Below are 49,499 nucleotides of genomic sequence, written 5' to 3'. Positions count from 1 at the left end.
TTGACACCAATCAATCTCAATTTCTTAGCTTGTTCAGAAGTCTTTGCTTCTGATTTTATTTCGAAAAACGAGGTCCGTTTTTCTTGACATACTGGTCGTTTTGTTCAGTTTTCAAAGAGCAAAAAATAATGTGTCGCTCGATTTGGCGACTTTCTTATCATACCACATCTGTTCGGTGAAAGTCAATTACTTTTTTACCGATATGTTTCAGATATTTACGTCGTAGTTGAAAATGCGACTTTAATAATTTACCACATCGCAAACTACCATGTCAATCACTATTTTTAAAATGTTTTGCTGCAAAATCAATCGTGCTTTTTTTGCAACGAAATTAACCTTATCATGGTTTAACATGACTGTCAATAAGCGCTTCCTTACCAAAATATAGCAATAACAAAAGCGATACTCTGGTGGCAGGTTATAGAAGCTTACATCGTAGAGAATGGTCTTCGTTTTTCTTATGTTGCTTAAAATCGAATTTATAATGCAACGTATTACAACTTTCCCCATCTTTATTCTATTCCTGAATATATAAAAATGCTATACTAGCTTTGGATATAATAAGGAGGAGAAGTATGGCTCAATTAGTCTATTCAAGTAAAATAAACAAAATACGCTCTTTTGCTCTTATACTTATATTTGCGGGAATTGGGATCATGTACCTTGGTATTATGGCCAAAAAAATCGAGTGGCTGATGCTTTTATTGTTTCTTATTGGGGTATTATGCATTGTATTCAGCACTGTTGTCTATCTTTGGATTGGAACGTTATCATTAAGAGCAGTTCCTGTCGTTTGTCCGAGCTGCCAGCAACCAACAAAAATGCTCGGCAGAGTGGATGCCTGCATGCATTGCAAGCAGCCGCTTACATTAGATAAAGCACTTGAGGGTAAGGAGTTTGATGAGAAATACAACTCTAAACGGCAGCAAAAAGCGGAAAAGATGAACGAAAAATAATAAAACAGCTAGGCGATGAAGATTACCTTCTAAAGCCTAGCTGTTTTAATTATCGAGCTGTTCACTCTGAATAATAAAATAACCAAATGCACTTTCCCACAGCATTTGGTCATCCAACATATTTACATATTAAATTAGTGCTTTCTTGTTTCTAATTGCTGACATTCCTTACATTTACCATACAATTCCAAACGATGATGACTTACTTCAAATCCTGTTACCTGTTCTGCCAATGATTCAACCTCATCCAAAGAAGGATAATGGAAATCAACGATTTTACCACATTCATTACAAATAATATGGTAATGCTCTGACGTATTGCAGTCAAATCGACTTGATGCATCGCCATATGTTAATTCACGAACTAGGCCAACTTCACGCAAAACACGTAAATTGTTATAAACAGTAGCAACACTCATATTGGGAAACTTACCTTCAAGCGCTTTATATATTTCATCTGCAGTAGGGTGTGTCATTGCATTGAGCAAGTAATCAAGCACCGCATGACGCTGTGGTGTAATCCGGACACCTGATTCTTTCAGAGTATCAATTGCCTTCTGTAATTTTCTTTCAGACACCGTCATGCACCTCACTTTCAATATAATAGTATAACTCTAATAATATTATTAGATTGTAATCTTTATAATTAGTGTACCCGCTTCCATAGCATTCTGTCAATTATAGTATATTATAAACGGATAATTATTATTACCTATAGCAAACATCTTTCAACAATAACGACATTTCCTCTAAATTAGGAAATGCCGCCATCCCAATTCATTAGACTTTAAACATCAGCCTGTAATGGAATTTCCTCACCTGCTAACTGCTGATTCACGTAACGCGCTGCAACAAACAGCAAATCAGAAAGTCGATTTAAATAAGAAACTACATACGGATTGGCAAGCTCATCTCCTAATCCAACGGCTAATCGTTCTGCTCGTCTTGCTACCGTCCGCGCACTATGTAACGCACTAGCAGCCTGAGTTCCCCCTGGGAGAATAAAGTTCTTTAATTCTGGGAGCGTTGCATCCCAAGCATCGATTTGCTTTTCAAGCTCATCGATATGCTCCTGCTTTAACTTCCAAGTTACTTCTTTATCACTTGGAGTAGCCAATTCTGCCCCAACATGAAAAAGAATCGTTTGAATACGATGCATCGCATTCAAAAACGCTTGCTTTTCATCCCATTCTACTTCATTCAAAAAACTTAAACCGAAACCAATCATGGAATTAGCTTCGTCGCAAGTACCATATGCCTCTACTCGCAAATCATTTTTTGGAACACGCTTGCCATAGATTAATGACGTTTTTCCTTTATCACCAGCTCTTGTGTAAATTCGCACTTCTAGTACCCCCTTTGAACGTCGATAACATTAATTAGTTGTCCAGTTCCTTCTATATAATGTGTTAAATTAGTTTCAAAAATAGCCAATGCTCGTGGCAAATAATTTGGTGAAATACCTGAAAGATGTGGTGTGATTGTAATATTTTCTTCTTGCCAAAATGGATGATCCTTTGCTAATGGTTCGTTTTCGAATACGTCCAATACTGCGTGCGCAATCTCTTTGTTTTGGATTGCCCGTAGCAATACGTCACTAGCTACAACATCTCCTCTGCCGATATTAACGAAGATTGCATGTTGAGGTAGGGCTTGAAAATGCGCATCCGTTAAAAGCTGCTTTGTGCTATGTAAGCTCGGAAGAATCGAAACGAAAAAGTCTGCTTCTGGAAGCACGTCAAGTAGCTTGTCTGTTTGAAAAGTGGCATCAAAGTTTTCCCCCGGCTTACCACTTCTTGAAATACCAATCGTTTTCATGCGAAATGCTTGAGCAAGTCTGGCTACTTCTTTCCCAATGGCGCCTGTCCCGGCAATCACGATCGTTTTCCCAGTGATTTCGCGCATACGGACAGATCGATCCCATTTTTGCGCCGCTTCATTTTCTAACAATACTCGTTCTTGTCGGTATACGTGTAAGAGCATGGAAATAACATATTCCGACATTGGAACTGCATGGATTCCGCGCGCGTTTGTTACGATAATATCCCTTTTTTGTATCGCTTCGAAGGGCATTTGATCCATTCCTGCTGATATGACCATAATCCACTTTAAGTTTTTAGCTTGATCCAATAATTTTTCGTTTAGATCTTCCCCATAGGTAACAAGAATCTGTGCACTTGACAGATGTGATTGTGCTTCATTCATATTCCCACAAAAAGTAAATACTTGCTCCGGAAATTTTAACCTAAGCTTTTCTTGTGCTTCACTGCCTAGCTTGGCAGAAAATAAAATATGCAATATCAGCTCCCCCTTCTCTAGTGCTTAACAATTTTCTATAGTTTCTATAGTAAATGTTTTTAGCTTGATTGAACACTGAAAAGCAAGAAAACAATGTTAGCGTCTTTTTTTTCTTTGAAATAACCGGCGGATGCTTTCATACATAATGGTGAAATCAAACGTTAACGAGCAATGCTCTACATAGTAGAGGTCATGGACTATTTTCGCATCATGCTGCTGATTTGAGAATCCATTTACCTGCGTATACCCTGTAAATCCAGGCTTTACGAAGAGGCGCTGTTGTTGTTCGTTATTATAATGTGCAGTTACTTCTGGATACTCTGGAGATGGTCCAATCAAGCTCATGTCTCCTTTTAAAACATTTATTAATTGTGGAAGCTTATTTAGCTTATATTTTTTTAGTTGTAATCCTATTGGTGTGTACAGTGCCTGATGTGGGATAAATGTAAAATCATTCGGTACGCCGTGCTCCCAATTACTCGGAAATGGATGTGGTGGTAAGGCACGAATGACTTTAGAGGGGATTGTTGTTATGCGAAAGCTGTACATGACGAATGGAGCAAAATCTCTCCCAGTTCGAAGCTCCCGTTGAAATATCGGGCTCCCTTCCTGCTTTGATAATCGATAGGCAATGATTAAAAGGAGCGGACTACATAAAAACAGAAGCATTATGCTACCAGCGATATCGACGATTCGTTTACATAAACGGTAAACGTACGTGGTATTTGCTGCACCCGATCTTTCGCTAACGGTTTGCATGAATCCCATATCAATCCCTCACCTTCTTCATTTTACTTTCTATTGCATCCTATTCATCTCAAACAGCATGTATTACTTTGTCATGCAAACGTAATCAAAGCTTCATATATCTTTTTCCATACGAATCAAGGTAACCTTCAAGCCTTTATTGCGAATTAATTGGCTTTTTAATATAGAAAAAACAGCCGATCGTAGTCGCCTTCAAGGCAAAGCTACTTTCCGACTGCTTTTATATAATATGCTACGCTAGCTGCTCGCGAATAAACATCAGCGCATCTTCAACATGCCCTTTTACGCGCACCTTTCGATATTCCTTTTGGACAATGCCATCTTTATCAATAATAAAGGTAGAGCGTTCGATTCCATAGTATTCTTTCCCGAAGTTCTTTTTCAGCTTCCAGACCCCGTACTGTTCTGCTACTTTATGCTCTTCATCTGCAAGCAGCATAAATGGGAGCGCATGCTTGTCAATAAATTTTTGATGCTTTTCTATTGGATCAGGACTAATTCCAATTATGACAGCATTTACATCTGCAAAGCTTTTGTATTGATCTCGAAAGTCACATGCTTCTGTTGTACAACCTGGTGTCATGTCCTTTGGGTAAAAATACAAAACTACATGTTTTCCGCGAAAATCGCTTAAGGTTACTTGCTCGCCCTGTTGATTCGGAAGTGTAAAATCTACCGCTTCTTTTCCAACCGTGATTGCCATCGTTCATCCCTCCATATCTCATTCTTTCTTAACTATACCATCCTCCATATTGAACTGCTAATATTCCCTTTCTCGATTAGAATATTGAACAAGTCTTAACACAAAGGCTGTTGGGAGCACATATCCAATCAACGCTTCTATTAAAGCAATAAGGCGTCCAACCCCAATCGGTGTAATATCCCCATACCCTATCGTGAGTAATGTAACACCACTAAAATAAACGGAGTGGATAAGGCTGCCTAGCACACCAACATCTCGATGCTCGCCATTCTCTATAAGAATGGCCTGATCAAATGATAAGATAAAATAAATCATCCCAAACCCAATAATAACAATCCCATATGTGATAAGCAGTGTATAAAAGATTTCAAATGAAAACTGACTTTCCAGCATGCGTGGGCCGAATCTACCCTTTTCACCACGAATAAATCCAATCAGACTTTTGATGACAATCAAACTAATGAGACAAATAATAAACCATGTACCCACACTGATTCACCTTCTATCCCTTCCTTTCACTTCTATTAATGTATGCGGAAGGTATGCAAAGCTTGTCTTTATTTTCTACACTTGCGCCACGCACAAGCGTCCTAGTACCTTTTCCCTCCTCTAGTTAATTTCAATTTTTGAATAGGCGATACTGGAAAAATATATCGGGTCATGTAAAATAATAGATAGCTTCAATAAAGAGCTGTGTTTTAGTAAATAACGGTCTTTTTTGAACAAACAAGGAGGCATTTTAAATGAATCACCTAAAATCAGAAGCATTACATCAAGAAGCATTACAGCATATTGTAGGAGGTGTTAATTCACCATCAAGAGCATATAAAGCAGTAGGTGGTGGTGCCCCTGTCTATATGGAGCGTGGTAAAGGCGCTTATTTTTGGGATGTGGATGGGAATCGTTATATCGATTATTTAGCTGCATATGGTCCTATTATTACCGGACATGCACATCCTCACATTGCAGCAGCCATTACACATGCTGCAACGAACGGCGTATTATATGGAACACCAACTGCACTTGAAAATCAATTTGCAAAGATGCTGAAGGAAGCGATTCCGTCATTAGATAAAGTACGTTTCACGAACTCTGGTACAGAAGCAGTTATGACAACTATTCGTGTAGCTCGTGCTTATACGAACCGTACGAAGGTTATTAAATTCTCAGGCTGTTATCACGGGCATTTCGATGCAGTATTAGTTGAAGCTGGCTCTGGTCCAGCAACATTAGGTACGCCTGATTCAGCTGGTATTCCACAATCTGTTGCCCAGGATGTGATTACCGTTCCGTTTAATGACATCAAGATGTTAAAGAAAGCATTAGATAAATGGGGCAATGATGTTGCAGCAGTACTCGTTGAACCAATAGTAGGTAATTTCGGGATTGTTGAACCTAAACCAGGTTTTTTACAAGAGGTAAATGCTCTCGTTCATGCTGCGGGTGGACTCGTTATTTATGATGAAGTAATTACCGCATTTCGTTTTACATATGGAAGTGCACAGCAACTATATGGCATTGAGCCTGATATGACTGCGATGGGTAAGATTATCGGTGGTGGATTACCAATAGGAGCATATGGTGGTAAACAAGAAATTATGGAACAGGTAGCACCACTTGGACCGGCCTATCAAGCAGGTACCATGGCTGGAAACCCTGCTTCCATGGCTGCAGGAATTGCCTGTTTAGAGGTATTAAAACAAGATGGCGTGTATGAAAAGCTTGATGAGTTAGGGGCACAGCTTGAAAAAGGGATACATGAACAAGCAGAAAAACATGGCATTGCAATTACTGTTAACCGACTCAAAGGGGCCCTCACCGTTTATTTTGGAAGCACGAACGTCACGAACTATCAAGAAGCAGAAGCAAGCGACGGAGAAGCGTTTGGACGGTTCTTTAAATTAATGCTTGAACAAGGCATTAATCTTGCACCTTCCAAATATGAAGCATGGTTCTTAACGACAGAGCATACGGAAAAAGACATTGAAGAAACAATAACAGCTGTAGGGGAAGCGTTCTGTCAAATGGCTAATCAATAAAGCCTGATTAGATTCCTTTTTAAGGAAAGAGGAGTCATTGCTCGTTAAACTTATAATAAAATAAATGACCAGCAGCTAAAGCCACGCGCTTCAGATGCTGGTCATTTTATTATTCATTGTCTAAATGCTGAACCTGGTATAAATCATAGTAGCTTCCTTTTAATGCCATTAATTGCTCATGAGAGCCAGTCTCTGTTATTTTTCCATTTTCAATCACGACAATACGATCTGCATGCGTTATCGTTGCAAGGCGATGAGCAACAATAAATGTTGTCCGATCAGATGCTAGTTTTTCGACCGCTTCTTGAATCATGTGTTCACTTTCTAAATCCAATGCGGATGTTGCTTCATCGAAAATTAAGATCGGTGGGTTTTTCAAGAAAACCCGAGCAATTGCCACGCGCTGCTTTTGGCCACCAGAGAGCTTTACTCCCCTTTCCCCAACGAGCGTATCATAGCCTTGTGGTAACTCCATAATAAAATCATGGGCGTTTGCAGCTTTGGCTGCTTTTATTACTTCTTCATCTGTTGCATACGGATTTCCCATGCGGATATTCATTGCGATCGATTCACTAAACAATGTATTATCCTGCAATACCATTCCAATTTTATCACGTAAAGAACGTACTTTTACATCACGGATATCTGTTCCGTCTATTTTTATCGCTCCTTCAGTGACATCATAAAAACGTGGAAGCAAGCTAATTAATGTCGATTTTCCCCCACCACTCATGCCAACAAATGCAATCGTTTCTCCTGCCTTTACATGTAAGCTGACATTTTTCAGTACGCTTGCTTCCTCTTCCTCGTAGGCGAATGAAACATTTTCAACATCAATTCTACCTTGCACCTTTTTTAATTCAAATGCATTCGGTTTATCTGTAATATCATATTTCTCATTCATTAATTCAAATACCCGGTCAATCGAGGCAATCGATTGCGTAAGCATTGTTGATGAATTAACGAGTCGGCGTAATGGACTATATACTCGTTCCATATATCCGACGAACGCCATCATTGTTCCAAGTGTTAAGTTCCCGTGAATAACCTGGTAACCTGCATATGCGATTACAAGAAGTGGCGCCAAATCTGTAATCGTATTTGTCACAGCAAAGGTCTTCGCATTCCAAATCGTTTGTTTAATAGATTTATCCCAAAAATGATCATTTCTTGCTTCAAACTGCCCTTGCTCATATTCTTCTAAGGCAAAGCTTCGCGTAACAGGAACTCCTTGCACTCGCTCGTGCAGATGCCCTTGTACTTCTGCTAATGCTTGTGAGCGATCACGTGTAAGCTGCCGCAACTTCGCAAAGAAGAATTTTATCGAAAAACCGTAAAAAGGAAACAAAATGATAGCAACAAGGGTTAATCCCACATCCATTGTGAGCATAATGCCGATCGCTATTAAAATGGTAACTAAGTCAAGCCATATATTCATTAATCCGGTAATGACAAATGTCTTCGTTTGTTCGACATCATTTATTACCCGGGAAATAATTTCGCCGGTTTTTGTCTTTGAATAGTAACGAAGACTTAATTTTTGAATGTGATCAAAGAGGCGATCCCTTATGTCGTAAAGGATTCGGTTCCCAACCCATTGTGCTAAATATTGTCGAAGATATTCAATCGGAGGTCGTAAAACTAAAAAGATCAGAAATGATACCCCCATTAGCACGAATAACTGGGTAGTCTTCTCAGATGCACTTAATCCATCTGCATCAATGATATCGTCAATCACATATTTCAAAATTAACGGCATTAATAATGGAATTGCAAATTTAACAATTCCAATCAAAACCGTCCATACAATCTTCCATCTATATGGTTTCACAAACTTTAAATATTGTTTCACACTATTCATTAATGTCATCCCTTGCTTTATACGTATTTATATGAATAGAAAAGCCTTGCTACATCGGTAACAAGGAACGTTAATTTACCATCGATAGGTTAAAAAGCGCTCATACCATTGATCAATAAAACCTGGTGAAAATGGACCTATTTGCTGTCGAACCCATCGTTTTAAAATTTCAATATTGTTATACAAAATCCGATCAAGAACTTCTGGATAATTCATTAATCTTTTATGTAATTCATATTCATCCTCGTCAAGCAATGTAAAGGTCATATCAGGATAAATTTTTAAATCAAGATCATAATCTATATATTTTAATGCTTCCTTATCATAGACAAATGGAGAACTAATATTGCAATAATAGTAGATTCCATCGTTTCGAAGCATTCCGATAACATTAAACCAATACTTTGCATGAAAAAAACAGATGGATGGTTCTCTCGTTATCCAACTACGTCCATCACTTTCCATTACCTGTGTTTTATCGTTTGCTCCAATCACAATGTTTTCGGTTCCCTTTAAAACGAATGTACTCTCCCAAATACGATGCAGGCTTCCATCATGCTTATAGCTTTGAATTTCTATATTTGAGCCAACTCTAGGAGCAACCATGCACTTCTTCCTTTCTATTCCCCTTTTTGCTTCGTCGTTCTCTCAGCTTTTACCTATTATAAAGCCAATAAACTGAAATATAAAGCATTATGGACTTGCCTTTCCTTCCATTTACATAAGAAAGAAGGCTTTCCGGGAGATGGAAAGCCTTCTTTAGCAATCTTTGGGGGTGAGCGTTATTTTTTATTTTGCTGAGATTTTTGATTTTGCTTTCTTACTTCTTGCGCATTTGTTTCGGATGCAAATTCAGTACCATATTGCCCTTGGCCTTGAGCTGCTTGCTGATTCTGTTGTTTTACATGCTGAACATTTGTACCAGAAGCAGATTTCTTAGGATTTTTAGCCATTTATATCACCTCCGCAATTATAATTTCTCCAGTTTAAAAAATGTTATCCAACATAATGCTAAAAGGATTTTATCCATTTTTTGGTATGGTATTTATGCGGGATAAAAATGGCTGTTCGGAAATAATAATGCACGTTACCCAAGACACACATGCACGCAAACACTTTTTTACATTCATATGCTATTGAATAAACGAAGCTGCAATTAGAAGGAGTATCTTTCGTTTAAACTGCTATGGTTTCTGATAGATACTATAAATACGCCATCATTTTTTGATGCGAAACAGGAAATGGATAGCTCGTTAATTCCGCTTTATCTAAAAGCAATAATCGTTGATCATCGACTAGCGTTTGATCTGTCTCTGCAAGATAAATATCTATTTCCCAAATAATATGGGAAAAAACATGCTTTAGCTTGCCACATTTTTGTTTTTGCTTTATATTTACGCCATATTCTACTTGTAGCCAATTTTCCACATGATCAAGTCCAATTTCTTCGATTAGAACCATCGGAAATTGCCATAGATTAGCTAGCAAACCATTCTCAGGTCTTTTTTCAATCATAATTTTATCTTCTGGTGTGCGAATTAACAGCGCCATATACGACATTCTCTTTTGTTTTTTCGCTTTCGCTTTTACTGGGAGCTGTTCCTCTACTCCTTCTGCGAACGCCTGACAGTGTGATTGCACTGGACAAAGCATACAAGCTGGAGACTTTGGTGTACAAATTAAAGCACCTAGCTCCATAATTCCTTGATTAAAGGCAGAGGGATCCTCCTGTGAAATTAATTCACGAACAATAGCTTCAATTCGCTTTCTCGTTTTTGCTTGAGCAATATCATCATCGATATTCAAAATTCGCGTGATAACGCGCATGACATTCCCATCGACTGCTGGCTCAGGCTGTTGAAAGGCAATTGAAAGTATCGCACCTTTTGTATATGGTCCAATCCCTTTTAACGTACCAAGCTGTGTTGCATCAGCAGGTACATTTCCACCATAGCTCGCAACAACCTCCTTCACAGCGGTTTGAAGATTGCGTGCACGGGAATAGTATCCTAAACCTTCCCATGCTTTTAATACCTCTTGTTCATCTGCGTTAGCCAGTTCAAATACGGTAGGAAATTGCTGAATAAAACGATTAAAATACGGAATAACTGTATCTACCTTCGTTTGCTGAAGCATAATTTCTGAAACCCATATTTTATAAGGATCTTGATCCTTTCTCCAAGGTAAATCGCGTTTATTTTGCGTATACCACTGAATTAAATCATTTTGCAGCTGTAAAATGTTAATATTTTGTAACGCTTGATCAGCCATAATAACACATCCTTTGTGATACAATAAAAAAAAATCGAACTTTTTATAGAACGTATTGGCGGCTAACGATTTACGTTAGCTCATCCAAGGAGGACATACACTTATGGATACTGGAACCCATATTGTCATGGGTGTTGCATTAGGAGGATTAGCAACATTAGATCCTGCTGTGCATAGTGACCCAACACTTTTTAATGCGGTCCTTGTTGGCACAATCATCGGTTCTCATGCGCCTGATTTTGATACCGTATTAAAACTGCGTAATAATGCAACATATATAAGACACCATCGTGGCATAACCCATTCTCTTCCTGCCATTATATTTTGGGGGCTTTTCATTTCAGGTATGATTCACTTATTTGTCCCTGAAGTGAATTATTTGCATTTATGGGCATGGACCTTTTTAGCGGTTATCATCCATGTGCTCGTAGATATTCCAAATGCCTATGGCACACAAGCTTATCGACCATTTTCAAATCGATGGGTGGCATATGGATTTATTAATACGTTTGACCCATATATATTCACGCTGCATTTAGCTGGAATTGTTGCCTGGGTACTTGGGGCAAATCCAGGTATAACATGGCTCATTATCTATACCGTTATCCTTTTATATTACATCAAGCGGTATATCGATAAAAAAGAAATCGTAAAAAAGATTCACGAATTTTTCCCAGATACAGAGCAAGTAGCAACCTCCCCTACCATGAAGCAAAACTTTTGGCGTGTAGCTATTACGACAAAGGACCACTTTTATGTAGGGATTGTTGAAAACGGTCATATCGAAATTATTGATGAATTTGAGAAGATTCCGTTACCAAATTCAGAAATGATAGAGCTGGCATGTACAGATAAAAACATCTCTGCCTTTTTATCCTTTTCACCTGTTTATCGCTGGGAGATAAATGCGTATGATGACTTTACAGAGGTTCGTTTCATCGACCTTAGATACCGCTCTAAAGGGTACTATCCATTTGTCGCCGTTGTGCAAATTAGTGATAATAAGGAAATAATGAGTTCCTATACAGGTTGGATTTTCTCCGAGCATAAACTAAAGCGAAAGCTATACGTTGAAGACTATTCAATATGAACAATTCTCTTATTTATAGAAAAGAGGCTGAGACAATACGTTTAAATTTTGAAAACCCGAACTGATTCAGATTCATGCTGAATCAAGTTCGGATTTCTTTTTGTGGTGCAGGGTCCCACTAGTTTAAAATCTTCATATTTTATTTTGTCTTAGCCTACATTTCATGCGTTCACCTTATCTCCTAACAAGGAAATAGGAATCGCCTCCTGTGTTTCATATCGTTCATTAAGGAGGTTAAAACGATGCCCCCATGCAAACACACCTTCTAAATAATCAATTCGAAAGGTATGCCCTGGATCCCCATTTAATGTATAGGTCTCGTTTATTTCAAAATCAGCCGGATTCAATAAATAGGCCATGGCAACCTGCATCTTCCGCTCAAGAATCGCAGCCTCACTAATGTTCCCAAGCTGTTCCGCCTTTTGTAGCTGTTCCTTTAACTTTCCAGCCTCTGCTCGAAGCTGCTCCACAGATAAATCACTATATCGATAATTCATTTTTATTACTCCCTTCCCCCTATCATTTTACATTTTATCAATACTTTAAGACAATAGAAATGATGAAGGTTATCGTTTATAGAGAACGACTAACACGAGAGGGGAATTGAAATGTCAACAGTAGCGATTACAGGAGCAGGAAGTGGTTTAGGGAAAGCTTTAGCTTTAACCTATGCGGCAAATGGCTACACCGTTTATTTAATGGGACGGAATGGCGAGAAGCTCCATATGGTTCAACATGAAATTAGAGAAATAAATGGTGAGGCGGAGGTTGTGCTTTGTGATGTTCGTGAATATGCTTCTGTCAGCATTGCCTTTCAGCAAATTGGGCAGCTTGATGTATTAATAAATAACGCAGGAATCGGGCATTTTGGTGAGATAGAATCGTATAAGCTAATTGACATCGAGCAAACATTAAATACAAATATAAAAGGAACGATTTTATCCGTGCAAAGTGCCTTACCATTAATTCGGGAAAGCAAAGGAAGAATTTTAAATATCATTTCAACAGCTGGACTGCGCGGTAAAAGAAACGAATCGCTTTATTGTGCAAGTAAATTCGCGATTCGCGGCTTTACAGAAAGCTTACAGAAGGAATGGGAAAATGATGCAATTTCCATCACTGCTGTCTATATGGGTGGAATGAATACGCCATTTTGGAAGGATTCGAGACATGTACTGGACGCCTCCGAATTCAAGGATGCACAGACTGTCGCAGCACAAATTTTTCATGAAGATGATGGCAGAGCAGCCATTTATATCGATAAGTAATTTATTTTACGTATTCGTCTAAAAACTTAACAATATAATCCATCGAGAAGCCTTTTCGATAAAGGGCTTCTTTTAATTTTTGCTGAAGTTCAAAGCCAGTATGCTTACGCGCATGCTTTTGTAATAGCTTTTCCCCCTGATGAACAACTGCCTTCCACTCTGTATCCTCATCTTGCTGCACTTGCTTTTCTGCAATAACCTCTTTAATAACCGCTTGCGAAAACCCTTTTTGCATTAGCGTTGATTGCAGCTGCTGCAGCTGTTGGCGATATGACTTTCGTTCATTTGGTCGAAGCTTTTTATCTGCCCATTTCATTGCTTTTTCTCTTTGCAGCTCAACCGAAAATACAGCCACTGCTTCTGCTGCAATAGCAGGAGGAACCCCTTTTTGTAACAATTCCTGTTCGATAAGCTGTGGTCCTTTATTGGAGGTTTGCATTCTCGTAGCGACAAAAGCTTCTGCAAATTGCCGATCATCAACATATCCTTCCTTTTCCAGCTTGGTAAGAATCATATCAATATGGGAAGGCTCTGCTTCTTTTTTCACTAAATAATCGCGAATTTCTTTTTTTGTACGCATGCGATAGCTTAAGAAATGGATTGCTTGGGTATATGATTTTTGTAACGTATCTTTTTCCTGTAACAGCTCGATTAAGGCTTCATCTAATTCCATCCCTTTATGAAGCTGATTATGAATAAGGACATCTTCATCTACACTAAGACCATAGGTTTCACCATTTCCATCATCCCAAAAGATATTATAGCGGTTTAGCTTTTTTTTCTGTGTCGTAATACGCGTAATTCTTTTCAAAGTAACCCCTCCATATCCGTATCATATCACGAAAGCAAATGTGGAAACATCTTTAAAAGGACAAGTAACATCTTCTCAAAATACTAGCAGTACTAAAAAAACTTCGTTATGCTATATAAATAAAAGGAACGGTATTAGAATAGGAGGATGTCTCGTGAATTATATCGTATCAGGTGGTACAGGATTTGTCGGTCAGCACCTTGTTTCTGCGTTAGAGAAAGAAGGTAACCATATTTTTGTGTTGACGAGGAATCCCAAAAAGCATACAAATAGCCTAAACATCACTTTTATCGATTTTACGTATCCAGGAGAAAAGCTCCCTCCAATCGAAGGTGTCGTAAATCTTGCCGGAGAATCGTTGTTTGGCTATTGGACAAAGGAAAAAAAGAAAAAGATATTAGAGAGTAGAATTAATACAACGCAAAAAGTTGTTCACTTAATGGAAACGCTGCAAGAAAAACCACGTGTATTCATTAGTGGATCGGCAATTGGATTTTATGGTGTTTCAGAAGACTTAATCTTTACAGAAGCATCAACAGAGCCTGGTAATGATTTTTTAGCGGATGTTGTCGTGAAATGGGAAAATGAAGCGCGAAAAGCAACAGATTTAGGAATACGAACCGTATTTACACGTTTTGGCGTTATCTTAGGAAAAGATAACGGTGCCCTTCCTTTTATGACACTACCGGTCAAATGGTTTGCAGGAGGGAAATTAGGAAATGGCGAGCAATGGATGTCTTGGGTGCATGTGGAAGATGTTGTTCGAATGATACGATTTTGTATGGATAACGAAAGTATCCAAGGTCCGATCAATGTAACGGCACCAAATCCAAAACGAAATATTGATTTCATGAAGACGCTTACCAAGACTATCAAGAGACCTTTCTGGTTCCATACCCCCTCTCCTCTATTAAATCTTGTTACAGGAGAGATGAGCCAGCTCATCCTCAAAGGTCAGTATGTACTGCCACGAAAAGCTGAGGATCACCAATATTCGTTTTCTTATCCCTACCTAGAAGAAGCATTACAATCACTTTTAAAAGACAAGGATCATAATTGAACATTTTGTCGAAATTTTCCTCAAAAAAATGATTCCCTTTTCGAAAAAAAAATTGTAAAATAAGATTACGAAAAATGATGTTTACTAAGTTCTGTTATAGATGATTGGAGACGAGACATTTATTTTTATCGTAAAAAAAGCGTGTTGCTTAATATAGAGGGAAGGCAAATGGTGCGCCACCAGTTTTCTGGTTCTAGTGGGTTCGATTCCCACCCCGAATTTTTGTTGAAATTTAACTAAAAATTCGCGGTGTGGGCCACTGGACTCCCTCAAGGTATTACAATGCCCACCTGCAAAAAAATGGGGGGTATTTTTTATGCTGAAAAAACGGGAACTCCATGAAGTTCCAGCACTTTATGAGCTCATGTCGCACCCAGAAGTTTTCCCATATGTCCGACATAAAGCTGAGAATGTAGACGAATTTTATTTCATCACAAAACAAACGATGGAAGCTGAGGAACAAGGTGAATTAATTTCACGGACCATTACAGATGAATATCATCAGCCAATTGGCACGATTAATCTGTTTGATATCGAAAATAACGGTGGATTTTTAGCAACTTGGATTGGCAAGCCATACTTTGGGAAAGGGTATAACCGACATGCCAAAGAACAATTTTTTGAAGAGCTATTCTACCACACAGCTGTAGAAACGATTTTTATTAAAATTCGTAGAACAAATACACGATCACTAAAAGCTATTTTAAAGCTACCATATGTTGCGTTAGGAAATTCAATCTATCCCGAAGTATATGGAAAAATAAATAAACGGGAAGATGTGTATGACCTTTTTGCAATTACAAAAGAACACTATCTGTCTTATTTACAATTTTCGATGCTGGAAGTTACTGCCGACGGAGAGGTTATTTAATTGATATTTTTATTAACAACATGAATATTTAGCAACGATACGGGCAATTCTATGATTGAAAAGTGAGGGATGCCCAAATGCGCGATAAATCCAAAAAAGATAGAAAAGAAAAATTTCTATCTAAATCACAAGAGGTTCTTTACCAAAAGGAATTCAAACGAGCAAACAATGTCTACAACCGCCTGTCTCAAAAAGGAACACAGTAATGCACATAACTGTTATACACATAGAGAAAAGGAGCTTCAGAATCAAGCTCCTTTTCTCTATGCGCTACACTCACTTATGCACAGGGGTGGGGATAACCTTTTAAACGCGCATTCTTACTCTATAAGATATTCACAAGTACTTGTGAATATCCATGATTTATTTGTGTGGAAATTGTGGGTAAATACTGTAACTACCGTTGAACACTTGGTTGTGGTGTGTATAAGTCTGTGGATGATTCGAATATTCGATCTGCGGATGCTTCTAAGCTGAGGTTTAAGATATGCTCTCTTGCTATACGCTTGAAAAGTGTATCCCATGCTTTCTTTGCTGCCGTTTTCTTCGTTTCGCTAAACCCATAGCCAACCTTAATGTTTGATGATTCAAACTGGACTGCTGCTTGCCATATTTCCTCTTTTGGAACATCCCAAACGAATATGGTTACTGTATTACTTCCTGATACATTAATCTCAAATCTTTCCTCATAAAACATGGCCCGTAATATTTTGCATTTGGTCAAGCTCGTAATCGTTGGGTGATACAATATGAGACTGCTAATCATACAAATGCTCCCCTCTTTTAGTTCTGTTTACGTACATAATACTATATGTTACTTAACAGAACAACCTTTTCCATATAATTAAAAAGGAACAATGATAGGATGAAAGAAGATTTAGCTTCGTTAACGAAATTAATCTAATATTTTTATAAGCGTGGGATAAACATGAGCTCAGAAAAACTCGCATATCATATAAAATATTTGCGTGAACAGCATCATTGGTCACAGCAGGAGCTTGCTGACAAGCTACATATTTCTCGTTCGGTTGTTACTAAATGGGAGACAAATGCAGTTACACCAGATGTTTCTAAGCTAATGAAGCTTTGTGATCTATTTGATGTAACGTTAGACCACCTTGTTGGAAGACATTCCTTTCGTGATGACTTACTAAAGGATTTCAAACGAATATACAGTTCAGAATCCAAAGCTTTTGATGAAGAGGTCGTTGAATTAGTAGAATATTTGATGCAGCATCCGCAATTCAGAAATGAAATTTATCGTTTGCAAGGCTTATCTTTCAAAAAACAACAGGCCGTCCACGATCTTTTTGGCAAGCTCATTGATCAATTTGAACGTCTGTAAGGTTGTTCAACAAAAGCTGGATAAATCTATTTCAAAGCATTTGCAATATCATGACTATCGATATCTAATGAAGGAGCAAAACTCCACAGGATATCGATTTTTTCTTTTTTACATTAACGTAAGCTACGGGATCGTAGTTCAAGAGCAAACAGAAAAAACTACTTCTCCTACATGATGTGCTACACTATAAGAAAAATCGACTATCTTTCGGTTTCTAATTAGAAAGGAGATATACAATGGCTTGGAGTTATGTTCTATTCGCAGCGATTGTAGAAATATTTTGGGTAATTGGATTACGTTATTCTAATTCTATCGTGGAGTGGCTAGGTACAATCATTATGATTATATGTAGCTTTTATTTTATCATTAAGGCATGTGAAAAACTGCCATCTGGGACCGTTTATGCTGTCTTTACAGGAGCGGGAGCAGCGGGAATTGTTATCGTTGACGCGTCTTTTTTTGGAGCAGCACTTTCTATCAAACAACTTTTGTTCGTCGGATTAATTATTGTCGGGGTAATAGGTATTAAGCTAACATCAGATAACGAAACGTCTGAAAAACACGTACACACGTATAAGGGAGCGGAATAATGTGGCTTGGATTTATCTTATTATTGCAAGCTTTGGAGAAATTTTTGGTGTCATCGGGATTAACTATTATCTTCAACGAAAAACGTTCCAAAGACTGTTGTTTGTCATTCTTCCCTTTGGTGTTGGATTTGTTTTTTTATCCATGGCAATGCAAGAAATCCCCCTTGGAACCGCCTATGCCATTTGGACAGGTCTTGGTGCAGCTGGCGCTGTATTGATGGGAATGATCTTTTTCAAAGAATCAACAAGCTGGAAACGAATCTTCTTTTTATTATGCATTATTACTGGCGCAGTTGGCTTAAAAATCCTTCATTAATATACTTCGCTTGCCATAAAGTAATAATATATAGGAACAACACATATCACAAAAACGAGATAAAATACAAAAGCATGTTCAAATCCACGCATTTGGGCATGCTTTTATAATGGGTTTTTAACATGTAATTGACGTTTTGTTCCACCTGTTATACTATATATATAACAGATAAAACAATAAAAAGGAAGTGGAATCAGGTGTGTATATAAAGCTTGATTTAGAATCAGAAGAACCAATCTACACACAGCTTAAACATCAAATCATTGCTGGAATAGCTCGAAATGAACTTACGCCTGGAGAGGCACTGCCTTCTGTTCGTTCATTTGCCGCTGATCTTGGCATTAATCTTCACACCGTCAACAAAGCCTATCAGCAGCTGAAACAAGAAGGTTTTATATTAATTCATCGTCAAAAGGGTGTTGTTATCCATCCAGATGGTGTCGCTATGGCAGATAAAGCATACTACCAAAAGCTTCATGCGACGCTTCATCCGATTATTGCGGAAGCGATTTGTCGCGGGGTTGATAAAGCTTCATTTCTGGAGCTTTGTAGTGAGCTATTTTATGAATATCAACATAAAGAGGGTGAGGAATAATGAATTCGCTTCTATTAATTTTAATTATCGTCATATTAATTCCGTGTTTTATTGCAACAATGTTCGTTCCTTATTGGACGAGAAAAACGGAAAGCTTTGGTGTCTCCATTCCTGCATCCGTATATCACCAACCAAAGCTACAACAAATGCGTAAAAAATATGTTCTCCAAACAGGGATATTGAGTGTCATTATTACGATTTCTATCCTGCTATCAGGAAGCGTGTGGCAAGATGAAAATGTGATTAGCCTTATCCTAGGTGGGGCGATTTCTATTTACCTGCTCGTTAGCTTCGTCCTTTATATTCGATTTCACCGTGAGATGAAACAATTGAAAGCAGAAAATAAAGCCTGGTCCGAGCGGTCACAGCTTGTTGTCATGGATACGAAATTTCGCGATCAAAAGCTAACCTATTCGAACCTTTGGTTTAGCATTTCCTTTATCATTGCCTTATTAACGGCTGCCTGGACACTTATTAATTATGATAAGCTACCTGCTCGCATCCCTATGCAATACGACTTTTCTGGCGAGGTTACAAACTGGTCTGAAAAATCATATCGTTCCGCATTTCTTATGCCTATTATGCAAGTCTATTTAACACTGCTATTTATTTTTATCAATACCATTATTGCCAAAGCAAAACAACAAGTAAGTGCTGTAAATACAGAAAGCTCGGTCATACAAAACATTATATTTCGTCGTCGTTGGTCCCTATTTATTATTATAACTGGAACCGCAATGGCACTTTTATTTGCATTCATTCAATTGTCTTTGTTCTACCCAGTAAATACAACATTGATGCTTGTACTTCCCCTCGCCATATCAATTGGAATTACAATCGGAGCGATTATTCTTTCCATTACAACAGGTCAAGGTGGTAGTAGGTTAAAGGTACAAGGAAAGGATAATGCTGGCGAAATTATCGACCGGGATGATGACCGATACTGGAAGTTAGGAATCTTTTACTTTAATCGAAATGATCCAGCTATCTTTTTAGAAAAACGATTTGGTGTTGGCTGGACAAATAATTGGGCACATCCGTTATCATGGATTTTTCTGCTTGTCATTATTGGTTTAGCAATCGGGATTCCACTTATTTTAGGTTGATTTCTGCTGTCTGGATGAAAACACAAAGTAAAAACAGACTTCTGAGGAGGGAAAAACATGGACGTTTTACAAGAGATAAACTGGGGAATAATTGCCCCCTTTATCGTGATACAAGGAATCTTAATGATCGTAGCGCTTATTGATTGGTTTCGCACAAAAGAAACGAACGGATCTCGATGGCTATGGCTCTTCGTCATCATTTTTCTCAATACGATTGGTCCAATCTTTTATTTCGTAATTGGAAGGAGACAACGATAAATGGCTTTGCTAACTGTTCGAAACCTGAAAAAAGTCTATGAAAAAAATACCGCAGTAGATAGCGTTAGCTTCCAATTTGAGCCTGGGAAATGCATCGCCTTAATTGGTCCAAACGGAGCAGGGAAAACAACGATTCTTCGCATATTAGCAGGACTAGTAAAGCCAAGCAAGGGTGAAATTTCTTTTGCGGGAAATGAAAAAGAGGAAGATATTCGAGCTTTTATCGGCTATCTTCCGCAATACCCTGTTTTCCACGGATGGATGACTGGCAAAGAATTTCTCGTTCATAGCGGACAGCTTGCCTATTTATCAAAAGCCGAAGCAAGTAAACGTGCAGAACAGTTATTGAAAAAAGTTGGCATTGCTGATGCAAAAAATCAACATATCCGAAAATACTCTGGGGGAATGAAGCAGCGATTAGGCATAGCACAAGCGATTATTCACCGCCCTCGCCTATTAATGCTCGATGAACCTGTTTCCTCTCTCGATCCAATTGGGCGTAGAGACGTACTTACATTATTGGAAGAATTAAAACAAGAGATGACCATTCTATTCTCCACGCATATTTTATCCGATGCTAGCGAAGTAAGTGATGAGCTTCTCTTGTTAAATAAGGGAAAAATTATTGAAGCAGGCTCGATCGATAATGTAAGACAAAAATATCAAACCTCAAAAATGGAGCTTACATTTACAAATAATATGAAAGTCTATCAAGAAAAAATTAATGCATTATCAGCCATAGAAGATAGCTATATCGAACGAAACATTCTACATGTTCATTCCCAAGATATAGAAGAAGCACGTAAGCAAATCTTAGCTCTTTCTTCTCAGCACAACTGGCCATTAACAAGCTTTTCTATTAATCAAGTGACGCTCGAAGAAATGTTTATGAAGGCGGTGAAGCAATAATGCAATGGATGTCTCTATTTGAAAAGGAATTACTCGAAAACTGGCGTAATTTCAAGTGGATTTGGGTGCCATTAGTGCTCGTGCTTTTATCTATCATGGACCCGATCTCCACCTACTTCATGCCACAAATCATTGAATCTGTTGGTGGACTACCTGAAGGTGCCGTGTTTGAAATGCCTACACCAACAGCAAACGAAGCAATAATGATGAGTATTGCGCAACTAAGTAGCCTCGGAGTTCTCGTCATCGTGCTTATGTCAATGGGAGTAATCGCCAATGAACGTAAATCTGGTGTTCTGGAGCTACTACTAGTGAAGCCTGTACGCCATGTGAATTATATTACTGCAAAATGGACGGCACTTTTGCTTCTCGTCTGGATTGGATTATTTGTTGGGATGCTTGGAAGCTGGTACTATGTTAATCTTCTTTTTGGTGAGCTATCATTTGTAGCCATGTTGCAGGTCGTTTTCTTTTATGGACTATGGCTCACATTAGTCGTAACCTTATCGATATTTTTTAACACCCTTTTTAAATCGCCTGGCTTAGTCGCTTTTATGACGATTACAACCATTATGGCAATGAGCCTTATTACAAAGATTTTTGGCACCTATCTTACATGGAGTCCAAACAACTTAGCTAGCCATATTCATGAGCTACTCCTGATTCACGAAGTAACACGAGACTTGGCAATCACATCACTTATAACAGTTGTCATTTCACTTGTATTGTTAATTGCATCTGTCTATACGTTTAAAACAAAGGAAATGGCAAACTAATATGTTGTCCCCGGCACGCTTCTTGTCGGGGACTTGCTTTTATTTTGCCCCATGGACTGTAATTTTACGTATAAATATCCATGTACATACATATAAAAGGAAGGCAATGAAGCTAATTTGATAAAACAAAGTCATGTCTATATTTTTATAGAGCTGGGTTGCCACATCAAAAATCGTTCCTTTAGCTAGACCTAGTAGCATTACAATCACGATAACCCCAGAAAATACACCGCCACCTAATAAGCCAAAACGATAAAAGATTAAGCCAACAAAAAACATTATCGTCAAAATGAGAACCATCATCGATGCATCTAATACAATTCGAGTCAGCCATGTGTCTTGTAAAAGTGCTGCCGGATGCACGAGTGAAAATGTTTTAATTTGGAACAAGTCAATAAGGAACATCAGCACACTTTGCATCGTACTAGATAGCACTGCTTTGAAAATCGCAAGAAGAAGAAAAAAGATACCAATGGAAGCATAGATATTTTTTCGAGTTGCCCCCATTTTTATTGCAAATGGAATACATTGTTTAACGGTAACAAAGCCAAAAATAGCGCAGAAAATATACGTTCCAAATGGGATAATGAAGAGCATCCTCGTATCCGTTACATCAACTAAAAAATAAGCAATAACGAGATTAAGCAGTAATGTACCTGATAGGATACCCCAGAAAATGGCTAATGTGCGCATACTATCTGCTGTAAAAAAGTATAATAATCCCTTTACTTGTCGTCCCATCCTTAAGCCCCCTTCTTTGCTTCTGTCAAATAAATCATTAAATCTTGTATCGGTATACTTTCAACCTTTAATCCGGTTTCTTTTGCCACTTCTGCGTTTTGGTATAAGTACGCCGTCATCATCCCTGCAAGCTTCTTTTTCTTAATGACTTCTTTTCCAGCTATAAATTGCTCCACCTGATGGACTGGTCCTGTCACTGCACAAGCTTTGTCTCGGAGCTGCTCTGCATCTGCTTGCAACAGTAGCTTTCCCTGCTCCAGAATTAGAATTTCTTCAAATAATAAGCTGACCTCATCAATAAGATGGGTAGAAAAAATAATTGTCCGCTTTTCATCTTCATACGCTTCTAATAAAATTTGATAAAACTTTTTTCGCGCAGCCGCATCTAAACCAATATAAGGCTCATCAAAAATCGTAATTGGTGCTTTGCTTGCTAACCCTACAATAATCCCAAGTGCGGATTCCATACCTTTTGATAACGACTTCACCTTCTTATTCGCGTCAAGCTGGTATTCCTCCATTAATTGAAAGGCAAGATCATTGTCCCACGTAGGATAAAATGCAGCATAAATTCGCAGCACTTGCTTTAGCTTTAAGTCTCTCTTGAAATTATTACCTTCTTGTATTAAACAAATTGACTCAGTTAACCGTTGATTATCAAATGGCTTTTCTCCATCAATTCGAATCTCTCCCCCTGAAGAAAGAATCTGCCCAGATAATATTTCCATAAACGTCGTTTTCCCTGCACCATTCCGCCCTAAAAGGCCATAAATTTTAGGTTCCTCTAGCGTAAAGGAAATATCATCTAGCGCCAGCGTTTTCCCATATTGCTTTTGTAAATTTTTCACTTCAATCTTCATTTCCCTGCTCCTCCCTCATCACCATTTCTACTAGTTCATTAGGACGAATACTTAAATTGCTCGCCTCTACTTTTAGTGGCTTTATAAAGTTTTCATAAAAACTTTCCTTTCGTTTCGAAACTAATAGATCCTTTGCTTTATCAGTTACAAACATTCCTACGCCCCTCCGTTTATACAAGATTTCCTCTGTGACCAGTTCATTAATACCTTTTGCTGCAGTTGCTGGATTAATTTGATAAAATGCTGCAAATTCATTGGTAGAAGGAACACGTTCACCTGGCTTTAATGAATCATTAATAATGGAGTCCTCTAGTTGTTCCTTTATCTGCAGATAGATTGGTTTATTTTCATTCAATTTATTTTTCATATTATCACCTTTGTTATTTGGTTCATTACTTATGTAACTAACCATATAACTTAAAATAAGGATTGTCAATAGGGAAAAGAAAGAAAAGCGCAAAGTGAACATTACTATAGGGAGATTGGACGACTTATTATAGACATAGCGTAAATTTGGCGCTAAGAGCTGATTAAGTTTTTTCTGTAACATGCCTTTTCAACCACCAAAAAACTGCTCTTTGCTTGATGAACAAAGAACAGTTTATTACCCTGCATCACTGTCGATGCCTTCGAGGGGACTTTTTTCCGGAATTAAATAGAAATCTCTTCCATTCGTATGGATTACAATATCTCCATAAACAGCAGTAGAATATATTTCTGTCTTTAGCTTGTATAAATTTCTTATAACGCGGTGAACAGGATGCCCATAATCATTTTCTTTACTGTACGTAATAATAGCAATGCGTGGTCGTACATGCTTTAAGAAAGCAAATGAACTACTTGTTCGTGAACCATGATGGGCAACCTTTAAAATTTCTGCCTCTACGTTAAATTTTTTAATGAATTTCTTTTCTTGCTTTCGTTCAACATCACTCATTAATAAGAAATCGATTTCCTTATACCCAATTTTTAAAGCAATGGAGGATTCATTATTATTTTTTCCTTTTTTATATGCATTTAAGATTTGTATTTGCACCTGTGGATCTATGTCAATTGAAGTGTTTTCCTGTGCAATTTCTAGTGGGATTTTTCGTTGATGAATTTCCCGGATATATTTTCGGTAGGCTCGCGTTGTGTGTAGCTTTCCTGAATCCAGGATTTTTTTTACTTTTATTTTTTTCATAACATCAGGTAGGCCGCCAATATGATCCATATCGGGGTGTGTTGCAATCAGCAAATCTAATTTGCGTATTCCCTGTTTCTTTAAATAAGCAATGATTTTATTTCCTGATCCAGGTGGGCCACCATCAATCAAAATATGCTTATTCGTTGGAGTTGTCACTAGCATACTATCCCCTTGTCCTACATCAATAAAATGCACTTTTAATTCTCCAAATGGAGGCGCGCTAGCTTGCGTTGTGAATGGATAGAAAATAAACGCTATACTACAAATAATGGTAAAAAAATGGTTATGAAGTTGCATCATTATTCATCCTTTTCTCTGTCTAAAAGCTACTTCTGTAGTTTATGAAAAAAGGAACGTTATTATTTACACGCAGAAATGTTAATAAAGTCCAAGCAGTAGAAAAAGCATTATTTAGCCCATTAAAAAATCCCTTTAACAGGGACAGATATAGTAATCTGCCCCCATTAAAAGGGTTCATGATATTTATTTATTTGTAACGACAATTTCGTCATTTCGCACGTCAATATGGATTGCTTTTACCTCGCCGTTTTCAAGCAGAAGGTCTGTAATTTGATCCTCTACCTTATCTTGAATAACCCGACGTAATGGTCTAGCTCCAAAACGTGCATCATAGCCAAGACGAGCAAGCTCATGCTTTGCTTCATCTGTAATTGTAATAGCTATTTCTGATTCCTCCATCGTTTCTTCAAGCTCATGAAGCATCAAATCGACAATATGAACTAAATGCTCTTCAGAAAGAGAATTAAACTCAATAATCGAGTCAAAACGGTTTAGAAATTCAGGCTTAAAATAAGCACTTAAATTTTCCAATGTTGATACAGATTCATGGGCATCCTTATTAAAGCCTACATTAATTTGTTTCACACCTGTACCAGCATTACTTGTCATAATAATTACCGTATCCTTAAAGCTTACCGTGCGACCGTGCGAATCTGTTAAATGCCCATCCTCCATAATTTGTAAGAACATGTTTTGAACATCAGGATGTGCCTTTTCGATTTCATCCAACAATACAATCGCATACGGATTACGCCGAACTCGTTCGGTTAGCTGACCTGCTTCCTCATGACCAACGTATCCTGGAGGTGAGCCAATAATTTTTGATACAGCATGCTTTTCCATATATTCACTCATATCAAGGCGAATAAGTGTATCGCGGGAACCGAATAATTCTTCTGCTAATACCTTTGTTAGCTCTGTTTTCCCTACTCCTGTAGGCCCAACGAATAAAAAAGATCCGATTGGGCGTTTTTTTGACTTTAAACCAGCACGACTGCGACGGATTGCCTTCGCAACTTGTGCGACGGCTTTTTCTTGTCCAATCACTTTTTTGCCAAGGTTTGTTGCAATATGTTTCATTTTTTCCTGTTCATCTGCTTGAAGCTTCGTTACTGGAATTCCGGTTTTTTCTTCAACAATTAATTGGATATCAGAAACATCCACATCAATGACTTGCTCTTCGCCTTTTGCTTTTTCAAGCTGTTTTTGCAACTGAATTTCCTGATAACGTAAGTTCGCCGCTCGTTCATAGTCTTCTTTTTCAGCTGCCGCTTCTTTTTCCTTAATGACTTCCTGAAGACGCTTTTCTAAGGAATTCGAGTCTTTTTCAGCGTTTGCCAAATTCAATCTAGAACCGACTTCATCCATTAAATCAATTGCTTTATCTGGAAGAAATCGATCTTGAATATAGCGAGCAGATAACGTAACAAAAGCTTGGATTGCTTCCTCGGAATAACGAACCTCATGAAAGGCTTCGTAACGATCTTTAATTCCATTTAAAATTTGGATTGCTTCTTCTGTTGTTGGTTCTTTTACAATAATTGGTTGGAAGCGACGCTCTAATGCAGCATCCTTTTCAATTTTACGGTATTCCTTTAATGTCGTTGCCCCAATTAATTGCATTTCACCTCGGGCTAAAGCAGGCTTTAAAATGTTTCCAGCATCCATTTGTGAGCTTTCTGCTGTACCTGCGCCAACTAATAAGTGAATTTCATCCACGAACAAGATGACATCCTTACGATTTTGTAACTCTTTAATTAATTGCTTCATTCGTTCTTCAAATTGACCACGAACACCTGTGTTTGCAACAAGTGATGCGACATCAAGCAAATATACTTCTTTATTCGCTAATTTTCCAGGTACGTTTCCTTCAACAATCTTTAAAGCTAATCCTTCAGCAATTGCTGTTTTTCCTACACCTGGCTCACCAATAAGAACAGGGTTGTTTTTATTTCTTCTATTTAATGTTTCAATAACCCGTTTTACTTCGTTGTCACGACCAATAACAGGATCAATCAATCCAGCACGTGCGGCGTGGGTAAGGTTTTTTCCTAGCTGATCTAGCAAGCCATTGCCATTATTTCCACGTTGCTGAGTTCTTGTTCCCATTTTACTTCCTCCTTGACCATTCCCTTGTGCATAATGGTTAGCAAACATATCATTTGCATTGCCACTAAAGAAGGAATCAGAGAAAAAGGAGCCTGGATTCATCATTTTCCCTTGTACCTCTCTAAAGCACCCATTACAAAGATGAAGCTGCATTTTCTCATCGTTCATTTGCATGGTCATGTTAACAGTAGCTTCATTGACACCACATTGTTGACATTTCATCTTTCATTCCTCCTAATGTATATATTATTTAATCTAGTTTGTTTGACTTTGACTATATTTGACCTTATTGATGTAATCTAACACGGATAATAAAACGCAAGCAAATATTTTGCATCTTATTGTTAATCCGTAGAATTGGATTGAAGGATTTGACCATCTTTGACCTTCTGACTTTATTATACTCTGACCTATTTTGACTTTCAAGAGGTTTGTTTTATTTTTTAAGAATTATTTCTAGTACGAGGTTATGATATATATTTGTTTGCAGCGGCGTAACCTTGCTATAGAAATCAAGAGAGATGATGAAAATTATTGGCGTGTGCGCACCTCGCAGCTTGGAGTTAGACGTGACTATTGATAAACCGTTCTCCCGACGAAAGCAATTTTATAATTTCTTAGACAGTCAAAAGCCGCCAGATATCTGACGGCTTGTTTATATCACTGTGATCGTTTTACTTTTTCTTTTTGTCGTAACTCTACTCTTCTTATTTTTCCAGATGTCGTTTTCGGTAGCTCCTCAATAAATTCAATCTCACGAGGGTATTTGTACGGCGCCGTTAGCTCCTTTACATGCTGCTGAAGCTCTTGAATAAATGCGTCGCTTTTTTCATTATACCCTTCCCTTAAGACGACAAATGCTTTTACAATATTACCCCTGATCTCATCTGGACTTGCTACCACTGCACATTCCTGCACAGCAGGGTGTTTGATTAATGCATCCTCCACCTCGAATGGACCAATAGTATAACCAGAGCTAATAATAATGTCATTGCTCCGTCCTTCAAACCAAAAATAGCCATCCGCATCTTTCTTTGCCTGATCGCCTGTTACATAATAAACGCCTCGACGCGACATATGCGTTCGTTCCTCATCCTTATAATATTCGCGAAACAATGCAGGGCTATCTAATTTCACAGCAATATCTCCTACTTCGTTTGTTGCTACTGGGGCGCCAAATTCATCGATAATGTCAACATCATTTCCTGGTGTCGGCTTCCCCATTGATCCAGGTCTCACTTCCATATCCTTCATGATTCCAAGCAATAGCGTATTCTCTGTTTGTCCATAACCATCACGAACGGTAACATCAAAATACGTTCGAAACAAATTAATTACTTCTACATTCAAAGGCTCTCCTGCCGAAACCGCACTATGAAGTGCTGGTAATTGATAGTCAGCAAGATTGTCTACCTTTGCCATTAGCCGATATTCTGTTGGCGTACAGCATAACACATTTATTTCCTCATCCTGAAGTAAGCTTAAATACTTCTTCGGGTCAAATTTCCCGTAATAAACAAAGCCTGTTGCACCTGAGCCAAGTACTGATAAGAAGGGGCTCCAAATCCATTTTTGCCATCCAGGTCCAGCTGTTGCCCACACCTTATCTCCTTCTTCGATACAAAGCCAGTTTTCAGCAGCAGTTTTTAAATGTGCGAATCCCCATCCATGCGTATGTACGACACCTTTAGGATTGCCCGTGGTTCCCGATGTATAAGGTAAAAAAGCAATATCATCCCTTTTCGTATTCGCGCCTGTTAAGTCTTCTGACGCATCTTCCTGTAAACCATCAAGATAGAGCCAACCATCTACTGGCTTACCGACCGAGAACTTTACTAGCTGATTATATTCTTCTATTGCTTGATAATTGCTTACATATGGATAATAGCTAACCACTGCTTTTACATCTGCGTGGGATACACGATATTGGAGATCTTTTGTTTTTAACATTTCTGAGCTGGGGATAATAACAATGCCTAGCTTTAAAGCCGCTAAATATACCTCATAAGCTTCAATAAGCCGTGGAATCATAATAAGAATTTTGTCTCCTTGTTTTAAACCACACTCTAAGAAAACGTTTCCAATTTTGTTTACATTTCGCATTAATTCAGCATAAGTTATCTCCTTCGTCAAACCTTCCTCATCCTGCCAAATCAATGCTTTTTGATTTGTTTTCAATGCATGCTTCTCTACTTCCGATACAATGTTATACAACTCTGGAGCAATTAAATCTTCCTTATTCATTCCCCTTCACCCCTTTTGGCATTTATTCTTCAGTATAACAAAAGTTCGGAAAATTTTAAATAAAAATTCTTTAAGCATAAAAAAAGAAGTAGAGACATAACTTATTTTCGTTCGCTCTTACTTCTTCTTTATGATACTTTTTTTATAAACCATATAACGCTTTTGGTACCGTCTCCTTTAATACGAGGTCATCGAGACTTTTAAATTGGTACCCCTGCTTTCGTAAATCTTTTATAATATGCGATAGCGCTTCTGCATTATCTGCTGATACCGCATGTAATAAAACGATGGCTCCAGGATGTACTTGATTCATAATTTGCTCATGTGCATACCGCCAGCCTTTTTGATCATTTACATTCCAATCTTTAAAGGCTAATGACCAAAACACATGAATATAACCTAATTCATTCGACCATTTTAATGTTTGCTCATTAAAAAGACCACGAGGCGGGCGTAAATATTTTAAATCCTTTTGTTCTGTTATCCGTGCAACAGCTGCCTCTAACGTTTCTAATTCCTCTTGAATCGCTTGTTTCGTAATGATTGTAAAATCTGGATGATGATAGGAATGATTGCCGATAATATGACCTTCCTTTACCATCCGCTTTACTAATTCTGGTTCACTTTTCACATAGTGACCAGTAACAAAGAAAGTTGCTGGCACCTTCTCTTTCTTTAACACATCTAATACCGCTTCCGTATATCCTTCCTCATATCCATTATCAAACGTTAAATAGATGTTTTTTTTACCGGATAAATCAGCATAATAGGCGTTATATTTTTCAAGCATTGCTTGATATTTTCCGATTTCCGGCACTTGATTGTCATTATTTTTTTTATAACCCCAGCCATAGCTACTAGCTTCTATTACATGGAGGTTTCCTATCATTGCAAATAGTAGTGCAAGAACAGTGATTATTTTCCGCATATCATCCCACCTGTATTTTTTTCTTACTTTTTCCGTTTCGTATGAAAATTATTCAATACAGGGGTTTTGTTTCTTTATAGAAAAATTGATCCAATCCAACCAAATAAGAATAACGGAATATTATAGTGCAAAAATGTTGGCACACATGTATCCCAAATATGATGGTGTTTTCCATCTGCATTCAGTCCCGAGGTTGGTCCAAGTGTACTATCAGATGCTGGTGATCCCGCATCCCCTAACGCACCTGCTGTTCCTATTAACAACGCGGTAGCCATTGGCGAGAAGCCCGCCGCAATACAAATAGGAACAAATAAAGCTGCAACAATAGGAATCGTCCCAAAGGAAGAGCCAATTCCGATCGTTACTAATAAGCCAACAAGTAATAAAATAAATGAAATCACTACCTTATTATTTCCAAGCAATCCTGACGATGCTTCTACAAGTGCTGCAACTGCTCCCGTTTCCTTTAAAATATTGCCAAAACCAGAAGCAACGAGCATAACGAACGCAATGGTTCCCATCATCCCAATTCCATCTGCGACGATTTTATCACCATTTTTGAACGGTACAACAATCATGACAAACATTAAAATTAACCCTGTTAGCGCACCCGCAATTAAATTACCTGTCCAAATTTGAACAATAAGCGCTGCAACAATTGCGACTAATGTAAAAGCGTGCTTTTGATTAAAGGTAACCTTTCCAGTACTCTCCACTTGTATCGCTTCTTCCGCTCCTCCAGCTTCAGGAACAGCCTCTCTTCCTTTGCGATACGTAATAAAAACGGCAATCAATAAGCCAACAATCATTGCTCCCCCAGGAATGAGCATCGATAACGATACCTGACCAGCTGTTATGGTAGCACCGTTTTCTTTCATCGAATCCAAAATAATTCCTTGAAATATTAATCCGAAGCCGGCCGGAATCATAATATATGGAGCTTTCAAGCCAAAGGTTAATGCTGTCGCTACTCCGCGACGATCAATGCGCATATCATCAAAAAGCTTTAATAACGGTGGAATTAATATAGGTATAAAAGCAATATGAACCGGTACTAAGTTTTGCGATAAAGAAGCAACACCAGCGATTGCCAAAAGAAGTATTGTCTTCTTTCCAGTTAAAATGCGAATCAAATAATTTACTAATATTAAGGTAATCCCTGTGTAGCTTATCGCTACTGCAAAAGCACCTAATAATATATAGCTAAGCGCAGTATTTGCCTGTCCTCCCATACCTGCAACAAGCATGTCAATGGATTCTACTAAAGATAACCCTGACATTAATCCTGCTATCAACGCAGCTATAATAATTGCTATGATGACATTTACCCGAAGCAAGCTGAGAATTGTCATAACTAAAACGGAAACGATAACTACCCATTCCATGTTTCTTCCCCCTATGATGTGTATTTATAGCGTTACTTTAATACTTTACTATGATAAAGTATTAAAGTAGTTTTTGCAACCCCTTTTTTAAATATGTATTTCTATTAATGTGGAAAAATGAATGGTTATCGATTGAGTAGAGGTGGGGATCGCTCGAAATGGGAGGCTTTTAGATCGAGTTTGGATAGTTCTCGCTCGAGTTTGCGTAGTTCTCGCTCGAGTTGGGCGGTTGTTGATCGTTTTAGACGCTTTCTTGATCGAGTTGGACTGGTTCTTGATCGTTTTAGGCGCTTTCTTGATCGAATTGGGGTGGTTCTTGATCGTTTTAGGCCCTTTCTTGATCGTTTTAGGCGCTTTATTGATCGAATTGGGCCCTTTCTTGATCGTTTTAGGCGCTTTCTTGATCGAATTGGGCCCTTTCTTGATCGTTTCAGGCGCTTTCTTGATCGAGTTGGGTGGTTCTCGCTCGAGTTTGGTTGGCAGCTCGCCCGATAACCGTAAAACGGGTATTCACACATTTCAAGGTGAACACCCGCTTGTTGATTGCTCCGCTATTTGAGTTGAAATGAAAAGGAGATATGATCATGAATTGGAATCCATGCACCAATTCCTTGCTTTGTTACATTTTTTATTTCTAATGATTTTTTCGATCCCTTTAGTTGAATATAGACTTCACCAAAGGTTACTTCTCCCTTCTCACTCAAAGCAGGAGCGTAGGCCGTTAATTGTCCATACTTTTGAACGGGAACATTATAGGCGTTTTCCTTTTTTGTATTTTTTCCAATGATGGTACGATACGAGAGTGGTAATTTTGTCTTTTCCTTCGCCTTCAACAGCATCATTCGTTTTACATCGCTTGGCTTGGAAATTTTATTCGTTAACGCGCCTTTTATTTCCGACTGGCTTTGCTGCACATAGTTTAGCTTTTGAACAGTATCGCCACCAATATTGTTTAGCTCGTTCAAATTAATCTTCTGGTATTCCCAATTTACCGTGGTTTCTGTAGATTTATAATGAAGCGGCCATCTACCTAAAAAGACACTTCCTCGATATCCAAATGAAATGGGGGAAGGCTTTATCGATGTTTCATTGAGCAATTTAATCAGATCTGGATTTTCGATTGGCACCTTTAGCTCATCAATCATGCTCTTCGTAAATTCGCTCGGCTCTACTACTTCCTGATCTTCATTCGCATTGGGAAACGTATTTTCCTTAGAAATCGATAAAACATGACTAGGCATATCAAAGTCATTTTTCTTCTTTTCTTTCGCTTCGCTCGTAGTTGGAGGTAAAAGTAAACAGGTGATAATAAAAGCGATAACTAGGATGTTCCATTTAATTTTCATATCTGTCCATTCCTCTCTTTTTATCCTAGTTTTTTCGACCAGAAAAATATTATACAAAGAAAAAACAGAAAAAATCGCAAAGGCATATTTTCCCTGCGATTTTTTCTACGTATGTGTGAAAAGAAGTTAACGAGATAATTCAATGATTTCTATTTTTTCATCGATTTGAATACTATTTTCGACGGAGCGTACCATGGAGCAATTCTTTCTAGCAACCTCTAAGCTTTTGTGAAGCTTATCTGGATCAAGCTGGTGTCCTTTAATAGTGAAGGTTAAGGCAATCCGTTCGATGCGATTGGCTTCTTCAGGGTTTCGTTCTACCTCAGCACTAACAATCATATCTTCTATTTTTGTTCGTTGCTTTTCCAATATTTTTCGAAATACAGATGCACTACATCCAACAATGGACGATACCATTAATTGAAAGGGGCGAAAACCAAAATCCTCATCGCCAGATATTTCTAGTTCCCCGTATCCTAATTTTATCCGCACTCCATTTTCCTTTAAATAATAGTTCATAACCATCCCTCCATCTTTGTCTATCCTATTTACTATATAACCTCTTTCCATTTCATTATAACGTTTTTCAAGAAAAGTTACTTTCCAATTGACCTCGTTTAGAAAACATCATACATTTAAAGCGTATCTTTTTTTAGTTAGGAGCATCATTATGACATCATCTAGACTACGATTTTCGATTTTAATTAGCCTTGTGACGATTTCAGGATTCTCACAAGGAATGCTACTACCGCTCATTGCAATTATCCTTGAACAAAGTGGTGTTTCTTCATCAGTTAACGGATTACATGCAACCGGACTATACATAGGCGTCTTGCTTGCTTCGCCATTTATGGAAAAGCCATTGCAAAAATATGGATTTAAGCCAATCATTCTTGTCGGCGGTTTGCTTGTCTTCCTTTCTCTATTCTTATTTCCATTGTGGAAATCATTATGGTTTTGGTTTATTTTACGTTTAACGATTGGGATTGGCGACCATATGCTTCATTTCGGAACACAGACATGGGTCACTACTACAGCTAGCAAAGAAAAGCGCGGGAAATACATCTCCCTCTATGGGTTGTTTTTCGCATTAGGCTTTACCCTTGGACCATTAATGACAAGATTGCTTTCCATTAATGAGTCCCTACCTTTTATCGTTTCAGGATTTATTAGTCTGTTTGTTTGGTCCTTCATGTTTCTCATTCGAAATAAGTGGCCAGATCAAGATATGGATGCAGCAACCAGCTCTTTATCTTCTTGGAACCGGTTTTCTTCCACATTGAAAATCGCTTGGGTAGCGCTACTACCTGCCTTTGGCTATGGTTTCCTAGAAGCTACCTTGCACGGCATTTTTCCGATATATGGTCTGCGTATCGGTCACGATTTTGAAATCATCGCTTTCATTATTCCTTTTTTTGCGCTTGGTAGCATCATCTTACAATTACCATTAGGCATTTTAAGTGATCGCCTTGGCAGACGAAAGGTTTTATTAGGCGTAATTAGTGGAGGAATCATTTGCTTTATCGTCGCAGCATTATATGAACATTCCATTCCGGTATTATTTATTACGTTTGCGCTATCTGGAATGCTCGTAGGCTCTTTGTTCTCCTTAGGAATATCCTATATGACTGATATTCTTCCAAAGGCACTGCTTCCTGCTGGGAATCTTTTATGTGGTATTTTCTTTAGTCTTGGAAGTATTTTAGGTCCTTATATAAGTGGAATCATCATTGAATGGTTTCCAGGCCTGTCCTTCTTCTATATTATCGTTATCATGTTAGTGATCCTTCTCGGAGTCATTTTCGTTAAACGAGAGCCTACAACAAGCGAATTAGCAATTAATTGATATAAACATAAAAATGGATGGAGTAAAATCACAAAGTCGAGAGGTGATTGAATGAAAATAAAAATCGGAATACCAAAGGTGGATAATAAAAAACATATAAAGCTACTTGAGAATGGTTGGAATCCATTAAAAGAGCCTAAAAGTGTAGGAAGAGCTATTCTCTTATCCATTCCATTAATGATTTTCAATGCATTCATTACTGTTGGTGTGATCGAGATTTTCTCGTCTATTTCATTGAAGGAGTTTGGTATTGATCCAACTTCAGATTCGCTATCCATATCAATCAATTTAGTTGGGATTGTTTCGCTGTTTTTACTTATCGTTATACACGAACTTCTTCATTTAGTGTTTATCCCTAATTTTATTGAATCTAAAAAAACATTTATTGGGTTTACTTTATTTGGTGGCTACGTTCTAACAGAAGAAGTGATGTCAAGGTCAAGATATCTATTAATTACAATATCTCCTTTTGTTATAATTTCAATTTTCCTACCAATCCTATTTAGTCTGTTAGGAATCTTAACACCTGCTTTTAAAATCATAATATTAGTTAATGCGATGGCTTCTTCAGTCGATATACTTAATCTTATTCTTTTATTCGTGCAGGTACCAAAAGGAGCAAAATTGATTAGTAATGGAAGCAAGACCTATTGGAAAGAGGAGATTAACCATCAACAGTAGAAATAATATCTCAATAAAACGTGAAACAGCAATCAATGAGAGTTCTTCTCCCCCATTGATTGCTGTTTTATTTTAAATCTATAAAAACCGACTATATCGTGCTTCCAATCGATCCTGAACCATTGAAATAATAATACATATCGGCCAATAGATGAAAGCAACCATAATATACATCGTCATCGAATCTAATGTCCTACCTGCGACAATTTGGGACTTCTGAAACAATTCGGGAACGGTAATAATTGCAGCTAAAGAGGTTCCTTTAACAACACTCATAAATACATTTGTAAGTGGAGGAATCGCAATTCGAGTAGCTTGTGGCAAAACGATTCTTCTTAACGTATACCATTTCCCCATATTAAGCGCCTTTGCTGCTTCCCATTGACCTTTGTCAACACTATTTAAAGAAGCACGATTTATTTCGGCGATAAACGCAGCACTATTTAAGCCAAATCCAAGTGAAGCAGCAACGATAGCTGACATCTCTATTCCGATTACAGGTAACCCATAATATAAAAGAAACAAAAACACAATTAAGGGTGTACCTCTCATAAACGAAATATAGATCCGTGCAGGCCAACGAAACAAAAGATTCGATGCACCTCTGGCTAGTGCTAAAAACAATCCGAGAATAAGGCCTATTCCCATACCTGCAAAAGAGATTCCTAGTGTTAATGGAACACCTTCCAGCAAAAACGGTAAATTCTCCCAAGCCACTTTAAAATCAAATAAATACGTTAACTGTACTTGATCAATCTCCCACATGATCCATCACCATTCTATTCAATACCTTCGACTTCAATAATAGAAGCTTCCGGCTTTTTCGATACATCCTTCCCTCCGAAAAATTCCTCGGATAACTCCGTAAGTGTACCATCCTGTTTCATTTCATTAATTACCGTATTTACTTTTTCTAATAAGACAGTAGCCTCTTTCTTCATTGCAACATTGTTCGTTGTTGGATGAAACTTGAGATCTGGATGAATTTCAATATTAAAGTCAGGAAAGAATCCGATCGCAAGACTTTGCAAATAATAATCATTAATAATGACATCTGTTCTTTCATTATGTACATCCCGCAAATAAGCATCATTTGTTACATTCCCATATGCTATAACCTCGGCACCAAATTTACGAGCAATTTCACTATATACAGTCGTTGCTGCTCCACCAGCCTTTTTGCCTTTTAAATCTTCTAGCTTTTCGATTCCTGAATGATCTCCTTTTCGCACAATCATTGTAGAATACGAGTACTTAACTGGTTCACTAAATGCAAATTTCTTTTTGCTTTCCTCGCGCGGGCCAATTTGAATAATATCTACTTTCCCTGTATGAAGTGCGGCAAGCATTCCATCAAATGCCATTGTCTCAAACTTAATATCCACTCCAAGTCTTTTTGCAATTTCACGAAACACCTCAACATTATAACCAGTAAGTTCATCATTATCTTCTGGGTAATAAGATGCAGGATAAAGTGTTCCTGGCGTAGCAGCAACAATCTCTCCTTTTGCCTTGATGTTCTCCCAAATTTTATCTTCTGTTTCCCCTGTTTTTTCTTCTTTTCCTGCTGACGATGTACCACAAGCAGTGATTAGTAGCATACTAAAAGCCATTATAATCAAGAACATTGCTCGTTTCATCTCGAACACCCCTTTGTTGTTATATATGAATCACAAAATAGATTGTAACAGTTAATGACTAATTTTTCAAAATTTTATCCTTCTGTTCCACCAAAAAATGATAGCTGTATTACTCAATTTATTAAACACAGATTCTTTTTCGGAATTTCAACTTGACATTATGTATCCATGTGATAATATATAATATATATTAGATTATAATAATTATAAATTATAAACAATATGATTATAGTAGAAACTACTTAAAGTGTTGATTTAATAACGAAATGTAAATGATTATTATTCTCAATTAGGTTGGAGGAATTGAAAATGAGCATGAATACAGAGGCATTAGCTAAACAAAAAGTACCCGATTCAAAAGAAAAGAGTGTTGCTTCTATTTTTGAAAAAATAAAACCACATATTGAATTAATTGCTGCCTTATCAAGTGGAGTAATTATATTAATCACCTGGTTACTAACGGATCAGCTATCCCATTCGGTTTGGGTTACCCTTCACCTCATGGCATTTGCTATCGGTGGGTTTGCAAAGGCAAAGGAAGGGATAACGGAAACAATAGCAAATAAAGAATTAAATGTAGAAATGCTAATGATTTTCGCTGCTATTGGCTCCGCTATTATCGGATACTGGACAGAGGGTGCGATTCTTATTTTCATCTTTGCACTTTCAGGTGCATTAGAAACGTACACAATGAATAAAAGTAATAAGGAAATTTCCGCATTAATGAATCTTCAGCCTGAAGAAGCAATGCTAATTCGAAACGGGAAAGAACAACTCGTTTCTGTCTCAGAACTCGTAGTCGGGGACAAAATCCTCGTTCGAGCTGGAGAACGTATTCCTGCTGACGGCGTGATTGTAAAAGGAGCGACTTCCATTGATGAAAGTGCTATTACAGGTGAATCAATTCCCGTATCAAAAGCAAATACACAAGATGTATATGCCGGAACCGTAGCGCTTGATGGAACAATCACTATTGAAATATCAAAACCAGCTAGTGAAACACTTTTCCAAAAAATAATTCAAATGGTTCAGTCTGCCCAAGAGGAAAAGCCTCCTTCTCAATTATTCATTGAGAAATTTGAAGGTGTGTATGTAAAGGCTGTACTCGTTGTTGTTGTCGTGATGATGTTTATTCCTACGATTGCGTTTGGCTGGACAGTAGAGGAAAGCATTTATCGTGCAATGATTTTATTAGTTGTTGCTTCTCCTTGTGCACTTGTCGCTTCCATTATGCCTGCGACTTTGTCAGCCATTTCTAACAGTGCCAAAAACGGGGTTTTATTTAAAGGTGGCGTTCATTTAGAGAATCTAAGCCATGTAAAAGCAATTGCCTTTGATAAAACAGGAACATTAACAAATGGAACGCCAATTGTAACTGATACTTTCTTTAAAGAAGGAATTGATCAAGAGGAAGTAATTGCCGCTGTGGCTGCAATCGAAAAGGAATCGACTCATCCGCTCGCCCAAGCGATTACATCGTTCGGAAAAGCGCAATTAGAACGTTACCCGATAATAATAGATACAATGAAAACAGTGAGTGGTAATGGCGTTGTTGCTACAATTAATGAGCAAAAATGGGAAATTGGCAAGGCTGACTTTGTTGGAGCCGACTTAGCTGAAAAGTTCCAAGATGGAATAATTCAAAGACTCGCCCAAGAAGGAAAAACGATTGTATGTGCGAAAACGAATGAAGAAATTGTTGCTGTCTTCGCCTTGAAAGATACCATTAGAGAGGTTGCCAAAAAAGCAATTAAAGCGTTAAAACAACAAGGCGTGCATACTATCATGCTAACAGGAGATAACGAACTAACCGCCAAAGCGATTGCAGAGGAAGCTGGGCTAGATGATTATATTGCAAATTGCCTCCCAGAAGAAAAGGTGAACCATGTAAAACAGCTTAAAAACACCTTTAAAAATGTTGCCATGGTAGGAGACGGAATTAATGATGCACCTGCCCTTGCTACTGCTAATTTAGGCATCGCAATGGGAGAAGGAACAGATGTGGCACTAGAAACCGCGGACGTCGTTTTAATGAAGAATGATTTAAGTAGAATTACCAATACGATGAAGCTATCCAGTCGTATGAATCGCATTATAAAGCAAAATATCTTCTTTTCATTAGCAGTCATTGCCTTTTTAATTACATCTAACTTCTTCCAAATTATTGATTTACCTGGTGGAGTTATTGGCCATGAAGGAAGTACAATTCTTGTTATTCTTAATGGTTTACGACTCTTAAAGTAAGCGTGTTATATAAGTGAACTTGATAAAAATGAGGTTTTACAAAAGAAGCACTCCCCAAATGTTTTACAATGGTAGTTAGTCCAAACTAGCCAAAAAGATTGAAGGAGTGCTTCTTATAATTTTTTTGTGAGAACCTTGTCTGTTTATTTAGCATCAACCGTCCAACTAATATTTCAGCGATAGACATGCGAGCTATTATGAAGCAATGACAAAGACCCGATTAAGGGCCCTTCAGTTATGTTCTTTAAAGGTTGAGGAGTTGCCCACAAAAAGCGAAGTGTATCGCCTGAAACGCAGATCACACAACCTTCTTCTAACTCTATTATTTTACCCTAAAGTATTTATTTTGGAGAATCGCGTTTATGATGCCGCCGATAATAATAATTAAAGCAGAAAGATAAAACCAAACCATCAAAATAATAACGGCACCTAAGCTACCATATGTAGCCGAATAATTTCCGATCGTATTTACGTAGTAAGAAAACACAAGTGAAGCAAGTTGCCAGCTAAACGTGGCAAATAAAGCGCCCCAAAAGGCATCTCCTATATGAATTTTCTTATTAGGAGCTAGTCGATACAGGGAAAGAAATACGATAAAGAACACGACAGAAGAAATGACCCAACGCAATGTCTCCCAAACATGAAGGAAGTCACTAGACAATCCAAAAAAAGAAAAAACATAAACCCCAAGCATTCTTCCTAATACAGGAAGTAATATTGCAATCACAATGATGGCGATCATCGCAATGGTTAGTACGATAGCAATGAGTCTCGATACAAGAAAGGAGCGATCCTCTTCTACTTCATACGCTCGATTAAATGCCCGCATAATTGCATTAACACCATTAGATGCAGACCAAAGGGTTCCAATAATCCCAATCGATAATAGGCCGCTATTTTTCTGATTCAATAAAAAGCTAATATTTGAATTGATTAAATTCATGGTTTCTTCCGGTGCAAAGGTTGCAAGCATGTCCATTAACGCATTTTCATCAATTGGTAAATAGCCAACCAAGGTCAGGATAAATAATAATAAAGGGAATAAGGATAATAAAAAAAAGTAGGCAAGCTGTGCCGAAAGTCCAAAAACATCGTCTACCATTATTCGCCTTATTAACAGCTTACCAAACCGCATGACCTTTTCCATACTATCACTCCCCTAATTGCATAGTATGTTCTAGCATAGCGGAAAGATTCCGATTATATTTAAAAAATGTTATAACTTCTAATGAACAAGACATTTACTTTCGTTTTGATGATAGCTTGTCCGAAACCGTTCCAAGCGTCTGCTCTACTTGCTCTAATGCATTTACAGCATTTTCTGCCTGATAAGAGAATGTTTCATAAAATTTGTCCACCGATTGTTTCACATTATTAACTGCCTCGGCTGGATTACGAACAACGTGAGAAGACATATCTTTGCAGCGTGAAATTCTTTGTTTTGTATAGCTTCGCGTATCTCCGTCAAATAAAGCCGTTATCCCTCCTACTACTGCCCCAACAACAATCCCTGTAATTAATTTACGTTTTCCCATGAATCATCTCTCCTTTATTTGCATGATCTTTTTCATTCGTACAAGTGGCTTTGCTCGTTTCAAGCTAAAGTCCATTTACCACTTTAATATAGGTTAAAAGATTGGCACAGCCTGCTTTTACTAATTTATATGTATAATCAAAATCCCCTGTAAAATATGGATCAGGCACATTTGATTCACCCGCATTTTGAACATAATCCATTAATTTCGCTACCACGATATTATCATTACCCGCTTTTAGCTTCCTTAAATCCTTTATATTTTGATCATCCATCGCAATAATATAATCAAATTTCTCCCAATCGTGTACGGTAACCTGTCTTGCCCGTAAACCATCATAAGGAATTTGTTTTTGCGCTAGCAAGTCCCTCGTTCCATGATGTGGTGGTTCGCCAACATGCCAATCACCTGTACCACTGGAATCTACCTCTATTTCGGTTTCTAGCTTTTCTTCCTTAACCATTTGCCGAAATACTGCTTCAGCCATTGGAGATCGACAAATGTTCCCTAAGCAAACAAAGAGCACACGGATCATTCTGTTTCCCCACCTATTCTACTTTTACTTGTATTATAACGAATTCTTCTTGATTAAGAAAATAATAGTATACGCATTTTTTGTAATATACTTTATAAAGCGACTAAAATTTAGCATTTTTTCCGAATTAATATAAAAAACGCTTGACATCCAAGCTAATATTCGAAATATTTAATATATATTATATAATCAAACAAAGGGGGAAGCATGTTGAAAGAGTTAATAAATGAAATTAGTGGTTTCGTCTGGGGACCGATCACTTTAGTGCTAATTGTCGGGACCGGACTATATTTAACTTTAAGACTAGGTTTTTTACAATTTCGAACACTACCTTACGCACTCCGCCTGGCGTTCAGCCCAACTAGACAGGATAAAAAATCAAAAGGAGATATAAGTCATTACCAAGCCTTAACAACAGCAATGGCTGCAACTATTGGTACCGGTAATATCGTCGGTGTTGCCACAGCAGTTGTACTTGGTGGACCTGGTGCTGTGTTTTGGATGTGGCTATCCGCCTTATTCGGAATGGCAACAAAATATGCGGAAGCTGTATTAGCGGTAAAGTATCGTGTAACGAATAGTAAAGGAGAAATGTCGGGCGGACCGATGTATTATTTAGAGCATGGTCTAAAAGCAAAATGGCTCGGAATTCTTTTTGCTTTTTTTGGCGCGATTGCAGCCTTTGGAATCGGGAACATGGTGCAATCAAATTCTGTGTCTGACGCAATGGAGCGTTCCTTTCAAATTCCTGGCTGGGTAACTGGTATATTGCTTACAACATTAACCGGATTGGTTATCCTTGGAGGCATTAAATGGATTGGTCGTGTAACTGCGTTTTTCGTTCCAATTATGGCCTTATTTTACGTTATTGGCGGTCTTATTATTATGGTAATGAATTTTGATGTATTACCAGGCGTTATTAGCCTCATTTTCACAGATGCATTCACAGGAAGTGCTGTTGGAGGCGGTATTTTAGGAACCGTTATTCGATATGGTGTAGCTCGAGGCGTATTTTCCAATGAAGCTGGACTTGGTTCGGCCCCAATTGCGGCCGCTGCTGCGAAGACCGATTATCCCGGACGACAAGCACTTGTTTCGATGACACAAGTGTTCATTGACACCATTATCGTCTGTTCAATTACTGGAATTACAATTGTTATGTCAGGATTAGCAGGATCTGGTCCAGAAGGCGGAGATTTAACAGCCGCAGCATTTAGTATGTATCTTGGTGATGTTGGCGGATTTATCGTTACAATTGGAATTGTGCTTTTCGCCTTCTCTACTCTTGTTGGTTGGTCCTATTACGGTGAAAAATGCTTTTCATACTTATTTACTGATAAAGCTATCCCATACTATCGAATTGTCTTCGTACTAGCAGTTATGTACGGCGCAATGGAAAAACTTGATATTGTATTTGGCATTTCTGATATTATGAATGCTTTAATGGCATTTCCAAACCTTATTGGCCTTTTAGGATTATCTGGTGTAGTTGCCTATGAAACAAAGAAATTCTTAAAGGTAGCAAAAGAAGAGAAGTTAGAAGCAAAAAAGGCGAAGCAAGCATCTTAAGTAAAAGCATTATAGAGCAAAAATATAACTAGGCAAGAGCAACTAAAAAGAGCGGGTCATCCTATTTAAGGATGATCACGCCCTTTTTCTTTCTCAACATGAGAAAAAGATTTCTTTCTTCGCTTATTAAAAATTCTTCCAAGCTCATTCGTTTCGATAACAACAAAACATCAATCACTTAAGCGATTGGTGCAATACAGTTTTCATCATTATTTTTTGCCTTGTTTACGTAATCTGATACATCGTAGCTCGTTAAATCCTCTATATTCACATCTGCAAGAAATTCTTTAACTTGGACTGGATGCTGCTTTGTTGGCGAGATCCATTCAGCCTCTTTTTGCTTCGGTAATATTATCGGCATACGATCATGTATTTGTTTCATAAACGGATTGGCATCCTTTGTTAGAATCGTACAAGTAAAAACTACTTTATCATCGGTTTGCCATTTATCCCACAATCCCGCAAAAGCAAAAAGTCCCCGATCAGCTAATTGAATTCTTTTAGGCTGCTTACGACTACCCTGCTTTTGCCACTCATAAAAGCTATCTGCTATAATAAGACATCGCTTTTGTGCTAACAGATTTTTAAAGCTCGGCTTTTCGTGTACTGTTTCACTTCTCGCATTAATCATTTTATATCCAATCTTTTCATCTTTCGCCCACGATGGAATGAGTCCCCAACGTATATAGCCGGCCCTACGCTCTTTTCCATCATGGATAATCGCCAAAACATCCTGCCCAGGAGCAATATTATAGCTTGGCTGAAAAGAATCAATAGAATGTGCTAATCCATATTCTGTTCGAATAGCAGTCTCATTTGCAAGTACGGTATAGCGACCACACATCCTGCCACCCCCTTCGAAAGTGTATGCAACCATTCCTCAAAAAATACTTAAATCCCACTGTGATGCAATGTGACGTAATAAACGAATGCCAGCAACACTATTGCCACGATCATCTAATGCTGGACCAAACACACCAATACCACACCCTTCAATAAAGGGTAATTCTTCCTCGCGAACACGTGGTGGTGCGACAGCAATGATTCCACCAGAGACACCACTTTTGGCTGGAACCCCTACATATGTGGCAAACTTTCCAGATGCATCATACATGCCACATGTAAGCATTAACGCTTTTACAATCCGGGCAATTTGTCGCGGAATGATTTCCTCTTTTGTATTTGGATCTTCTCCATCATTCGCTAAAATCAAACCGATTTTTGCAAGGTCTTCTGAGGTAACCTCAATCGAGCATTGCTTAAAATAAGTTTCCAACGTGACATTCATATCTGATTCTAAAAAGCCGATCTCTAACAAATAATAGCCAATAGCACGGTTACGCATCGAAGTATTACGCTCGGATTCATATACTTCAACATTTAATTTTGGACGATAGCCTAGCATTTTTTCTAAAAGTAAAAACAAAGGCTCAAGTCGCATATCTGATGTTTTTCCCTTTAACATCGAGGTAACTGTAATCGCACCTGCGTTAATAAAAGGGTTAAATGGCTTATTTACCTGACTCATTTCCAAATGCATAATGGAGTTAAACGCTTCTCCAGTAGGTTCCACATCTACTCGATCGAGCACATAAGATATACCTCGCTCCATACAAGCGACAATTAAACTAAGCACCTTAGAAATACTTTGGATCGTGAACGGAATATGTGTATCTCCTGAACTTATTTTCATTCCATTATTCCCTAGGATTGTAATACCGAGCCAATCAGGATTTGCTTCCTTTAATACTGGGATATAAGAAGCAAGCTCCCCTTCCTTCGTATGCTTTCGATAAAAAGAAACCCAGTCGTCAACATAGCTTTGCAGCCAATTCTCGTTTTGTTCTGTACTCCAATTCGCTGTTCCTTGTACCAATGCCTTCACCTCAATCTGAATAGAAATGGCTTATTTTAAAATCATTATTTTGACCGATACGTATTCCTTCAAAATATAAATGATAAGAAAGGAAGTAGCAACTAAAGCGATTAGGCGGCTTTCATTAATAATTATTCACCTATTTAATAAAGCTTTAAACAATGCGTTACTTACTCAGATAAAAAACGCTTGCATAGCTCAAGCTAAACAAGCGTTTTGTTCGAATATTAATTATTGAACAGTTAATGCTTCTTCGATATTCGCTGCATTCTTTTCCGCATTTTCCGTTTGTAACGTCTTTTCGATTGTATTTTGTAGGGACTCAGCTATTTCTGCACTTTTCATTTCTTTATATGCTTCAGGGTACATTGGTTTGCCAATTGTCAATGAAACGTCGGACGCTTTTATACGCCCCCCATCCTCTTCAAGCATTTGATACGTACCATTGATTGTAATCGGTACGATAGGTACACGAGCCTTTGTAGCTAAACGTAAACTCCCTGGTTTAAAGGGATTCAATTTACCTCCTCTACTCCGTGTCCCTTCTGGAAAAATCACAAGTGAATGACCATCCTTTAAATATTCGATCCCTTCATTAATCGCCTTCATTGATTGTCTTCTATCATTGCGATCAATAAAAACACAATAAATTAGCTTCATCCACGATCGAATAATCGGTAGCTTATTAATTTCCTTTTTAGCAATAAACCCTACTGGCTTACCGAGGTAGCCAAGCAATGCTAAAATATCAAACAACCCTTGGTGGTTTGCCACAAATAATACCGCACCATCTGGTAAATTCTCTTGTCCTTTCACAGTTACAGTTGATCCTGTTCGCTCTAATACTTTTCGAGATACTGTTTTCGGTTGCTCGAAATAATACTCATTAGACTGTCGATCATTTTCAGAGTGAAAGCTTTTTTTCGCTTTTTGCAGCTTAAAATAAGTTGCAACTACTAATAGTCCTGCATATATATATATTCCTATTGTCCGTAACACGTTGTCTCCTCCTAACATAATTAAAATTATACCTTAGAATAACAACGGTTCAAGACTTTTTTCCTACTTCACACAATGTTCATTTCATGATTCGCTATAATTCGACAGTATATCTCCATTCGGTTAGGGAATTATAAATTTACGAGCATAGAAAAATCCCCAAAAGGAAGAATTCCTATCCTTTTGAGGACTTTATTATAATCATCTATTGTAGCGATTACTTGCCAATAAATTGTTGTGTCCAAACATTTCCTGATTCAACATAGCCTACGCCAATGTGTGTGAATTTGCCATTCATAATGTTTGCACGGTGACCTTCACTATTCATCCAAGCGTTAACAACCTCTTGAGGTGTACGCTGTCCTTTGGCAATGTTTTCACCTGCAGTATTATAGCTGATTCCCCAGCTCTTCATCATATCGAATGGAGATCCGTACGTAGGGCTGTTATGAGAAAAGTATCCATTAACTGACATATCACGAGACTTCTCACGTGCTACTCTACTTAATTCCCAATCCACTTTCAATGCACTTAATCCTTGCTTCGCGCGTTCTTGGTTTGTTAAATCAACAACTTGTTGCTCAAACTGACTTAATGCATAATTTTGTCCTTGTGGTGTAGACTGTGCTGGTTTGTTTGTTGTTGTATTTTCTTTAGCTGGTGCTTCTGGCTTTTGTACAGGTTTTTTATCTGCAGTTGGTGTTTCTGGCTTCTGTACAGGTTTTTTATCTGCAGTTGGTGCCTTCGATGGCTGATTTTGTTCTACTTTTACAGGTTCCTTTGGTGCTTCTTGTTTTGGTGGATCTTGCTTTTCTACTTCTGCTTCACCTTTATGTGAATCATTTTTCCAATCCCATTTAATATTTTTCCAATTACTAGATGAAAAGTATTTTGAAAGATAGCTGTTTATATCCTTATTTGAAACTTGCTGCCAATTTCCATTTGTAGAATAATAGATCTTTGTTTTATATGAAAAATTCTGTGCTTGATCCTTAGCTGCGGCATCAACAGAATTACTGATTGTTCCTCCGAATAATAGTGCAGTTGATAAAGCTGTTACAACAGTTATTTTCTTCAACATTAAAAACACCTCTTCTTTTAGATTTGATTTAAGTTCTCACAAGCTGTGTCCTGCCTGCAAAAATACTATAACATGCGTTTTATGTAATATTCATAGCAGCATTTTCCATTTAAAGTAAATACACGATTGGAATCTCTCTATTGCGCAAAAGTCCTTGATATACTTGAGGATCGATTTAACCTAAAAACGGGAATATTGGAAATCAGACTTTCACCTGGCAAAACTTGCATCAAAATTGCTATTGACACCCTGTCAAAACAAGCTATTATATTACAGCAAGGCTTTTTTTGTAATCAAAATGTTACTTGATTTTTTAAGTGTGCATCCAAATTTCTATCGATATTCACCTATTAAGGTAGGAGATATTTTTTCAAGATAAAAAAATATTATTAATTAACAGAAACGAATAACTACCCCCATAAAATAGGAATTATAATAGAAGAACTATAAAGTGAAATGGCTATCTGTGGGTATATATCCCCAAAGCCAAAAGGAATTAAAGTGGCACTTATCATAAAGGTTAGCGAATATTGTCATCATTGGAGGAACATATTATGTTATCAAATGCAGAAATCGGAATTGATTTAGGTACAGCAAATATCCTTATATATACAAAAACAAAAGGGATCGTATTAAATGAACCATCTGTCGTAGCAATCGATGTCAACACAAAGCAGGTTGTTGCAGTTGGTACAGAAGCAAAACAAATGGTAGGAAAAACACCAAAAAACATCATTCCTATCCGACCGTTACGAGATGGCGTCATAGCTGATTACGATGTAACAGCACAAATGCTTAAGGCATTTTTGAAAAAAGTTAGCAAAAAAATGGGGCTATCTATGCGGAAACCAACTGTTGTCGTATGTACCCCAGCTGGAAGCACTGCGGTAGAGCGCCGCGCGATTCATAATGCAATATCTAGCTATGGAGCAAAGCATGTCCATATTATTGAAGAGCCAGTTGCTGCTGCAATTGGAGCAGATCTTCCTGTAGATGAACCAATTGCCAATGTGATTGTTGATATCGGTGGCGGAACTGCAGAAGTTGGAATTATCTCCTTTGGTGGTGTCGTATCTTCTAACTCTGTACGAGTTGGTGGCGACCGTATGGATGAAGAAATCATTCAATATATCCGCAAGAAATACAATATTCTTATTGGAGAAAGAACTGCGGAGAATATTAAAATGGAAATTGGCTATGCATATGAGGATCATCCAGAGCAAACAATGGAGATTCGCGGTCGTGACATGGTTACTGGATTACCTAAAACAGTTACTATTTCATCCAAAGAGGTATATGCTGCATTAAAAGAATCATTAGAACAAATTCTAGAAGCAATTCGAGCAACACTCGAAGACTGTCCTCCTGAGCTAAGCGGAGATATTGTAGATCGTGGAATTGTCCTCACTGGAGGCGGAGCATTACTTCATGGAATGCAAGAATGGTTAACAAGAGAAATCATAGTTCCTGTTCATCTTGCTCCAAACCCACTCGAATCTGTTGCCATCGGTACAGGTCGAGCTATCAAAATGATTTCAAAGCTCCAAAAAATAGCAAAATAAAGTGGTAATACAAACGTGAAAAGCGAAGGGTACTAACTTTATCAAGCCTTATATTAAAAACATTAGTCCTAATCCAAATATTGGGGCTGGCGATAGCTCACCAGCCCCTTCTTTGTATGAAGTAACTATTAATATGTTTGTACATATAATGCAGTAATACTTTTCAAGTAAAGAGGTATTTAAACCAAAAAGATACTTTAGTTATAAAGCATATCCTTTAGGTGCTCACCATCATAATAGCTATCAATTTTTAATTCATTATCACTATTAATAATAGTCATTTGACCTTTCAATTCTACTTTATCTACCTCATTTCCTTCTGGATCAGTAAATATTAAAGTAAAAGAATGATTAAAATCGAACGATTCACTTTTTGCTTGGTCTTGTTCATTTTTTTCAAATTTAATGTTTTGCACAGAAATTGTATTATTTTTTTTAATTGCTACCTCTTCTGGTATTAAAAAAAATCTTTTGTTTGCTAGGTCTTCAAATTCCTTTTCTGTAAAATAAGTTGAAAATTTATTCTGTTTATCAAGGAGTTGTGCTGTGTTCATTTTGTTCAAATCAAGGCTTAAATCCTCAACATGATAATATCCCTTAATAAACTCTTTTCCGAATTCTACAGCATTGTCTTCTTTCTTTCCACAAGCACTAATCAATAATAAAAGAATGATGGAACTACACAGTAAAACAAACCACTTTTGCATAAAAACATCCTTTCCTCGGGATGAGCTCTTATAAGTCAGTGTTCCATTGTCCTATAACATTTTTTTTCGGAGTTACATCTGAAGCATACACAACTGTTCCAAAAACTGGTGGGGTTTGTCAAATAAAGTGTGTAAGTTCTAATTTACTCAAGATACTTTAACACTCTATCTTTTAATTCATCTTGAAGAAGAAGTTGGTTCATAACCATTGCCCAGTTCTGGATATGCCCACTT

The 49,499-nt window shown here is 37.7% G+C and carries 53 protein-coding genes; 20 read left to right on the top strand and 33 right to left on the bottom strand.

The features are described 5' to 3' along the window. Nucleotides 1-575 precede the first annotated feature (575 nt). Nucleotides 576-956: a YgzB family protein gene (locus QBK89_RS13500; RefSeq protein ID WP_284141588.1), complete on the top strand. Its 381-nt coding sequence runs from the start codon at nt 576-578 to the stop codon at nt 954-956. Between the two features lie 134 nt (nt 957-1,090). Here QBK89_RS13500 and perR read toward each other — a convergent pair whose 3' ends face one another. The 6 genes from perR to QBK89_RS13470 form a co-directional block, all read right to left on the bottom strand. Further along, nucleotides 1,091-1,540, bottom strand: coding sequence for a peroxide-responsive transcriptional repressor PerR (gene perR, locus QBK89_RS13495; RefSeq protein ID WP_443089789.1), 450 nt, complete (start codon nt 1,538-1,540; stop codon nt 1,091-1,093). Nucleotides 1,541-1,743: 203 nt separating this feature from the next. Then, nucleotides 1,744-2,301, bottom strand: a complete 558-nt coding sequence (locus QBK89_RS13490) for a cob(I)yrinic acid a,c-diamide adenosyltransferase (protein WP_284141586.1) — start codon at nt 2,299-2,301, stop codon at nt 1,744-1,746. Between the two features lie 2 nt (nt 2,302-2,303). Beyond that, entirely contained in the window at nt 2,304-3,254 is a 951-nt protein-coding gene (locus QBK89_RS13485; RefSeq protein ID WP_284141585.1) for a D-2-hydroxyacid dehydrogenase, read from the bottom strand. Between the two features lie 96 nt (nt 3,255-3,350). Beyond that, entirely contained in the window at nt 3,351-4,022 is a 672-nt protein-coding gene (locus QBK89_RS13480) for a sugar transferase (protein WP_284141584.1), read from the bottom strand. A gap of 232 nt (nt 4,023-4,254) precedes the next feature. Then, nucleotides 4,255-4,725 (bottom strand): thioredoxin-dependent thiol peroxidase, encoded by a 471-nt coding sequence (bcp, locus tag QBK89_RS13475; protein ID WP_284141583.1) that lies wholly within the window; start codon nt 4,723-4,725, stop codon nt 4,255-4,257. Between the two features lie 57 nt (nt 4,726-4,782). Next, a complete protein-coding gene (locus tag QBK89_RS13470; protein WP_330949674.1) occupies nt 4,783-5,214 on the bottom strand; it encodes a potassium channel family protein in 432 nt (143 codons plus the stop codon). A 254-nt stretch (nt 5,215-5,468) separates the two neighbouring features. Between QBK89_RS13470 and QBK89_RS13465 the strand changes: the two genes are divergently transcribed. Further along, entirely contained in the window at nt 5,469-6,764 is a 1,296-nt protein-coding gene (locus tag QBK89_RS13465) for a glutamate-1-semialdehyde 2,1-aminomutase (protein WP_284141582.1), read from the top strand. A 109-nt stretch (nt 6,765-6,873) separates the two neighbouring features. Here the strand turns inward: QBK89_RS13465 and QBK89_RS13460 are convergent, their stop codons facing one another. The 4 genes from QBK89_RS13460 to mutY all read right to left on the bottom strand — a co-directional run bounded on the left by QBK89_RS13460 (nt 6,874) and on the right by mutY (nt 10,896). Further along, nucleotides 6,874-8,625 carry an ABC transporter ATP-binding protein gene (locus tag QBK89_RS13460; protein WP_284141581.1) on the bottom strand — a complete coding sequence of 584 codons (1,752 nt, stop codon included), beginning with the start codon at nt 8,623-8,625 and terminating at the stop codon, nt 6,874-6,876. Nucleotides 8,626-8,700: 75 nt separating this feature from the next. Beyond that, the gene (ntdP, locus tag QBK89_RS13455; protein WP_284141580.1) at nt 8,701-9,231 is read right to left on the bottom strand and encodes a nucleoside tri-diphosphate phosphatase; all 531 of its coding nucleotides are present in this window, start codon (nt 9,229-9,231) and stop codon (nt 8,701-8,703) included. A gap of 176 nt (nt 9,232-9,407) precedes the next feature. Further along, the gene (locus QBK89_RS13450; RefSeq protein ID WP_284141579.1) at nt 9,408-9,578 is read right to left on the bottom strand and encodes a gamma-type small acid-soluble spore protein; all 171 of its coding nucleotides are present in this window, start codon (nt 9,576-9,578) and stop codon (nt 9,408-9,410) included. A gap of 250 nt (nt 9,579-9,828) precedes the next feature. After that, entirely contained in the window at nt 9,829-10,896 is a 1,068-nt protein-coding gene (gene mutY, locus QBK89_RS13445) for an A/G-specific adenine glycosylase (protein ID WP_284141578.1), read from the bottom strand. 103 nt (nt 10,897-10,999) lie between these two features. On the opposite strand from mutY, the gene QBK89_RS13440 reads away from it, so the two are divergent. Continuing rightward, nucleotides 11,000-11,986 (top strand): metal-dependent hydrolase, encoded by a 987-nt coding sequence (locus tag QBK89_RS13440; protein ID WP_284141577.1) that lies wholly within the window; start codon nt 11,000-11,002, stop codon nt 11,984-11,986. Between the two features lie 161 nt (nt 11,987-12,147). Here QBK89_RS13440 and QBK89_RS13435 read toward each other — a convergent pair whose 3' ends face one another. Next, complete coding sequence (locus tag QBK89_RS13435) at nt 12,148-12,483, bottom strand: YfhH family protein (protein WP_284141576.1); 336 nt, start codon at nt 12,481-12,483, stop codon at nt 12,148-12,150. 111 nt (nt 12,484-12,594) lie between these two features. Between QBK89_RS13435 and QBK89_RS13430 the strand changes: the two genes are divergently transcribed. Further along, complete coding sequence (locus QBK89_RS13430) at nt 12,595-13,254, top strand: SDR family NAD(P)-dependent oxidoreductase (protein ID WP_284141575.1); 660 nt, start codon at nt 12,595-12,597, stop codon at nt 13,252-13,254. A gap of 1 nt (nt 13,255) precedes the next feature. On the opposite strand, the gene recX is transcribed toward QBK89_RS13430, so the two are convergent. Continuing rightward, a complete protein-coding gene (gene recX / locus QBK89_RS13425; protein ID WP_284141574.1) occupies nt 13,256-14,065 on the bottom strand; it encodes a recombination regulator RecX in 810 nt (269 codons plus the stop codon). A 154-nt stretch (nt 14,066-14,219) separates the two neighbouring features. Here recX and QBK89_RS13420 point away from each other — a divergent pair, with 154 nt between their 5' ends. The 3 genes from QBK89_RS13420 (at nt 14,220) to QBK89_RS13410 (ending at nt 16,202) form a co-directional block, all read left to right on the top strand. Beyond that, nucleotides 14,220-15,125, top strand: coding sequence for a TIGR01777 family oxidoreductase (locus QBK89_RS13420; RefSeq protein WP_284141573.1), 906 nt, complete (start codon nt 14,220-14,222; stop codon nt 15,123-15,125). A gap of 316 nt (nt 15,126-15,441) precedes the next feature. Next, nucleotides 15,442-15,996 (top strand): GNAT family N-acetyltransferase, encoded by a 555-nt coding sequence (locus tag QBK89_RS13415; protein ID WP_284141572.1) that lies wholly within the window; start codon nt 15,442-15,444, stop codon nt 15,994-15,996. Between the two features lie 77 nt (nt 15,997-16,073). Beyond that, nucleotides 16,074-16,202: a YfhE family protein gene (locus QBK89_RS13410; protein WP_284141571.1), complete on the top strand. Its 129-nt coding sequence runs from the start codon at nt 16,074-16,076 to the stop codon at nt 16,200-16,202. 191 nt (nt 16,203-16,393) lie between these two features. Here the strand turns inward: QBK89_RS13410 and QBK89_RS13405 are convergent, their stop codons facing one another. Further along, complete coding sequence (locus QBK89_RS13405) at nt 16,394-16,762, bottom strand: hypothetical protein (RefSeq protein WP_284141570.1); 369 nt, start codon at nt 16,760-16,762, stop codon at nt 16,394-16,396. 162 nt (nt 16,763-16,924) lie between these two features. On the opposite strand from QBK89_RS13405, the gene QBK89_RS13400 reads away from it, so the two are divergent. The 8 genes from QBK89_RS13400 to QBK89_RS13365 all read left to right on the top strand — a co-directional run bounded on the left by QBK89_RS13400 (nt 16,925) and on the right by QBK89_RS13365 (nt 21,891). Then, a complete protein-coding gene (locus QBK89_RS13400; protein WP_284141569.1) occupies nt 16,925-17,341 on the top strand; it encodes a helix-turn-helix domain-containing protein in 417 nt (138 codons plus the stop codon). Nucleotides 17,342-17,577: 236 nt separating this feature from the next. Next, nucleotides 17,578-17,931 carry a DMT family transporter gene (locus QBK89_RS13395; protein WP_284141568.1) on the top strand — a complete coding sequence of 118 codons (354 nt, stop codon included), beginning with the start codon at nt 17,578-17,580 and terminating at the stop codon, nt 17,929-17,931. Nucleotide 17,932: 1 nt separating this feature from the next. Further along, on the top strand, nt 17,933-18,247 hold the full coding sequence (locus QBK89_RS13390) for a DMT family transporter (RefSeq protein ID WP_284141567.1): 315 nt from the start codon (nt 17,933-17,935) through the stop codon (nt 18,245-18,247). A gap of 199 nt (nt 18,248-18,446) precedes the next feature. Continuing rightward, nucleotides 18,447-18,842, top strand: a complete 396-nt coding sequence (locus QBK89_RS13385) for a GntR family transcriptional regulator (protein ID WP_284141566.1) — start codon at nt 18,447-18,449, stop codon at nt 18,840-18,842. Continuing rightward, the gene (locus QBK89_RS13380; RefSeq protein WP_284141565.1) at nt 18,842-19,948 is read left to right on the top strand and encodes a DUF1648 domain-containing protein; all 1,107 of its coding nucleotides are present in this window, start codon (nt 18,842-18,844) and stop codon (nt 19,946-19,948) included. Before QBK89_RS13385 ends, QBK89_RS13380 begins: the two co-directional genes overlap by 1 nt. 57 nt (nt 19,949-20,005) lie before the next feature. Beyond that, a complete protein-coding gene (locus QBK89_RS13375) occupies nt 20,006-20,206 on the top strand; it encodes a PLD nuclease N-terminal domain-containing protein (RefSeq protein WP_284141564.1) in 201 nt (66 codons plus the stop codon). After that, nucleotides 20,207-21,115 carry an ABC transporter ATP-binding protein gene (locus QBK89_RS13370; RefSeq protein ID WP_284141563.1) on the top strand — a complete coding sequence of 303 codons (909 nt, stop codon included), beginning with the start codon at nt 20,207-20,209 and terminating at the stop codon, nt 21,113-21,115. It begins immediately after the preceding gene. Further along, nucleotides 21,115-21,891, top strand: a complete 777-nt coding sequence (locus QBK89_RS13365) for an ABC transporter permease (RefSeq protein ID WP_284141562.1) — start codon at nt 21,115-21,117, stop codon at nt 21,889-21,891. Before QBK89_RS13370 ends, QBK89_RS13365 begins: the two co-directional genes overlap by 1 nt. A 39-nt stretch (nt 21,892-21,930) precedes the next feature. Here the strand turns inward: QBK89_RS13365 and QBK89_RS13360 are convergent, their stop codons facing one another. From QBK89_RS13360 to QBK89_RS13315, 10 genes are all read right to left on the bottom strand, one after another. Beyond that, complete coding sequence (locus tag QBK89_RS13360) at nt 21,931-22,632, bottom strand: hypothetical protein (protein WP_284141561.1); 702 nt, start codon at nt 22,630-22,632, stop codon at nt 21,931-21,933. A gap of 2 nt (nt 22,633-22,634) precedes the next feature. After that, complete coding sequence (locus QBK89_RS13355; protein ID WP_284141560.1) at nt 22,635-23,492, bottom strand: ABC transporter ATP-binding protein; 858 nt, start codon at nt 23,490-23,492, stop codon at nt 22,635-22,637. Next, nucleotides 23,482-23,859, bottom strand: coding sequence for a GntR family transcriptional regulator (locus QBK89_RS13350; protein ID WP_284141559.1), 378 nt, complete (start codon nt 23,857-23,859; stop codon nt 23,482-23,484). Before QBK89_RS13350 ends, QBK89_RS13355 begins: the two co-directional genes overlap by 11 nt. Nucleotides 23,860-24,096: 237 nt before the next feature. Then, nucleotides 24,097-24,978 (bottom strand): ComEC/Rec2 family competence protein, encoded by an 882-nt coding sequence (locus QBK89_RS13345; RefSeq protein WP_284141558.1) that lies wholly within the window; start codon nt 24,976-24,978, stop codon nt 24,097-24,099. 183 nt (nt 24,979-25,161) lie between these two features. After that, entirely contained in the window at nt 25,162-27,309 is a 2,148-nt protein-coding gene (locus tag QBK89_RS13340; RefSeq protein WP_284141557.1) for an ATP-dependent Clp protease ATP-binding subunit, read from the bottom strand. A 438-nt stretch (nt 27,310-27,747) separates the two neighbouring features. Further along, nucleotides 27,748-29,331, bottom strand: coding sequence for an acyl-CoA synthetase MbcS (gene mbcS / locus QBK89_RS13335; RefSeq protein WP_284141556.1), 1,584 nt, complete (start codon nt 29,329-29,331; stop codon nt 27,748-27,750). 142 nt (nt 29,332-29,473) lie between these two features. Beyond that, entirely contained in the window at nt 29,474-30,259 is a 786-nt protein-coding gene (pdaA, locus tag QBK89_RS13330; protein ID WP_284141555.1) for a delta-lactam-biosynthetic de-N-acetylase, read from the bottom strand. Between the two features lie 74 nt (nt 30,260-30,333). Continuing rightward, nucleotides 30,334-31,644: a Na+/H+ antiporter family protein gene (locus tag QBK89_RS13325; protein WP_284141554.1), complete on the bottom strand. Its 1,311-nt coding sequence runs from the start codon at nt 31,642-31,644 to the stop codon at nt 30,334-30,336. Nucleotides 31,645-32,195: 551 nt separating this feature from the next. After that, nucleotides 32,196-32,990, bottom strand: coding sequence for a YfkD famly protein (locus QBK89_RS13320; protein WP_284141553.1), 795 nt, complete (start codon nt 32,988-32,990; stop codon nt 32,196-32,198). A gap of 126 nt (nt 32,991-33,116) precedes the next feature. Continuing rightward, entirely contained in the window at nt 33,117-33,509 is a 393-nt protein-coding gene (locus tag QBK89_RS13315; protein ID WP_284141552.1) for an OsmC family protein, read from the bottom strand. Between the two features lie 151 nt (nt 33,510-33,660). Here QBK89_RS13315 and QBK89_RS13310 point away from each other — a divergent pair, with 151 nt between their 5' ends. Together QBK89_RS13310 and QBK89_RS13305 are read left to right on the top strand one after the other, a co-directional pair. After that, nucleotides 33,661-34,836: an MFS transporter gene (locus QBK89_RS13310; RefSeq protein WP_284141551.1), complete on the top strand. Its 1,176-nt coding sequence runs from the start codon at nt 33,661-33,663 to the stop codon at nt 34,834-34,836. 51 nt (nt 34,837-34,887) lie between these two features. Beyond that, on the top strand, nt 34,888-35,517 hold the full coding sequence (locus QBK89_RS13305; protein ID WP_284141550.1) for a DUF3267 domain-containing protein: 630 nt from the start codon (nt 34,888-34,890) through the stop codon (nt 35,515-35,517). A 78-nt stretch (nt 35,518-35,595) separates the two neighbouring features. Here the strand turns inward: QBK89_RS13305 and QBK89_RS13300 are convergent, their stop codons facing one another. Together QBK89_RS13300 and QBK89_RS13295 are read right to left on the bottom strand one after the other, a co-directional pair. Beyond that, a complete protein-coding gene (locus QBK89_RS13300; protein WP_284141549.1) occupies nt 35,596-36,282 on the bottom strand; it encodes an amino acid ABC transporter permease in 687 nt (228 codons plus the stop codon). 14 nt (nt 36,283-36,296) lie between these two features. Next, nucleotides 36,297-37,157 (bottom strand): transporter substrate-binding domain-containing protein, encoded by an 861-nt coding sequence (locus QBK89_RS13295; RefSeq protein WP_284141548.1) that lies wholly within the window; start codon nt 37,155-37,157, stop codon nt 36,297-36,299. A gap of 309 nt (nt 37,158-37,466) precedes the next feature. Between QBK89_RS13295 and QBK89_RS13290 the strand changes: the two genes are divergently transcribed. Next, nucleotides 37,467-39,401, top strand: coding sequence for a heavy metal translocating P-type ATPase (locus QBK89_RS13290; protein ID WP_481937836.1), 1,935 nt, complete (start codon nt 37,467-37,469; stop codon nt 39,399-39,401). 322 nt (nt 39,402-39,723) lie between these two features. Here QBK89_RS13290 and QBK89_RS13285 read toward each other — a convergent pair whose 3' ends face one another. The 3 genes from QBK89_RS13285 to QBK89_RS13275 form a co-directional block, all read right to left on the bottom strand. After that, nucleotides 39,724-40,548: a YihY/virulence factor BrkB family protein gene (locus QBK89_RS13285; protein ID WP_284141547.1), complete on the bottom strand. Its 825-nt coding sequence runs from the start codon at nt 40,546-40,548 to the stop codon at nt 39,724-39,726. A gap of 94 nt (nt 40,549-40,642) precedes the next feature. Continuing rightward, on the bottom strand, nt 40,643-40,936 hold the full coding sequence (locus QBK89_RS13280) for a YtxH domain-containing protein (protein ID WP_284141546.1): 294 nt from the start codon (nt 40,934-40,936) through the stop codon (nt 40,643-40,645). Between the two features lie 64 nt (nt 40,937-41,000). Beyond that, entirely contained in the window at nt 41,001-41,471 is a 471-nt protein-coding gene (locus tag QBK89_RS13275; RefSeq protein WP_284141545.1) for a low molecular weight protein-tyrosine-phosphatase, read from the bottom strand. A gap of 207 nt (nt 41,472-41,678) precedes the next feature. Here QBK89_RS13275 and QBK89_RS13270 point away from each other — a divergent pair, with 207 nt between their 5' ends. Then, nucleotides 41,679-43,040, top strand: a complete 1,362-nt coding sequence (locus QBK89_RS13270; protein ID WP_443089791.1) for an alanine/glycine:cation symporter family protein — start codon at nt 41,679-41,681, stop codon at nt 43,038-43,040. A gap of 178 nt (nt 43,041-43,218) precedes the next feature. Here the strand turns inward: QBK89_RS13270 and QBK89_RS13265 are convergent, their stop codons facing one another. The 4 genes from QBK89_RS13265 to QBK89_RS13250 form a co-directional block, all read right to left on the bottom strand. Next, the gene (locus QBK89_RS13265; RefSeq protein ID WP_284141544.1) at nt 43,219-43,884 is read right to left on the bottom strand and encodes an SOS response-associated peptidase; all 666 of its coding nucleotides are present in this window, start codon (nt 43,882-43,884) and stop codon (nt 43,219-43,221) included. A gap of 36 nt (nt 43,885-43,920) precedes the next feature. Then, nucleotides 43,921-44,916 (bottom strand): glutaminase, encoded by a 996-nt coding sequence (locus QBK89_RS13260; RefSeq protein ID WP_284141543.1) that lies wholly within the window; start codon nt 44,914-44,916, stop codon nt 43,921-43,923. Between the two features lie 231 nt (nt 44,917-45,147). Next, the gene (locus QBK89_RS13255; protein WP_284141542.1) at nt 45,148-45,915 is read right to left on the bottom strand and encodes a lysophospholipid acyltransferase family protein; all 768 of its coding nucleotides are present in this window, start codon (nt 45,913-45,915) and stop codon (nt 45,148-45,150) included. Nucleotides 45,916-46,132: 217 nt separating this feature from the next. Beyond that, nucleotides 46,133-46,996, bottom strand: coding sequence for a CAP domain-containing protein (locus tag QBK89_RS13250; RefSeq protein WP_284141541.1), 864 nt, complete (start codon nt 46,994-46,996; stop codon nt 46,133-46,135). A 554-nt stretch (nt 46,997-47,550) separates the two neighbouring features. On the opposite strand from QBK89_RS13250, the gene mreBH reads away from it, so the two are divergent. After that, nucleotides 47,551-48,558 carry a rod-share determining protein MreBH gene (gene mreBH / locus QBK89_RS13245; RefSeq protein ID WP_284141540.1) on the top strand — a complete coding sequence of 336 codons (1,008 nt, stop codon included), beginning with the start codon at nt 47,551-47,553 and terminating at the stop codon, nt 48,556-48,558. A gap of 197 nt (nt 48,559-48,755) precedes the next feature. Here mreBH and QBK89_RS13240 read toward each other — a convergent pair whose 3' ends face one another. Next, complete coding sequence (locus QBK89_RS13240; protein WP_284141539.1) at nt 48,756-49,265, bottom strand: hypothetical protein; 510 nt, start codon at nt 49,263-49,265, stop codon at nt 48,756-48,758. Between the last annotated feature and the right edge of the window lie 234 nt (nt 49,266-49,499).

This window comes from Virgibacillus sp. LDC-1 (genome assembly GCF_030137545.1).
Lineage (GTDB): Bacteria > Bacillota > Bacilli > Bacillales > Amphibacillaceae > LDC-1.
This window is presented reverse-complemented; position numbering and strand designations above follow the sequence as displayed.

What these genes read in the sequence shown, in the direction of transcription:
- QBK89_RS13295 (WP_284141548.1), bottom strand. Translation starts at nt 37,157, where the DNA reads ATGAAACGAGCAATGTTCTTGATTATAATGGCTTTTAGTATGCTACTA.
- QBK89_RS13360 (WP_284141561.1), bottom strand. Translation starts at nt 22,632, where the DNA reads ATGGGACGACAAGTAAAGGGATTATTATACTTTTTTACAGCAGATAGT.
- QBK89_RS13415 (WP_284141572.1), top strand. Translation starts at nt 15,442, where the DNA reads ATGCTGAAAAAACGGGAACTCCATGAAGTTCCAGCACTTTATGAGCTC.
- QBK89_RS13240 (WP_284141539.1), bottom strand. Translation starts at nt 49,265, where the DNA reads ATGCAAAAGTGGTTTGTTTTACTGTGTAGTTCCATCATTCTTTTATTA.
- QBK89_RS13370 (WP_284141563.1), top strand. Translation starts at nt 20,207, where the DNA reads ATGGCTTTGCTAACTGTTCGAAACCTGAAAAAAGTCTATGAAAAAAAT.
- QBK89_RS13300 (WP_284141549.1), bottom strand. Translation starts at nt 36,282, where the DNA reads ATGTGGGAGATTGATCAAGTACAGTTAACGTATTTATTTGATTTTAAA.
- QBK89_RS13290 (WP_481937836.1), top strand. Translation starts at nt 37,467, where the DNA reads ATGAGCATGAATACAGAGGCATTAGCTAAACAAAAAGTACCCGATTCA.
- QBK89_RS13375 (WP_284141564.1), top strand. Translation starts at nt 20,006, where the DNA reads ATGGACGTTTTACAAGAGATAAACTGGGGAATAATTGCCCCCTTTATC.
- QBK89_RS13395 (WP_284141568.1), top strand. Translation starts at nt 17,578, where the DNA reads ATGGCTTGGAGTTATGTTCTATTCGCAGCGATTGTAGAAATATTTTGG.
- QBK89_RS13435 (WP_284141576.1), bottom strand. Translation starts at nt 12,483, where the DNA reads ATGAATTATCGATATAGTGATTTATCTGTGGAGCAGCTTCGAGCAGAG.
- QBK89_RS13350 (WP_284141559.1), bottom strand. Translation starts at nt 23,859, where the DNA reads ATGAAAAATAAATTGAATGAAAATAAACCAATCTATCTGCAGATAAAG.
- QBK89_RS13430 (WP_284141575.1), top strand. Translation starts at nt 12,595, where the DNA reads ATGTCAACAGTAGCGATTACAGGAGCAGGAAGTGGTTTAGGGAAAGCT.
- QBK89_RS13380 (WP_284141565.1), top strand. Translation starts at nt 18,842, where the DNA reads ATGAATTCGCTTCTATTAATTTTAATTATCGTCATATTAATTCCGTGT.
- QBK89_RS13315 (WP_284141552.1), bottom strand. Translation starts at nt 33,509, where the DNA reads ATGAACTATTATTTAAAGGAAAATGGAGTGCGGATAAAATTAGGATAC.
- QBK89_RS13275 (WP_284141545.1), bottom strand. Translation starts at nt 41,471, where the DNA reads ATGATCCGTGTGCTCTTTGTTTGCTTAGGGAACATTTGTCGATCTCCA.
- mreBH (WP_284141540.1), top strand. Translation starts at nt 47,551, where the DNA reads ATGTTATCAAATGCAGAAATCGGAATTGATTTAGGTACAGCAAATATC.
- QBK89_RS13355 (WP_284141560.1), bottom strand. Translation starts at nt 23,492, where the DNA reads ATGAAGATTGAAGTGAAAAATTTACAAAAGCAATATGGGAAAACGCTG.
- QBK89_RS13250 (WP_284141541.1), bottom strand. Translation starts at nt 46,996, where the DNA reads ATGTTGAAGAAAATAACTGTTGTAACAGCTTTATCAACTGCACTATTA.
- mbcS (WP_284141556.1), bottom strand. Translation starts at nt 29,331, where the DNA reads ATGAATAAGGAAGATTTAATTGCTCCAGAGTTGTATAACATTGTATCG.
- pdaA (WP_284141555.1), bottom strand. Translation starts at nt 30,259, where the DNA reads ATGCGGAAAATAATCACTGTTCTTGCACTACTATTTGCAATGATAGGA.
- QBK89_RS13265 (WP_284141544.1), bottom strand. Translation starts at nt 43,884, where the DNA reads ATGTGTGGTCGCTATACCGTACTTGCAAATGAGACTGCTATTCGAACA.
- QBK89_RS13440 (WP_284141577.1), top strand. Translation starts at nt 11,000, where the DNA reads ATGGATACTGGAACCCATATTGTCATGGGTGTTGCATTAGGAGGATTA.
- QBK89_RS13340 (WP_284141557.1), bottom strand. Translation starts at nt 27,309, where the DNA reads ATGAAATGTCAACAATGTGGTGTCAATGAAGCTACTGTTAACATGACC.
- QBK89_RS13320 (WP_284141553.1), bottom strand. Translation starts at nt 32,990, where the DNA reads ATGAAAATTAAATGGAACATCCTAGTTATCGCTTTTATTATCACCTGT.
- QBK89_RS13465 (WP_284141582.1), top strand. Translation starts at nt 5,469, where the DNA reads ATGAATCACCTAAAATCAGAAGCATTACATCAAGAAGCATTACAGCAT.
- QBK89_RS13270 (WP_443089791.1), top strand. Translation starts at nt 41,679, where the DNA reads ATGTTGAAAGAGTTAATAAATGAAATTAGTGGTTTCGTCTGGGGACCG.
- perR (WP_443089789.1), bottom strand. Translation starts at nt 1,540, where the DNA reads ATGACGGTGTCTGAAAGAAAATTACAGAAGGCAATTGATACTCTGAAA.
- QBK89_RS13310 (WP_284141551.1), top strand. Translation starts at nt 33,661, where the DNA reads ATGACATCATCTAGACTACGATTTTCGATTTTAATTAGCCTTGTGACG.
- bcp (WP_284141583.1), bottom strand. Translation starts at nt 4,725, where the DNA reads ATGGCAATCACGGTTGGAAAAGAAGCGGTAGATTTTACACTTCCGAAT.
- QBK89_RS13325 (WP_284141554.1), bottom strand. Translation starts at nt 31,644, where the DNA reads ATGGAATGGGTAGTTATCGTTTCCGTTTTAGTTATGACAATTCTCAGC.
- mutY (WP_284141578.1), bottom strand. Translation starts at nt 10,896, where the DNA reads ATGGCTGATCAAGCGTTACAAAATATTAACATTTTACAGCTGCAAAAT.
- QBK89_RS13460 (WP_284141581.1), bottom strand. Translation starts at nt 8,625, where the DNA reads ATGAATAGTGTGAAACAATATTTAAAGTTTGTGAAACCATATAGATGG.
- ntdP (WP_284141580.1), bottom strand. Translation starts at nt 9,231, where the DNA reads ATGGTTGCTCCTAGAGTTGGCTCAAATATAGAAATTCAAAGCTATAAG.
- QBK89_RS13345 (WP_284141558.1), bottom strand. Translation starts at nt 24,978, where the DNA reads ATGATGCAACTTCATAACCATTTTTTTACCATTATTTGTAGTATAGCG.
- QBK89_RS13450 (WP_284141579.1), bottom strand. Translation starts at nt 9,578, where the DNA reads ATGGCTAAAAATCCTAAGAAATCTGCTTCTGGTACAAATGTTCAGCAT.
- QBK89_RS13285 (WP_284141547.1), bottom strand. Translation starts at nt 40,548, where the DNA reads ATGGAAAAGGTCATGCGGTTTGGTAAGCTGTTAATAAGGCGAATAATG.
- QBK89_RS13280 (WP_284141546.1), bottom strand. Translation starts at nt 40,936, where the DNA reads ATGGGAAAACGTAAATTAATTACAGGGATTGTTGTTGGGGCAGTAGTA.
- QBK89_RS13500 (WP_284141588.1), top strand. Translation starts at nt 576, where the DNA reads ATGGCTCAATTAGTCTATTCAAGTAAAATAAACAAAATACGCTCTTTT.
- QBK89_RS13480 (WP_284141584.1), bottom strand. Translation starts at nt 4,022, where the DNA reads ATGGGATTCATGCAAACCGTTAGCGAAAGATCGGGTGCAGCAAATACC.
- QBK89_RS13305 (WP_284141550.1), top strand. Translation starts at nt 34,888, where the DNA reads ATGAAAATAAAAATCGGAATACCAAAGGTGGATAATAAAAAACATATA.
- QBK89_RS13400 (WP_284141569.1), top strand. Translation starts at nt 16,925, where the DNA reads ATGAGCTCAGAAAAACTCGCATATCATATAAAATATTTGCGTGAACAG.
- QBK89_RS13405 (WP_284141570.1), bottom strand. Translation starts at nt 16,762, where the DNA reads ATGATTAGCAGTCTCATATTGTATCACCCAACGATTACGAGCTTGACC.
- QBK89_RS13410 (WP_284141571.1), top strand. Translation starts at nt 16,074, where the DNA reads ATGCGCGATAAATCCAAAAAAGATAGAAAAGAAAAATTTCTATCTAAA.
- QBK89_RS13365 (WP_284141562.1), top strand. Translation starts at nt 21,115, where the DNA reads ATGCAATGGATGTCTCTATTTGAAAAGGAATTACTCGAAAACTGGCGT.